This window comes from Kitasatospora sp. NPDC057015 (genome assembly GCF_042673745.1).
Taxonomy (GTDB): Bacteria; Actinomycetota; Actinomycetes; order Streptomycetales; family Streptomycetaceae; genus Kitasatospora.
In genome coordinates this window covers 1-55334 of sequence record NZ_JBHUSG010000057.1, presented here as the reverse complement: position 1 = coordinate 55334, position 55334 = coordinate 1, and the positions used below count along the sequence as shown (strand labels likewise).

54 protein-coding genes (1 of these 54 running past the window's edge) are annotated in these 55334 nt (G+C 73.2%); 19 read left to right on the top strand and 35 right to left on the bottom strand.

The window, feature by feature from the left end; translation table 11 throughout:
- From hpt to dacB, 4 genes are all read right to left on the bottom strand, one after another.
- Nucleotides 1-470, bottom strand: partial view of a hypoxanthine phosphoribosyltransferase gene (hpt, locus tag ACFTWP_RS35765; protein ID WP_073926604.1) — the 5' portion only. Its footprint begins 85 nt before the window's first position; 470 of the gene's 555 nt are visible here — the first part of the coding sequence; it begins with the start codon at nucleotides 468-470; its stop codon lies off the left edge, out of view.
- A 73-nt stretch (nucleotides 471-543) separates the two neighbouring features.
- Nucleotides 544-1683 (bottom strand): tRNA lysidine(34) synthetase TilS, encoded by a 1140-nt coding sequence (tilS, locus tag ACFTWP_RS35760; RefSeq protein ID WP_380269219.1) that lies wholly within the window; start codon nucleotides 1681-1683, stop codon nucleotides 544-546.
- A gap of 243 nt (nucleotides 1684-1926) precedes the next feature.
- Nucleotides 1927-3105: a zinc-dependent metalloprotease gene (locus ACFTWP_RS35755; RefSeq protein WP_380269218.1), complete on the bottom strand. Its 1179-nt coding sequence runs from the start codon at nucleotides 3103-3105 to the stop codon at nucleotides 1927-1929.
- A gap of 195 nt (nucleotides 3106-3300) precedes the next feature.
- Nucleotides 3301-4857: a D-alanyl-D-alanine carboxypeptidase/D-alanyl-D-alanine-endopeptidase gene (gene dacB, locus ACFTWP_RS35750; protein WP_380269217.1), complete on the bottom strand. Its 1557-nt coding sequence runs from the start codon at nucleotides 4855-4857 to the stop codon at nucleotides 3301-3303.
- A 121-nt stretch (nucleotides 4858-4978) separates the two neighbouring features.
- Between dacB and ACFTWP_RS35745 the strand changes: the two genes are divergently transcribed.
- Both ACFTWP_RS35745 and ACFTWP_RS35740 read left to right on the top strand, forming a co-directional pair.
- Entirely contained in the window at nucleotides 4979-5470 is a 492-nt protein-coding gene (locus ACFTWP_RS35745) for an inorganic diphosphatase (protein WP_380269229.1), read from the top strand.
- Between the two features lie 282 nt (nucleotides 5471-5752).
- Nucleotides 5753-6424 (top strand): heme oxygenase (biliverdin-producing), encoded by a 672-nt coding sequence (locus ACFTWP_RS35740; protein ID WP_380269216.1) that lies wholly within the window; start codon nucleotides 5753-5755, stop codon nucleotides 6422-6424.
- A gap of 165 nt (nucleotides 6425-6589) precedes the next feature.
- Here the strand turns inward: ACFTWP_RS35740 and ACFTWP_RS35735 are convergent, their stop codons facing one another.
- Both ACFTWP_RS35735 and ACFTWP_RS35730 read right to left on the bottom strand, forming a co-directional pair.
- On the bottom strand, nucleotides 6590-8218 hold the full coding sequence (locus tag ACFTWP_RS35735; RefSeq protein WP_380269215.1) for an HtaA domain-containing protein: 1629 nt from the start codon (nucleotides 8216-8218) through the stop codon (nucleotides 6590-6592).
- Between the two features lie 42 nt (nucleotides 8219-8260).
- Nucleotides 8261-9799 carry an HtaA domain-containing protein gene (locus tag ACFTWP_RS35730; RefSeq protein WP_380269228.1) on the bottom strand — a complete coding sequence of 513 codons (1539 nt, stop codon included), beginning with the start codon at nucleotides 9797-9799 and terminating at the stop codon, nucleotides 8261-8263.
- Between the two features lie 176 nt (nucleotides 9800-9975).
- Between ACFTWP_RS35730 and ACFTWP_RS35725 the strand changes: the two genes are divergently transcribed.
- The 3 genes from ACFTWP_RS35725 to ACFTWP_RS35715 are packed head-to-tail and all read left to right on the top strand — an operon-like array spanning nucleotide 9976 to nucleotide 12895.
- Entirely contained in the window at nucleotides 9976-11004 is a 1029-nt protein-coding gene (locus ACFTWP_RS35725; protein WP_380269214.1) for a hemin ABC transporter substrate-binding protein, read from the top strand.
- Nucleotides 11001-12083 carry a FecCD family ABC transporter permease gene (locus ACFTWP_RS35720; protein ID WP_380269213.1) on the top strand — a complete coding sequence of 361 codons (1083 nt, stop codon included), beginning with the start codon at nucleotides 11001-11003 and terminating at the stop codon, nucleotides 12081-12083. The genes ACFTWP_RS35725 and ACFTWP_RS35720 overlap by 4 nt, the downstream gene beginning before the upstream one ends.
- On the top strand, nucleotides 12080-12895 hold the full coding sequence (locus ACFTWP_RS35715; protein WP_380269212.1) for a heme ABC transporter ATP-binding protein: 816 nt from the start codon (nucleotides 12080-12082) through the stop codon (nucleotides 12893-12895). The genes ACFTWP_RS35720 and ACFTWP_RS35715 overlap by 4 nt, the downstream gene beginning before the upstream one ends.
- A 41-nt stretch (nucleotides 12896-12936) precedes the next feature.
- On the opposite strand, the gene ACFTWP_RS35710 is transcribed toward ACFTWP_RS35715, so the two are convergent.
- The 3 genes from ACFTWP_RS35710 to ACFTWP_RS35700 all read right to left on the bottom strand — a co-directional run bounded on the left by ACFTWP_RS35710 (nucleotide 12937) and on the right by ACFTWP_RS35700 (nucleotide 15061).
- Nucleotides 12937-13152: a dodecin gene (locus tag ACFTWP_RS35710; protein WP_190213839.1), complete on the bottom strand. Its 216-nt coding sequence runs from the start codon at nucleotides 13150-13152 to the stop codon at nucleotides 12937-12939.
- Between the two features lie 182 nt (nucleotides 13153-13334).
- A complete protein-coding gene (locus tag ACFTWP_RS35705; RefSeq protein WP_380269211.1) occupies nucleotides 13335-14294 on the bottom strand; it encodes an asparaginase in 960 nt (319 codons plus the stop codon).
- A 71-nt stretch (nucleotides 14295-14365) separates the two neighbouring features.
- Nucleotides 14366-15061, bottom strand: a complete 696-nt coding sequence (locus ACFTWP_RS35700) for an ABC transporter substrate-binding protein (RefSeq protein WP_380269210.1) — start codon at nucleotides 15059-15061, stop codon at nucleotides 14366-14368.
- 432 nt (nucleotides 15062-15493) lie between these two features.
- On the opposite strand from ACFTWP_RS35700, the gene ACFTWP_RS35695 reads away from it, so the two are divergent.
- The gene (locus tag ACFTWP_RS35695; protein ID WP_380269209.1) at nucleotides 15494-15988 is read left to right on the top strand and encodes a D-aminoacyl-tRNA deacylase; all 495 of its coding nucleotides are present in this window, start codon (nucleotides 15494-15496) and stop codon (nucleotides 15986-15988) included.
- A 40-nt stretch (nucleotides 15989-16028) separates the two neighbouring features.
- On the opposite strand, the gene ACFTWP_RS35690 is transcribed toward ACFTWP_RS35695, so the two are convergent.
- The 3 genes from ACFTWP_RS35690 to ACFTWP_RS35680 all read right to left on the bottom strand — a co-directional run bounded on the left by ACFTWP_RS35690 (nucleotide 16029) and on the right by ACFTWP_RS35680 (nucleotide 18165).
- Nucleotides 16029-16991, bottom strand: coding sequence for a YgfZ/GcvT domain-containing protein (locus tag ACFTWP_RS35690; RefSeq protein ID WP_380269208.1), 963 nt, complete (start codon nucleotides 16989-16991; stop codon nucleotides 16029-16031).
- Between the two features lie 10 nt (nucleotides 16992-17001).
- Nucleotides 17002-17466, bottom strand: a complete 465-nt coding sequence (locus ACFTWP_RS35685; RefSeq protein WP_380269206.1) for a Fur family transcriptional regulator — start codon at nucleotides 17464-17466, stop codon at nucleotides 17002-17004.
- 114 nt (nucleotides 17467-17580) lie between these two features.
- Nucleotides 17581-18165 carry an FABP family protein gene (locus tag ACFTWP_RS35680; protein ID WP_380269205.1) on the bottom strand — a complete coding sequence of 195 codons (585 nt, stop codon included), beginning with the start codon at nucleotides 18163-18165 and terminating at the stop codon, nucleotides 17581-17583.
- A gap of 277 nt (nucleotides 18166-18442) precedes the next feature.
- On the opposite strand from ACFTWP_RS35680, the gene ACFTWP_RS35675 reads away from it, so the two are divergent.
- Nucleotides 18443-18805 (top strand): DsrE family protein, encoded by a 363-nt coding sequence (locus ACFTWP_RS35675; protein WP_073926621.1) that lies wholly within the window; start codon nucleotides 18443-18445, stop codon nucleotides 18803-18805.
- Nucleotides 18806-18854: 49 nt separating this feature from the next.
- On the opposite strand, the gene ACFTWP_RS35670 is transcribed toward ACFTWP_RS35675, so the two are convergent.
- The 7 genes from ACFTWP_RS35670 to ACFTWP_RS35640 form a co-directional block, all read right to left on the bottom strand.
- Complete coding sequence (locus tag ACFTWP_RS35670; RefSeq protein ID WP_380269204.1) at nucleotides 18855-19127, bottom strand: DUF3099 domain-containing protein; 273 nt, start codon at nucleotides 19125-19127, stop codon at nucleotides 18855-18857.
- A 143-nt stretch (nucleotides 19128-19270) separates the two neighbouring features.
- On the bottom strand, nucleotides 19271-19561 hold the full coding sequence (locus ACFTWP_RS35665; protein ID WP_073926623.1) for a DUF1416 domain-containing protein: 291 nt from the start codon (nucleotides 19559-19561) through the stop codon (nucleotides 19271-19273).
- A 39-nt stretch (nucleotides 19562-19600) separates the two neighbouring features.
- Nucleotides 19601-20434, bottom strand: coding sequence for a sulfurtransferase (locus tag ACFTWP_RS35660; RefSeq protein ID WP_380269202.1), 834 nt, complete (start codon nucleotides 20432-20434; stop codon nucleotides 19601-19603).
- 220 nt (nucleotides 20435-20654) lie between these two features.
- A complete protein-coding gene (locus tag ACFTWP_RS35655; RefSeq protein WP_353652343.1) occupies nucleotides 20655-20735 on the bottom strand; it encodes an Ms5788A family Cys-rich leader peptide in 81 nt (26 codons plus the stop codon).
- Between the two features lie 272 nt (nucleotides 20736-21007).
- Complete coding sequence (locus tag ACFTWP_RS35650; protein WP_380269201.1) at nucleotides 21008-21721, bottom strand: DUF2993 domain-containing protein; 714 nt, start codon at nucleotides 21719-21721, stop codon at nucleotides 21008-21010.
- A 117-nt stretch (nucleotides 21722-21838) separates the two neighbouring features.
- Nucleotides 21839-23167 carry a hypothetical protein gene (locus ACFTWP_RS35645; protein ID WP_380269200.1) on the bottom strand — a complete coding sequence of 443 codons (1329 nt, stop codon included), beginning with the start codon at nucleotides 23165-23167 and terminating at the stop codon, nucleotides 21839-21841.
- A 5-nt stretch (nucleotides 23168-23172) separates the two neighbouring features.
- On the bottom strand, nucleotides 23173-23481 hold the full coding sequence (locus tag ACFTWP_RS35640; RefSeq protein ID WP_380269199.1) for a MoaD/ThiS family protein: 309 nt from the start codon (nucleotides 23479-23481) through the stop codon (nucleotides 23173-23175).
- A gap of 730 nt (nucleotides 23482-24211) precedes the next feature.
- On the opposite strand from ACFTWP_RS35640, the gene ACFTWP_RS35635 reads away from it, so the two are divergent.
- The 5 genes from ACFTWP_RS35635 (at nucleotide 24212) to ACFTWP_RS35615 (ending at nucleotide 29911) form a co-directional block, all read left to right on the top strand.
- Nucleotides 24212-24943: a response regulator transcription factor gene (locus ACFTWP_RS35635; RefSeq protein WP_380269198.1), complete on the top strand. Its 732-nt coding sequence runs from the start codon at nucleotides 24212-24214 to the stop codon at nucleotides 24941-24943.
- Nucleotides 24944-25065: 122 nt separating this feature from the next.
- A complete protein-coding gene (locus tag ACFTWP_RS35630; RefSeq protein ID WP_380269197.1) occupies nucleotides 25066-26109 on the top strand; it encodes a LacI family DNA-binding transcriptional regulator in 1044 nt (347 codons plus the stop codon).
- A gap of 101 nt (nucleotides 26110-26210) precedes the next feature.
- Entirely contained in the window at nucleotides 26211-27434 is a 1224-nt protein-coding gene (locus tag ACFTWP_RS35625; protein WP_380269196.1) for a S1C family serine protease, read from the top strand.
- Nucleotides 27435-27566: 132 nt separating this feature from the next.
- Nucleotides 27567-28340 carry a response regulator transcription factor gene (locus ACFTWP_RS35620; protein ID WP_380269195.1) on the top strand — a complete coding sequence of 258 codons (774 nt, stop codon included), beginning with the start codon at nucleotides 27567-27569 and terminating at the stop codon, nucleotides 28338-28340.
- Between the two features lie 8 nt (nucleotides 28341-28348).
- Nucleotides 28349-29911, top strand: coding sequence for an ATP-binding protein (locus ACFTWP_RS35615; RefSeq protein ID WP_380269194.1), 1563 nt, complete (start codon nucleotides 28349-28351; stop codon nucleotides 29909-29911).
- An 87-nt stretch (nucleotides 29912-29998) separates the two neighbouring features.
- Here the strand turns inward: ACFTWP_RS35615 and ACFTWP_RS35610 are convergent, their stop codons facing one another.
- A complete protein-coding gene (locus tag ACFTWP_RS35610; RefSeq protein WP_380269193.1) occupies nucleotides 29999-31831 on the bottom strand; it encodes a bifunctional metallophosphatase/5'-nucleotidase in 1833 nt (610 codons plus the stop codon).
- A 268-nt stretch (nucleotides 31832-32099) separates the two neighbouring features.
- Here ACFTWP_RS35610 and ACFTWP_RS35605 point away from each other — a divergent pair, with 268 nt between their 5' ends.
- Complete coding sequence (locus ACFTWP_RS35605) at nucleotides 32100-32603, top strand: hypothetical protein (protein WP_380269192.1); 504 nt, start codon at nucleotides 32100-32102, stop codon at nucleotides 32601-32603.
- Between the two features lie 23 nt (nucleotides 32604-32626).
- Here ACFTWP_RS35605 and ACFTWP_RS35600 read toward each other — a convergent pair whose 3' ends face one another.
- From ACFTWP_RS35600 to ACFTWP_RS35580, 5 genes are all read right to left on the bottom strand, one after another.
- A complete protein-coding gene (locus tag ACFTWP_RS35600) occupies nucleotides 32627-33976 on the bottom strand; it encodes an ATP-binding protein (protein WP_380269191.1) in 1350 nt (449 codons plus the stop codon).
- A gap of 33 nt (nucleotides 33977-34009) precedes the next feature.
- Complete coding sequence (locus ACFTWP_RS35595; RefSeq protein ID WP_380269190.1) at nucleotides 34010-35584, bottom strand: SCO6880 family protein; 1575 nt, start codon at nucleotides 35582-35584, stop codon at nucleotides 34010-34012.
- Nucleotides 35585-35591: 7 nt separating this feature from the next.
- Nucleotides 35592-36785 carry a hypothetical protein gene (locus tag ACFTWP_RS35590; RefSeq protein WP_380269188.1) on the bottom strand — a complete coding sequence of 398 codons (1194 nt, stop codon included), beginning with the start codon at nucleotides 36783-36785 and terminating at the stop codon, nucleotides 35592-35594.
- A gap of 73 nt (nucleotides 36786-36858) precedes the next feature.
- Complete coding sequence (locus tag ACFTWP_RS35585; protein WP_380269187.1) at nucleotides 36859-37680, bottom strand: hypothetical protein; 822 nt, start codon at nucleotides 37678-37680, stop codon at nucleotides 36859-36861.
- 223 nt (nucleotides 37681-37903) lie between these two features.
- Nucleotides 37904-38254, bottom strand: a complete 351-nt coding sequence (locus ACFTWP_RS35580) for a hypothetical protein (protein ID WP_073926635.1) — start codon at nucleotides 38252-38254, stop codon at nucleotides 37904-37906.
- A gap of 248 nt (nucleotides 38255-38502) precedes the next feature.
- Between ACFTWP_RS35580 and ACFTWP_RS35575 the strand changes: the two genes are divergently transcribed.
- Nucleotides 38503-39651 (top strand): NlpC/P60 family protein, encoded by a 1149-nt coding sequence (locus ACFTWP_RS35575; RefSeq protein ID WP_380269186.1) that lies wholly within the window; start codon nucleotides 38503-38505, stop codon nucleotides 39649-39651.
- Between the two features lie 190 nt (nucleotides 39652-39841).
- Nucleotides 39842-40555 (top strand): phosphatase PAP2 family protein, encoded by a 714-nt coding sequence (locus ACFTWP_RS35570; RefSeq protein WP_380269227.1) that lies wholly within the window; start codon nucleotides 39842-39844, stop codon nucleotides 40553-40555.
- 183 nt (nucleotides 40556-40738) lie between these two features.
- Here ACFTWP_RS35570 and ACFTWP_RS35565 read toward each other — a convergent pair whose 3' ends face one another.
- Nucleotides 40739-40930 (bottom strand): hypothetical protein, encoded by a 192-nt coding sequence (locus ACFTWP_RS35565; RefSeq protein ID WP_380269185.1) that lies wholly within the window; start codon nucleotides 40928-40930, stop codon nucleotides 40739-40741.
- Between the two features lie 165 nt (nucleotides 40931-41095).
- Here ACFTWP_RS35565 and ACFTWP_RS35560 point away from each other — a divergent pair, with 165 nt between their 5' ends.
- Nucleotides 41096-41968 (top strand): hypothetical protein, encoded by an 873-nt coding sequence (locus tag ACFTWP_RS35560; protein WP_380269184.1) that lies wholly within the window; start codon nucleotides 41096-41098, stop codon nucleotides 41966-41968.
- A gap of 264 nt (nucleotides 41969-42232) precedes the next feature.
- Nucleotides 42233-42655 (top strand): hypothetical protein, encoded by a 423-nt coding sequence (locus ACFTWP_RS35555; protein ID WP_380269183.1) that lies wholly within the window; start codon nucleotides 42233-42235, stop codon nucleotides 42653-42655.
- A 133-nt stretch (nucleotides 42656-42788) separates the two neighbouring features.
- On the opposite strand, the gene ACFTWP_RS35550 is transcribed toward ACFTWP_RS35555, so the two are convergent.
- Nucleotides 42789-43136, bottom strand: a complete 348-nt coding sequence (locus tag ACFTWP_RS35550) for a metal-sensitive transcriptional regulator (RefSeq protein WP_380269182.1) — start codon at nucleotides 43134-43136, stop codon at nucleotides 42789-42791.
- A gap of 419 nt (nucleotides 43137-43555) precedes the next feature.
- Here ACFTWP_RS35550 and ACFTWP_RS35545 point away from each other — a divergent pair, with 419 nt between their 5' ends.
- Nucleotides 43556-44176, top strand: a complete 621-nt coding sequence (locus tag ACFTWP_RS35545; protein WP_073926641.1) for a DUF47 domain-containing protein — start codon at nucleotides 43556-43558, stop codon at nucleotides 44174-44176.
- A gap of 5 nt (nucleotides 44177-44181) precedes the next feature.
- On the top strand, nucleotides 44182-45177 hold the full coding sequence (locus tag ACFTWP_RS35540; protein ID WP_380269181.1) for an anion permease: 996 nt from the start codon (nucleotides 44182-44184) through the stop codon (nucleotides 45175-45177).
- Nucleotides 45178-45340: 163 nt separating this feature from the next.
- On the opposite strand, the gene pstB is transcribed toward ACFTWP_RS35540, so the two are convergent.
- The 8 genes from pstB to mshD form a co-directional block, all read right to left on the bottom strand.
- Nucleotides 45341-46117, bottom strand: a complete 777-nt coding sequence (pstB, locus tag ACFTWP_RS35535; protein ID WP_190213860.1) for a phosphate ABC transporter ATP-binding protein PstB — start codon at nucleotides 46115-46117, stop codon at nucleotides 45341-45343.
- 44 nt (nucleotides 46118-46161) lie between these two features.
- Entirely contained in the window at nucleotides 46162-47241 is a 1080-nt protein-coding gene (gene pstA / locus ACFTWP_RS35530) for a phosphate ABC transporter permease PstA (protein WP_380269180.1), read from the bottom strand.
- A complete protein-coding gene (gene pstC / locus ACFTWP_RS35525; protein WP_380269179.1) occupies nucleotides 47238-48218 on the bottom strand; it encodes a phosphate ABC transporter permease subunit PstC in 981 nt (326 codons plus the stop codon). The genes pstA and pstC overlap by 4 nt, the downstream gene beginning before the upstream one ends.
- A 146-nt stretch (nucleotides 48219-48364) precedes the next feature.
- Complete coding sequence (gene pstS / locus ACFTWP_RS35520) at nucleotides 48365-49495, bottom strand: phosphate ABC transporter substrate-binding protein PstS (protein ID WP_380269178.1); 1131 nt, start codon at nucleotides 49493-49495, stop codon at nucleotides 48365-48367.
- Between the two features lie 407 nt (nucleotides 49496-49902).
- The gene (locus ACFTWP_RS35515) at nucleotides 49903-50361 is read right to left on the bottom strand and encodes an NUDIX hydrolase (protein ID WP_380269226.1); all 459 of its coding nucleotides are present in this window, start codon (nucleotides 50359-50361) and stop codon (nucleotides 49903-49905) included.
- A gap of 294 nt (nucleotides 50362-50655) precedes the next feature.
- Complete coding sequence (locus ACFTWP_RS35510) at nucleotides 50656-51744, bottom strand: CHAD domain-containing protein (protein WP_380269177.1); 1089 nt, start codon at nucleotides 51742-51744, stop codon at nucleotides 50656-50658.
- Nucleotides 51745-51811: 67 nt separating this feature from the next.
- On the bottom strand, nucleotides 51812-53992 hold the full coding sequence (locus ACFTWP_RS35505; protein ID WP_380269225.1) for an RNA degradosome polyphosphate kinase: 2181 nt from the start codon (nucleotides 53990-53992) through the stop codon (nucleotides 51812-51814).
- Nucleotides 53993-54261: 269 nt separating this feature from the next.
- Nucleotides 54262-55212 carry a mycothiol synthase gene (mshD, locus tag ACFTWP_RS35500; protein WP_380269175.1) on the bottom strand — a complete coding sequence of 317 codons (951 nt, stop codon included), beginning with the start codon at nucleotides 55210-55212 and terminating at the stop codon, nucleotides 54262-54264.
- Nucleotides 55213-55334: the final 122 nt, after the last annotated feature.

Here is a 55334-nt window from a genome sequence, read left to right as displayed (position 1 = left end):
ACGAACTCGTTGGGGATGTCGAAGCCGACGTACTTGACGTCGATCTCGACCTTGGCCGCGTCGGGCTTGCGCAGCAGGGTGCAGACCTCCAGGGAGGCCGGGCGGCGCGAGCCCAGGTTGCCGAGCAGCCAGGACAGCGTCAGGCCGGAGTCGATGATGTCCTCGACGATCAGGACGTCCCGGCCGGCGATGTCGGTGTCGAGGTCCTTGAGGATACGCACCACGCCGGAGGACTTGGTGCCCATCCCGTACGAGGAGACGGCCATCCAGTCCATCGTCACCTGCGAGTGCAGCGCGCGGGCGAGGTCGGCCATGACCATCACCGCACCCTTGAGGACGCCGACGATCAGCAGATCGCGTCCGGCGTAGTCCCGGTCGATCCGCTCGGCCAGCTCCAGGAGCTTGGCGTCGATCTCGTCCTTGCTGATGAGCACCTTCGCCAGGTCGGCGCCCATGTCCTTGTCGTCCACCGGGGATACGTCCTCAAGCGTTCGGGGGTCTGTGTCGGCGGCGGCCAGGCTGCCCCGGGGCCATGCCTGCCCGTCAGTCGCCCTGTCGCCGGAAGACCAGCGTGCCACACCTGCGGGTGGCCTCGACGCCCCCGGGTAGGTGCAGGGGCCCCTGGCCGCGCCAGCCGGTGACCAGCAGGTCGACCGTTTCGAGGTGTCGGGCGAACAGGTCGCCGGCCGGGCAGCCCGCGCGCAGTGCGGCGCGGCGCAGTACCCGGCGGCGCACCGCGGGGGGCAGTTCGGCGAGCTTCGCGACGTCCAGGGCGCCTTCGCCCGTACGGAGGTCGCGCTCGGCGAGGGCCGCCCACTGGTCGAGCGCGTCGGCGTCGTCGCGGAACAGCCGGGCCGTCCGGGCGAGCGCCTCGACCACTCCGCCGCCGAGGTGCTTCTCCAGCACCGGGAGCACCTCGTGGCGCACCCGGGACCGGGTGTAGGCAGGGTCACAGTTGTGCGGGTCGTCCCAGACCGGGATCGCCTGGGCGGTGCAGGCCTGGCGGGTCGCGGCGCGGTCGAGTTCGAGCAGCGGGCGGCGGTAGCGGCCCTTGTGGGCGGGCATGCCGGCCAGCGAGCGGGCGCCGGAGCCCCGGGCCAGGCCGAGCAGGACGGTCTCCGCCTGGTCGTCGCGGGTGTGGCCGAGCAGGACGGCGAGCGCCCGGTGCCGTTCGGCGGCCTCGTCCAGCGCGGCGTAGCGGGCGTCCCGGGCCGCGGCCTCGGGGCCGCCCTGGCGTCCCACCCGCACCGGCACGGCCTCGACCGGGTCCAGACCGAGCGAGCGCAGCCGCTCGGCGACCTGCGCGGCCCGCTCGGCCGAGCCGGCCTGCAGGCCGTGGTCGACCGTGACGGCGCCGACCCGCAGGCCCAGCTTGGGCGCCTCGAAGGCGGTGGCGGTGGCCAGCGCCATGGAGTCCGCGCCGCCGCTGACGGCGACCAGGACGAGCGGGGCGCCGGGCGCCGCCGGGGTGCGGGGCAGCCCGGAGGGGTGCCGGTGGGCGTTGCCGATCAGGGTGGTGGCGGCGCCGCTGTTCGCGCCGGCGTTGACCAGGGCCGTGCCGCCCGGACGCCCGTGCGGGGCGCGGACGGGCGCGGTGAAGGAGGTTCCGGCCTCGGCGGCGAGGTCGGCGAGCGTGCGGCGTACGGCCAGGCGTATCGCGGCGACTGCGGGATGTGGGCCCACGGCTGAGCACTCCTTGGCGGAGGGGGACGGCGACGGGACGCGGTGGGGGAACCGCGCGAGTGTGAGCGCCTTGTTACCGGGCGCTCACAGATGGTGGCAGAAATGAGCCGCCTACTACGCCACCCGCGCCACCGGTACGACCACCGTCCCACGTACGGGTGAATGGAGAAACGTATCTCCACCCGCCGTCTGCACGATTGGACCACCCGTGCGAGCGGCCCGACGCCCTCGTCCCGCGGCGGGTCAGCGCCCCACCCGGGCCACCCAGGCCGCCGGATTGTGGATCTCCTCCTTGGTGGGGAGGGTGTTCGGCGAGGTCCAGACCCGGTTGAAGCCGTCCATCCCGATCCGGTCGACCACGCCGCGGACGAAGACCGCGCCGTCCTGGTACTGCCGCAGCTTGGCGTCCATCCCCAGCAGCCGGCGCAGCACCAGGTCCAGCCGGTTGGCCCCGCGGTCGCGGCGCTGCTGGAACTTCTCCCTGATCTCCGCCACGCTCGGCACCACCGCGGGGCCGACCCCGTCCATCACCACGTCCGCGTGACCCTCCAGCAGCGACATCACGGCCGTCAGCCGGCCCAGGATCTCGCGCTGGGCCGGCGACTGGACGACCTCCAGCAGCCCGCCCGGCGCCGAGCCGTCACCCCGGGCGCCGAGCCCGGTCAGCCCGCCGCCGATCGACCCGGCGGCCTCCCGCACCCGGTCCAGCAGCGCCCCCGGGTCGACGTCGGTCTCGGCCAGGAAGGACTGCACCTCGGACTGGATGTGGTCGCGCAGCCACGGCACGGCGGTGAACTGGGTGCGGTGGGTCTCCTCGTGCAGACAGACCCAGAGCCGGAAGTCCGCCGGGTTCACGTCCAGCTCGCGCTCCACCTGGACGATGTTCGGAGCCACCAGCAGCAGCCGGCCGGGGCCGGGGCCCGCCGGGCCGAGCCGGGGCTTGTCGAAGAGCGCCGCCGGGCTGTCCGGCGTCTCCACCGACACCTCCGCCGGAGCGAAGGTCTCGTACTGCCCGAGCACCTTGGCCGACAGGAACGCCAGCAGCGCGCCCACCTCGATCCCGGTGGCCTTCTCCCCCACCGAGCCGAGGACGCCCGCGGCGGCGGAGGACGAGCGGCGGGCCGCCAGCTTCTCCACCAGCGGCTGGACGATCGTGCGGAAGCCCGCCACGTTCGCCCGCACCCAACCGGGCCGGTCCACGATCAGCACCGGGGTGGCGCTCGCGGCGGTCAGACTGCTGGAGCGCATCCCGGTGAACTCCCGGACGTGCTCCTCCGCCTCCAGGGCGTGCCGGCGCAACTCGGCGACCACCTCGGCGGCCTGCGCCCGGGTCACCTCCGGGCCGGGCCGGACCAGCCTGGTCGCCGTCGCGACCGCGAGATTCCAGTCGACCATGTCAGCACCGCCGCTCGCGCTCGTCATGCCCTCACCGTACGTGCTGGACCGCGCCGGGGGCAGCCGCATGCGCCGAAGTGCTGCCCGGACCTGCCGGCGCCGGCCGACCGACCGTGCCCGGCCCGGCTCCGCCTCCGGTGGCGGGCCGGGCGGGAAGGAGCGGGCTGAACGGACCCGGCGGGGCGGGGCGGAGCGGGCCCGGGCGCCGCCCCGCCGACCGGCTCAGTGGCAGCCGCAGGCCGCGAGCCGGGCGACGATCCGGTCCATCGCGGCGCGGGCGACGTCCGCACCGGCGGCCGTCCTGGTCATCACGGCGAACGAGAGCAGCCGCCCGTCGGCGTCCACCACCGTGCCGGCCAGCGTGTTGACGCCGCTGAGGGTGCCGGTCTTGGCCCGGACCAGACCCGCCGCGTCCGCCGCCCCGGAAGCCGCCCCGAAGCGCTTGCCGAGCGTGCCGGTGAACCCGGCGATCGGCAGGCCGGTCAGCACCGGGCGCAGCTCCGGATGGTCCGGGGAGGAGGCCAGGGCCAGGAACTGGACCAGCGCGGCGGGCGGGATCGCGTTGCCCGGGTGCAGTCCGCTGCCGTCGTTGAGCACGACCCCGTTCAGCCGCACCCCCAGTCCGGTCAGGGTCTCGGTGACGGCGGCCGCGGCGCCGTCGAAGCCGACGGGCTTGTGCGCCGCCAGCGCCACCTGCCGGGCCACCGCCTCGGCCAGGGTGTTGTCGGAGGTGGTGAGCAGCCGCTCCACCAGCCGGGCGAGGGTCGGCGAGCTCACCCCGGCGAGCACCGCGGCCCCGGCGGCCACCGGCCGCGCAACCGGCTGGGCCTTGCCCTCCACGGTGATCCCCTGGGCCTTCAGCAGGGCCGCGAACTGATCGACCGCCTGGCCGGTGGGATCGGGCACCCGGGCCGGCGCCTCCTCGTGGCTGCGCGGGTCCACCCGGCCCTCGTCCACCATCAGCGGGGTCATCAGCGGGATGTTCTGCGCGTCGTAGTTCGCGTGCTGCGGACTGCCGGTGTACAGCGAGACGTCGTAGCCGAGCCGGACGACGGCGGTGCCGGCCGCCTTGAGGGCGGCGGCGGTCTGCCTGGCGAGCGCCTCCAGCGAGGCGGGCGCGGTCTCGGCGTCGACCGGGGCGCCGCCGATCTGCACCTGGTCGGCGGGCAGCGCGGTGAGCGTCGGGTCGCCGCCGCCCACCAGGACGATCTCGCCCGGGTTCGCGCCGGCGACCACCCGGGTGGTGATCCGGGTGTCGGCCGGGAGCAGCGCCAGCGCCGCCAGCGAGGTCGCCAGCTTGGTGGTCGAGGCGGGCGTCGCCGGCGTGTTCTCCCCCGCGCCGTAGAGGAGTTGCCCGCTGGTGGCGTCGGCGACCGCGAAGGTGACGGTGCCCAGCGACTTGTCCAGCAGGACGTTCGCGAGGGCCTGCCGCAGGCCCGCCGCGGTCGGGATGCCGACCGCGGCGCCGTCGGCGGGCTGCAGCACCAGGCCGGCGGGCGGCGGGCCGGGCTTGCGGGCCGGCGCGGGGGCGGCGGAGCCCGCCGCACCGGCCGGGGCGGCGCCGGGGCCGGCCGCGGGCCGGCCGGTCGAGGCGGACGGGCCGGGCGAGGCCGTCCGGGTCTCCCCGTGCCGTCCGTCGCCGCCGCGCCCCTCGCCGCGCCCGCGGCCGTCCTCGTGCGTGGGGCCGTGCCCGCCCGGCGTCGGCGAGGGCGCCGCCTGCGCCCCGCCCCCGCCGAGCACGACACCGCCGGTCAGCACCGCCGCCCCCAGCAACCGCACTGCCGCGGCGCTCCTGCGACGCCGCGCCCCCGTACCTGCTCCCACCGACCGGCCCCTTTCCTGAGCACTCACTCCCGTAGGAGACACTTGGATTCTGTCAGTCCCTACCTTGGAGGAACCGTTGGAGTTCGACGTCCTGATCGAGATCCCGAAGGGCTCCCGCAACAAGTACGAGGTCGACCACGAGACCGGTCGCCTTCGTCTGGACCGGATGCTCTTCACCTCGACCCGTTACCCGGCCGACTACGGCTACGTCGAGGGCACCCTCGCGGACGACGGCGACCCGCTGGACGCGCTGGTCATCCTGGAGGAGCCGACCTTCCCCGGTTGCCTGATCAAGTGCCGCGCCATCGGCATGTTCAAGATGACCGACGAGGCCGGCGGCGACGACAAGCTGCTCTGCGTCCCGGCGACGGACCCGCGCTGGGAGCACCTGCAGGACATCCACCACGTGTCGGAGTTCGACCGCCTGGAGATCCAGCACTTCTTCGAGGTCTACAAGGACCTGGAGCCCGGCAAGTCCGTCGAGGGCGCCGACTGGGTGGGCCGCGCCGAGGCCGAGGCCGAGATCACCGCCTCGATCAAGCGCCTGGCGGACACCGGCGGCCACTGAGCCGCGGTAGCCGGGTCCGGTACCCGCGACTCCCGGGGCCGGGGTGAACGGAGCGATCCGTACGCCCCGGCCTCTGCCGTGTCCGGGGGCGGGCCGCCAGGGGGCCCGGGACCGGGTGGGCCGGGTGGGCCGGGTGGGCCGGGCCGCGGGTCCGCCGGTGCGGATCGGGCTTCGAACCGGGATCCCGTGGGCAGAGACTTACCGACAGAGTGTCGGCATGACATTGACTTAGGTAAGGCTAACCATAAGAATCAGGACTGTTCCCGATCACTGGAGGCCCACGTGCCCAGCCCCGAGCAGCCCACCCCGTTCTCCACCGTGCTCCGCACCGCCAGCAGCGAGGAGCACGAGGCGGCCGAGCAGTCCTCGTTCATGAGCCACCTGCTCGGCGGGCGGCTCGGCCTGGAGGCGTACGCCGACCTGACCGGCCAGCTGTGGTTCGTCTACCGCGCGCTGGAGAGCCGCAACGCCGAACTCGCGGACCACCCGGTGGCCGGCCCGTTCATCGACCCGGCCCTGCTGCGCACCGCCGCCATCGAGCGCGACCTGCACCACCTGCGCGGCCCCGACTGGCGCACCGGCCTCGACCCGCTGCCCGCCACCGCCGCGTACGTCGCCCGGGTGGAGCAGCTCGCGGCCGAGTGGCCCGCCGGCTACATCGCCCACCACTACACCCGCTACCTCGGCGACCTCTCCGGCGGCCAGATCATCCGGGGCATAGCCGAGAAGACCTGGGGCTTCGAACGCAAGGGCGACGGCGTGCACTTCTACGTCTTCGAGCAGGTCGGCAACCCCGCCGCGTTCAAGCGCGACTACCGGGCCAAGCTGGACGCCGCCGGGCTCGCGCTCGACGACATCGAGCGCCGCAGGGTGGTGGAGGAGTGCAAGCGCGCCTTCACCCTGAACGGCGCCCTCTTCCGCGACCTGGACGCCCGCTACCCGCTGAGCGCCTGACCGCGGGGGCGCCGCGCCCAACACCGGACCGGCCCCGGCGAGCAGGTGCTCGCCGGGGCCGAACCCGTCCGGGGCGCGGCGCCCCTATACCGCTGTGCCCGGACACCGCTGTGCCCGGACGCAACCGTGCCCGTACGCGGCCGTGCGCGTACGGGCACGGGGGCCTCAGGCCCGCGCGGAGCCGGTGCGGCGACGCACCAGCACGGTGGTCGCGCCACCGGCCAGCAGCAGCCCGGCCGCCGTTGCGAGCAGCGGCGCCACCGGCGTGTCCGACCCGGTCGAGGCCAGCGCGGCGCCGCCGCCGAGGCCGGTGCTGGTCAGGGTGGCGCCGCCACCGGTGCCGGTGCCGGTCTGCGAGGTGCCTGTCTGCGCGGTGCCCGCGCCGGTGGAGCCGGCACCCGAACCGGTCGGGAGCTGGGCGTTCCTGTCGAACGCCAGCGAGACGGTGACCGCGTCCAGCGCCTCGCCCGCCGGGTAGTTGCCGAAGGCCGGCACGCCCTCCGCGGTGAGCGTGGCGGGCACGGCGGTCAGCGTGACCACGCCGCCGACGGGCGCGAAGGCCGCCCCGGAGAGGTCCAGCTTCGCGATCCGGGCGCCGGTCAGCACGGTCGTCTTCCCGTCCGGGGACTTGGCGTTGACGTCGGCGGTGAGGAAGGCGCCGTCCTTGTCGATCCGCAGCCCGAAGTGGTCGAAGGTGGTGTCCAGCGCGTACCCGCCGCCCGAGGGGTGCCCGAGGAAGCGCACGGACCCGGCGAAGCCGGCCGAGACGGCATGGGTGCCGGTGTCGTACGTCCCGGTGGCGCCGCCGAAGCGGTAGCCGGCCGCGCCGCCGCCGAACTCCACCTTGCCGTTGGCCACCGGGCCGGCCAGGTAGGTGCGGAAGCTCTCCTTCACCGTCCAGTCCAGGCGGCCGTCGAGGATGGCGAGTTGACCGGCCGCGGGGGCGGTGGCGCTCGGCGATCCGGAGGCCGAGGGGGAGCCGGTGGCGGTCGGCGAGCCCGTCGCGCTCGGCGAGCCGGTGGCGGTCGGCGAACCCGTGGCCGACGGGGAGCCGGTCGCGGTCGGCGAGCCCGTCGCGCTCGGCGAACCCGTGGCGGTGGGCGAGGCGGAGACGGTCGGGGAGGCGGACGGGGAGCCCGGCGCCGAGGGCGAGGGCGACGGGGCCGGGGTCTGGGCCAGCAGCAGCGACAGCGGGTCCAGGTCGGAGCCGGCCGGGTAGAAGCCGGCGAAGACCTTGGCGCCCTCCTCGGTCAGCTTGGCCGGGGTGGCGGCGCCGGTCGTGGTGTCACGGCCGACCGTGAAGGTGGCCAGCGGGACGTCCTGGCGCTCGGTGGCCTGCGGGGCGCCGACCTGCTCCTTGGAGGCGGTGTCGGCCGTCAGGGTGCCGACGGTGCCCGAAGTGGTGAGCCTCAGGTCGCTCAGCCCGACGTCCAACTGGCCCCCGTGGGCGAGGAAGCGCACGCCGCCGGTGAACGCGGCGGACAGGGTGTGCGAGGTGAGGTCGTAGCGGGCGCTGCCGAAGCCGAAGTGGAAGGTCCCGTCGGCGTTGCGGGTCGCCCCTCCGGTCAGCTCGATCGTGCCGCTGCCGGCGGGCCCGGTCACGTAGCTGCGGAAGCTCTGCTTCACGCCCCAGTCGAGCGAACCGGTGTCGTACGTGACCTCGGTGGGGCCCGCACCGAAGGCCAGCGCGGGGGCGCCGAGGGCGGCCAGCGCGAGGCCGGCCGTCGCGGCGCCGAGGGCCGCCAGGGAGGTGCGGTTGCGCCGACCGGGGCGCTGGACAGTGGTACGCGGCATGGCTTCGAACGCTCCTTGTGATGACAGTGATGTGACGGTGCGTCAGGCGCTGGGCCGGGCGTCCTCGTCGGTGGTTGCGGGGCCGTCGGCGGCCGGGGTGGCGGCCGTGCGGCGGCGCCGGGCGAGTACGACGCCGGCCGTCGCGAGGGCGAGGACCAGCAGGCCGCCGACGGCCGCGACGGCCGGCCACCGGACCTCCTTCGCGGCCTCGGCGGCGACCGGCGCGGTGGCCGGGGCGGGGCTCGCGACGGCCGGGGCGGGCGCCGCGGCGGGGGCGCTGCCGATGTCCGGCAGCGGGGGCAGGACGGCCGCCGGGTCGAGCGCGACGGCGAAGCTCAGCGGGTCCATGTCGGCGCCGGCGGGGTAGAGCCCGCCGAACGCCTTCGCGCCCGACTCGCTGAGCTTGAGCGGGAGTTCGACGGCCTTGAGCAGGCCGCCCTCGGGCTTGAGGACGCCCGCTTCGAAGGTGGCCAGTTCCACGCCGGGTGCCTGCTGGACGGCGCCGTCCGGCGTCCGGCCCGAGACGTCGGCGGTGAGCCTGCCGTGGCCGTCGGCGACGGTGACGGCGGCGTTGGCGAGGACGAGGTCCAGGCCGTAGCCGTCGGCGGTCTTCATTCCGGTGAAGTGCACGCCGCCGGCGAAGGCGGCGGTGAGGGCGCCGGTCACCGGGTCGTAGCCGCCCTTGGCCGGGGTCCAGCGGAAGAACGCCCCGCCGTCCGCCGCGCCGCCGGACACCTCCCAGCCGCCCTTGGCGATCGAGCCGGTGACGTAGTCGCGGAAGGTCCGGCGGACGCCCCAGTCGAGCGAGCCGCCGGTGAACTCGGTGCGCGCCGGGGCGGGCGCGGGGCTCTCCCCGGCCGGGGTGCCGGCGGGAGCGACGGGGGTTGCGGCGGCGGGGGTGCCGGCCGGCTCCGCGCCGGCCGGCTGCCCGGTGGCGGACGGCGAGGCCTTCGCCGCCGGGAGGTTGACCGAGAGGGTGAGCGGGTCGAGCGCGGTACCGGCGGTGTAGAAGCCGCCGAAGGCGTTCGCCCCCGCACCGGTCAGGGTGGCGGGCACGTTGCTGAGCGTCAGGGTGCCGGCGGCGCCGCGCAGGTCGAGCCCGGCGAGCGAGAGGTCCGCGAGCCGGGCCTGACTGACGGCCGTGACCTTGCCGGTGTCCTTGGACCTGCTGCTGACATCGGCGTAGAGCCCCGCCCCGCCGCCGGCGCCGGCCCGCAGCGTCAGCCGGCCGATGCTGAGGTCGAGGACGTTGACACCGTTCTCCTGGTGCCCGGTGAACCGGACGCCGCCGGAGAACGAGGCGCTCAGCGCGCCGGTCTCCGGATCGTACGCACCGGTCGCGGAGTGGAACCGGAAGGTGCTCCCGCCGACCGTGGCGGCGCCGCCGGTGAGCCCCCAACTGCCCTTGGCGATGGGGCCGGTGACATAGCTGAGGAAGGACTGCTTGATCCCCCAGTCCAGTCGCCCGCCGGCCACCCGCCCCTCGGCCGCGACCGCCTGGACCGGCAGGAGCGACACCGCCAGCAGGGCGGCGAGGGCGGCCACCAGGGTGGCGGCGAGGCGGCGGAGCCGTCGCGGCATGGGCATGGGCTGGTCGCTCCTCGGCATGGCGGGGAAAGGGACGGCGAATACCGCCCCCCCTTGCGAAAACTAGGTAAGGCTAACCTAATATACGAGTCAAGGGTGCCGTCACCCGACCTGCCGGCAGGCCGGCCCTGGTCCGAACGCGACGCCAACAGCCATCGAGAGGGCCGCAGTTGAGCAGCAACATCCGACACCGGGCAGCCCGGCGGCCCGCCGGGCTGCTGCTGGCCGCAGGCCTGCTGATCGCCGCCGCCACCGGCTGCGGCCCGACCACCGGCCCGGCGAACGCCGCCCCCTCCCCCACCGCGCCGGACGTCGTCGAACCGCTGAGTCCCGCACCCGCCCCCCAACTGCCCGCCACCACCGCCTCGGCCGACGGCCGGCAGGTCACCGTGACCAGCGCCGACCGGATCATCCCGCTCAGCGGCAGCCTGTCCGAGATCGTCTTCAGCCTCGGCCTGGGCTCCCGGGTGGTGGCCCGCGACGTCTCCACCACCTTCGAACAGGCCGCCGCCCTGCCCGTGATCACCCAGGCGCACGACGTCTCGGCCGAGGGCGTGCTCTCGCTGCACCCCAGCGTCGTCCTCGCCGACCGCTCCACCGGCCCGGCCGAGGCGGTCGAGCAGATCCGAGCCGCGGGCGTCCCGCTCCTCGTCCTGGACGACGCCAAGCAGCTCGACGACGTCGACGCACGGATCGACGCCGTCGCCGGCGCACTCGGAGTCCCCTCCGCCGGAGCGCAGTTGAAGGCCCGCACCGACGAGCGGATCCAGCAGGCCAGGGCCGAGCTGCAGCCCGCCGCCCGCAAGCCCAAGGTCGCCTTCCTCTACCTGCGCGGCAGCGCCTCGGTCTTCCTGCTCGGCGGCGCCGCCTCCGGCGCGGGCTCGCTGATCGAGGCCGTCGGCGGCGAGGACGCGGGCAAGGCCGCCGGCCTGACCGGCGACTTCACCCCGCTGACCAGCGAAGCGCTGGTCAAGGCCGCACCGGACGCGATCCTGGTGATGACCAAGGGCCTCGCCTCGGTCGGCGGGGTGGACGGACTGCTCAAGCTCCCCGGCGTCGCGCAGACCCCGGCAGGCCTGGACCGCCGGATCGTCTCCGTCGAGGACGGCAAGCTGCTCAGCTACGGCCCCCGCACCCCGGAGGTGCTGCGCAGCATCGCCGCGCAGCTGTACGGCGGCGACGGCGGTGCGCCGCGATGACCGCCACCGCCCTCCGCCCGGCGCCCCCCGCGCCGCCCGCACCCCGCCGGCTGCCCGGCCGGACCACCCTGCTCACCACCGGGCTCGCCCTGGCGCTGCTGCTCCTCGCCCTGCTGGCGGCCGGCATCGGCGCGTACCGCATCCCGACCGGCGACATCCTCGCCTCCGTCGCCCACCGCCTCGGCCTCGGCGGTCACCCGCTCGGCCGGGTGCCGGAGTCCGTGCTGTGGAACGTCCGGCTGCCGCGGGTGGTGCTGGCCCTGCTGGTCGGCGCCTCGCTGGGCTGCGCGGGCGCCCTGATGCAGGGCATGTTCGGCAACCCGCTGGCCGAGCCCGGGGTGATCGGGGTCTCCTCCGGCGGCGCCGTCGGCGCGGTCGGCTGCATCGTGCTCGGCCTGGACGCCCTCGGCAGCTGGACGGTGACCGTGTTCGCCTTCGCCACCGGCCTGCTGACGGTCTTCGCCGTCTACGCGATGTCCCGCTCCGGCGGGCGCACCGAGGTGGTGACCCTCGTCCTGACCGGTGTCGCGGTGAACGCCTTCTGCGGCGCGCTGATCGGCATCTTCCTGTTCACCGCCGACAGCGCCGCGATCAACCAGGTCACCTTCTGGCAGCTCGGCTCGCTCTCCCAGGCCACCTGGGGCAAGGTGCTGGGCGTCCTGCCCTTCGCCGTGATCGGGCTGGCCGTGGCGCCGCTGTACGCCCGCCGGCTGGACCTGCTGGCCCTCGGCGAGCGGCCGGCCCGCCACCTCGGGGTGGACGTGGAGCGGATGCGCCTGGTGCTGATCACCGTGGTGGCCCTGCTGACCGCGGCCGCCGTCGCGGTCAGCGGCATCATCGGCTTCGTCGGCCTGGTCGTCCCGCACCTGCTGCGGATGGCGGCCGGCCCCGGCCACCGGTTCCTGCTGCCCGGCAGCGCCCTCGGCGGCGCCCTCGTCCTGGTGGCGGGCGACCTCGCCGCGCGCACCCTCGCCCAACCGGCCGAACTGCCGCTCGGCGTGCTGACCGCGCTGATCGGCAGCCCCTTCTTCTTCTGGCTGCTGCGCCGGACCCGGACCAGGCAGGGCGGCTGGGCATGAGACTTCGCACTCGACAGGTTCCCGAACGCCCCGCCGTCGGGGAGGAGTTGCTGAATGCCCAGGGGGTGCGGCTGACCCTCGGGGGCCGGGAGCTGCTGGCCGGCGTCGACGTGTCCGTGCACGCCGGCGAGGTGCTGGCCCTGCTCGGGCCGAACGGCGCGGGCAAGTCCACCCTGCTGTCCGTGCTCTCCGGCGACCTGCCGCCGTCCGCCGGTGCGGTACTGCTGCGCGGCCGTCCGCTGGCCTCCTACGGCCCCGCCGAACTCGCCCTGCACCGGGCGCTGCTGCCGCAGTCCTCGGCGCTGTCGTTCCCGTTCGCGGCCGGCGAGGTGGTGCGGATGGGCCGGGCCCCGTGGGCCGGGACGGCGGCGAGCGCACAGGACGAGGCGGCCGTCGCCGAGGCGATGGCCGCCACCGAGTCGGCGCGGTTCGCCGACCGGCCGTTCACCGCGCTCTCCGGCGGCGAGCGGGCCCGGGTGTCGCTGGCCCGGGTGCTCGCCCAGCGCGCCCCGCTGCTGCTGCTCGACGAACCGACCGCCGCGCTGGACCTGCGCCACCAGGAGCTCGTCCTGCGGGTGGCCCGGGAGCGGGCCGCCGCCGGGGACGCCGTGGTGGTGGTCCTGCACGACCTGTCGCTGGCCGCGGCCTACGCCGACCGGGTGGTCCTGCTCGCGGACGGCGCCACGGCGGCGGACGGCCCGGTGGCGGAGGTGCTGCGCGGACCGCTGCTGAGCGAGGTGTACGGCCACCCGGTGGAGGTGCTGGCGCACCCGCGGACGGGCAGCCCGCTGGTGCTGCCCGTCCGCGGGTGACCGCCGGCCCGCCGTCGGGCGGTACCGGCGGCCGGGGCGGCTCAGCCCTCGTCGTCGAGCCGGAAGCCGACCTTGAGGCCGACCTGGTAGTGCGCGACGTGGCCGTCCTCGATGTGGCCGCGGATCTGCACCACCTCGAACCAGTCGAGGTTGCGCAGCGTCCGACCGGCCCGGTCGACGCCGTTGCGGATCGCCTGGTCGATTCCCTCGGTCGACGATCCGACGATCTCGGTGACCCGGTAGATGTGGTCGCTCATGACGGCCTCCGTGAGGTGCGCGATGGGTGGGCCACGGTGTCCGGGGACAGCGGGCCGAGGCGGTGGGCGACAACCCCCGTCCACCGTGCACCCTGACGCGGCCTCCCGCACGCCCGGACCGGCCGCCCGGGCGGACCCACGCCGCCGCCGTGGCCGCACCGCGCACCCCGCGGCCGCCCCGGTCAGACGAGCGCGCGGATCTCGCCCACCGGCACGCCGCCGCCCAGCAGCGGGGCCTCGCCGATCCGCTCCAGGGTGCCGTCCCCGGTGGTCACGCCCAGCCGGCGCAGCGCGGCGGCCAGCACCGGCCCGCGGGCCCGCTCCGCGCCGTCGTCGATCTTGAAGGCGAGCGCCCGACCGTCGGCCAGCGCCACCACCTGGACGGCTTCGGCCCCCATCTTCGACAGCGCGCCCGGCACCGCCCGCATCAGCCAGGTGTCGGCCCGCCGGGTACCGCCGACGAACTCGGGGTGGGCGCGCATCGCGTCCGCCACCCGGCGCTGCGGCGTCCCCGGGTCGGCCAGCACCAGCGAGCGGTAGCCGCGGGCCAGGCCGGTCAGCGACACGGCCAGCAGCGGCGCGCCGCAGCCGTCCACCCCCGCGTGCGCCGCCGGCTCGCCGGTGCCCTCGGCCAGGGCCTCACCGGCCAGCTGCTGGATCGGGTGGGCCGGGGCGAGGTAGCTGCCGGTGTCCCAGCCGTTGGCCACGCAGGCGGCCAGCCAGCCGGCGTGCTTGCCGGAGCAGTCCATCATGATCGGTGCGCGCTCGCCGCCGGACCGCAGGTACAGCTCGGCCTCGGTCTCGTCCAGCGGCAGGTCGGCCGGAGTGCGCAGGGCGCTCTCGTCCAGCCCGGCGCCGGCCAGGATCCGGCGCACCCCCTCGCGGTGGAAGGCCTCGGCGGAGTGGCTGGAGGCGGCCAGCGCCAACAGCTCCCCGTCGATCTCCAGCCCGGCCCGCAGGGTGGCGACGGCCTGGAACGGCTTGGCGCAGGACCGCGGGAAGACCGGGGCGTCGGGCGCGCCCAGCGCGTACTCCACCGAGCCGTCGGCGGCGAGCAGCACCAGCGAGCCGTGGTGACGGCCCTCGGTGAAGCCGGAGCGTATGACCTCGGCGAGAACGGCGAGGGCGGCGGGCTGGGACATGAGGGTGGTGCCTTCCGGGACGAGGGTGGCCGGGCGGCGGATCCGCCCCCGGGCCCCTCCGCCCGACCCGGTCAGTCGGCCAGCGAACCACCCGTGAGCAGGTCGTCGACCCGCGCTTCCCCTTCACGGTACCTGCGGGCGATCTCGGCGCTGCAGTCGTCCGCCGTCCGCTGCAGGAGCTGCCGGCGCCCCGACACCTCGCGCTCGTGCGACCGCAGCCGCTCCAGCGCGGCGAGCAGGTCCTCGGCGGGGTGCGCGGCGAGATCGGCCAGCCGGACGTCGCCCATCAGCGCGTCCGCCTGCACCTGGTACTGCTCGCCGCGCGGCGGGCCGAGCGTCACGTGCCGGGCCGAGCTGCGCACCGAGGACGGCGCGTCGGAGAGGATCGCCGGCAGCCGGTCGAGCAGCGCCCGCGGGTCCCCTCCGGGGGCGCCGGCCGGGCGGTCGGCCGCCGGACGGCGGTCGAGCTCGGCCCGCAGGATGTCCATCCGGCCGTGCAGCAGGCGGCGGAGGTAGGAGAGGTCCGCCTCCTGCTCCTGGGCGTCGCGGCGCAGGACGCGCAGCTCCTCCAGGCCCAGCCCGCCGAGCCCGGCCCGGGCGTCCGGAGCCGGCGGGCCGGCCGGTGCCTGTGGCCGGGGCGTCCTGGGGCCGGGGGGCCTGCGGTCGGGGGTCTGCGGTTCGAGGGCCGGCTGCCCCGACGGGCCCCCGCCGGGCACGCCACCCCGCGCCACCCCGGACCGACCGTGCACCGCGCTGCTCGCGTCCATCAACCAACCACCTGCCGTTGTCCTGATCCCGCCCGCTCGCGCCACTTCTCGTGTGCCACGTGTTCGGTCCCGTCCCTGGCGTGCCGACTGCTTGCACGCACGGGCACCCCCGAGAGTTCCCGTCGGGCGCCGGTGCCACTCTCCGGGGTGACATCGCCGGTACTGCTGCCCGAGCGGCTCGACCGAACCGGCCCGTCGCGGCGAGCCGTGGCGCCCCGGGCCGTCCTACCGAACACCAGCGTGCCACCCCGCCCGGCGCGCGCGCACCGCCCGGCCACCCGAACGGCCCCCTGGCGAACCGGGGTGGCTGATACGACCAGCGCATTCGGCCGAGAGATCGACAACGCTGGGGGCGTGCAGGCAGACCACCCGGCGCGCGCCAGACCTGCACGCGCCTGCTGGGCGCCCGCACGCCTCCGGCAGAATGGGCCCATGCGAGCAGTGGTTCAGCGAGTGACCGAGGCCCGGGTGACCGTGGCCGGCGAGACCGTGGGATCGATCGACGGCCCGGGCCTGTGCGTCCTGGTCGGCGTCACCCACGAGGACACCCCGGCGAAGGCCGCCCAGCTGGCCCGCAAGCTCTGGAGCCTGCGGATCTTCGACGGCGCCGGCGACGCCCCGCAGGACCTCGCCGGAGCACCGGACGCCGCCGCACCCGCCGGCGGCCCCGGCACCGAGCGGTCCTGCTCGGACATCGCCGCGCCGCTGCTGGTGATCAGCCAGTTCACGCTCTACGGCGACGCGCGCAAGGGCCGCCGCCCCACCTGGAACGCCGCCGCGCCCGGCCCGGTCGCCGAACCGCTGGTGGACGAGGTGGTCACCCAGCTGCGGGCACTCGGCGCCAAGGTGGAGACCGGGCGGTTCGGCGCGGACATGCAGGTGGCCCTGGTGAACGACGGCCCGTTCACCGTCCTGCTGGAGCTCTGACCGCCCGCAGCCTCCCCGGCCCGCCCGGCGCGGCCCGCGACTACTGCGGGACCACGACCTCCTGGCCGGCCGCCACCGTGCCGGCCAGCAGCAGCGCGTCCACCGGCACGTTGCGCTTCACCACGGCCAGCGCGATCGGGCCCAGCTCGTGGTGGCGCGCCGAGGAGGTCACGATGCCCAGCGCCCGGCCCTGCGGGTCCGAGGCCAGCCGGACCTCCGTCCCGTGCGGCGGCAGCACCTCCTCGGTGCCGTCCAGGTGCAGGAACACCAGGCGGCGCGGCGGGCGGCCCAGGTTGTGCACCCGGGCGACCGTCTCCTGCCCGCGGTAGCAGCCCTTGTTGAGGTGCACGGCGGTGGACAGCCAGTCGACCTCGTGCGGGATGGTCCGGTGGTCGGTCTCGAAGCCGAGCCGCGGCCGGTGCGCCTCGATCCGCAGCGCCTCGTACGCCCACACGCCGGCCGGCGGGCCGTAGGCCCCGGTCAGCGCGGCCAGCTCGGCGCGCGGCAGGAACAGGTCGCGCCCGTAGGGGAGTTCACGCACGGCGGCGGCGCCCTCGGCGGAGGCGGTGGAGCCCGCGGGGAGGTGCACCACGGCGTAGTCCGCGGTCGCGTCGGCGACCTCCGCCCGGTAGAAGAACTTCATCTTCTCCAGGTAGCCCACCAACTCGGCCTGGGTGCCCGGCTCGACGTGCACCCAGGTGGTGGCACCGTCGTCCACCAGGTAGAGGGCGTGCTCGACGTGGCCGTTCGGCGAGAGCACGAGCGCCTCGGTGGCCTGCTGCGGCGCCAGCTCGCTGACGTGCTGGGTGAGCAGCAGGTGCAGCCAGGTCAGCCGGTCCTCGCCGGAGACGGTGATCACGCCGCGGTGCGAGAGGTCCACGAAGCCCCTGCCCTGCGCGAGGTGCCGTTGCTCGCGGAAGATGTCGCCGTAGTGGGCGGCGACGCCCTCGTCGGTTCCCTCGGCGGGGACGGCACCGGGCAGCGCAAGCAGCGGGCTCTTCATACCGGTCAGCTTACGACTGCGCGCCGGGAAGCCTGTCGGTGCAGTCGGCGCAGCGGCCGAAGATGGCGAAGTGCTTCAGGTCGGTGTCGAAGCCGTGCTTGGCGCGCAGGCTCTCGATCAGCGGCGCGGCGATCGCGGTGTCGGTCTCGGTGACCTTGTCGCAGTCCCGGCAGACCAGGTGCAGGTGGTGGTGGCGACCGGCCAGGTGGTAGGTCGGCGCGCCGTGGCCCAGGTGCGCGTGGGAGACCAGGCCGAGCTCCTCCAGCAGCTCCAGCGTCCGGTAGACGGTGGAGATGTTGACGCCGCTGGCGGTCCGGCGGACGTGCGCGAGGATCGCGTCCGGGGTGGCGTGGTCGAGCACGTCGACGGCCTCCAGTACCAGCTGCCGCTGTGGGGTCAGCCGGTACCCGCGCTCACGCAGGTCGGCCTTCCAGTCGCCGGAGAGCTGCCAGTCGGTTGTGCCGGTGTCCGCCACGGTGCTGTCCCTGCCAGTTAGAGGTCCTCAGACAAGTGTAGGGACCGATCACCGATCGGTCCCTACCCCGCGGCTGCGGCCCGACCCGGTGGCACGACCCGGCGGCACGGACGGTCAGCGGAAGAACGCGATGCCGTCGTCCGGCAGGTCGTTGATGTCCTTGATCAGCTGCGCCGGGCTCAGCACCTTCTTCAGCTGCGCCGACATGTACGGGCGCAGCGGCACCTCGGGGGCGGCCTTCTCGCCGACCCAGAGCAGCTCGTCGTTGACGAAGCCGTAGAGGCGCTTGCCGCCGGAGTACGGCGCCGAGCCCTCGATCCGGGCGACCGCGTCGGTGCTCACGTCGATCTGCGGCTTGCCGTCGGCCAGCTCGCCGTACCAGACCTCGACGGTGCCGTCGTCACGGACGGAGGAGATCTCCACCCCGCGGGCGCCGCCGGCGCCGTGCGGGTTGCTGGTGATCCGCCAGAAGGCGTGCTCGTTCTCCAGCGGACGGACCTTCTCGCCCTCGCCGTTCAGCACCCAGGTCCGGGAGCGGAACTCCAGGAAGGGGCGGCCGTCGTGCCGGAAGACGATCTCCTGGCCGAAGTTGCACTTCTCGGCGCCCGGGAAGTCGAAGACGCCCGCGCCCTCCCAGGTGCCGAGGAGGAAGGCGAGCGGGATGACGTCCTTGTGGAGGTCAGAGGGGATCTCGATCATGTTCCTGGTCACTGTCGGCGGTGTGGGGACTCGTCAACCGTACGGCAGAGGGGTCAGCGCTGGCCCTGGTACAGCTTCATCACCGAGAAGATGGCGAACCAGGTGATCAGCACGGCCATCAGGGCCAGCAGGGAGTCGAAGAAGATTTCCAGACCGGACACGGGGCGCTCCCATTGCGGTGACATGTGGCGACAGCACGGATACGACCCCGCGAGTCTATCCGCCGCCCCCCGGGCGGTCGCGGTGAGGCCCGCCACGTCGCCGCTAGGGTGTCGGCATGGCGAAGAAGCTGGTCATCAAGGTCACGGCGGGGGCGGACGCGCCCGAGCGCTGCTCGCAGGCGTTCACGGTGGCGGCGGTCGCCGTCGCGAGCGGGGTGGAGGTGTCGCTCTGGCTCACCGGGGAGTCCTCCTGGTTCGCGCTGCCGGGGCGCGCCGCCGAGTTCGAGCTGCCGCACGCGGCGCCGCTGCCCGACCTGCTGGAGTCGATCCTGGCGGCCGGCTCGGTCACCCTCTGCACCCAGTGCGCGGCGCGGCGCGGCATCGAGCAGAAGGACACCGTGGAGGGTGTCCGGATCGCGGGCGCACAGGTCTTCGTCAGCGAGATCATGGCGGACGGCGTGCAGGCGCTCGTGTACTGACCCGGGCCGCGCACCCGTACCGACCGGGCCGCGCCCGGCCACCGGCCCGCTACGGACGCTGTTCGTGGTCGGGCGTGTCACGGCCGTGCCCGGGCTCGTCCCACTTGGGGTCCTCCCAGCGCGGGTCGTTCCACCAGTCGTCCTCGGGGTCGCGCTTGTTCGCGAAGACGGCGGCGGCCGGCGGGATCACCATCGCGACCACGCACATGCCGATCGCCGCCGGGACGGACACGAAGCGCACCACTCCCCAGGCCAGGACGAACAGCGCCAGGCAGACGCCCATCATCACGAAGTAGCGGACATGCCGCTGATGTGCCTGCACCCCTCCACGGTACGGCGGGCGGCCCGCGCAGTCAGCGGCCCGGCGCGGACTCGACCGCGTCCGCCGACCGCGCGGGCAACGACGAGGGCCCTCTGCGCCCGGCGATTGCCGGGCGCAGAGGGCCCTCGGGGCGTTCAGCGGTCTCAGACCGCGATCGCGACCTCGGTGAAGGCGCCCTGGGAGGCGACCACCACGCGGTCGACGGTCGCGCCGGGGACGAGCGCACGCAGCGTCCACTTGCCCGGGCGGGCGAAGAAGCGGAACTGCCCGGTGGCCGAGGTCGGAACCTCGGCGGTGAACTCGCCACCCTCGTCGAGCAGACGGACGTAACCGTTGACCGGCTCGCCGTCGCGGGTGACGGAACCCTGGATGATCGTCTCGTTTGCCACGTCAACTCCTGCCAGGTCCGGGCCGCCGGCCTTCGCACCACACATGTCTGATTCTCCTAACGACTTACTGGGTGAAGCAGGTGCTCAGTTGCCGAGCTCGATCGGCACGCCGACGAGGCTGCCGTACTCGGTCCAGGAGCCGTCGTAGTTCTTGACGTTGGTCTGGCCGAGCAGCTGGTGCAGCACGAACCAGGTGAGCGCGGAGCGCTCGCCGATGCGGCAGTAGGCGATGGTGTCCTTGTCCAGGTCCACGCCCTCGGCCTGGTAGAGCGCGCGCAGCTCGTCGTCGCTCTTGAAGGTGCCGTCGTCGTTGGCGTTCTTCGCCCACGGGATGTTCGCGGCGGTCGGGACGTGGCCCGGACGCTGCGACTGCTCCTGCGGGAGGTGGGCCGGGGCGAGCAGGCGGCCGGAGAACTCGTCGGGCGAGCGGACGTCGACCAGGTTCAGGGTGCCGATCGCGGCGAGGACGTCGTCGCGGAAGGCGCGGATCGAGGTGTCCTGGGCCTTGGCCTTGTACTCGGTGGCGGCGCGGACCGGCACCTCGACGACCAGGTCGCGGGAGTCGAGCTCCCACTTCTTGCGGCCGCCGTCGAGCAGACGGGCGTCACCGTGGCCGTAGAGCTTGAAGTACCAGAAGGCGTACGAGGCGAACCAGTTGTTGTTGCCGCCGTAGAAGACGACGGTGTCGTCGTTGGCGATGCCCTTGGCCGAGAGGAGCTTCTCGAAGGCTTCCTGGTCGACGAAGTCACGACGGACCGGGTCCTGCAGGTCCTTCGTCCAGTCGATCCGGACGGCGTTGCGGATGTGGTTCTTCTCGTACGCGCTGGTGTCCTCGTCGACCTCGACGATGACGACCTTCGGGTCGTCCAGGTGGGCCTGGACCCAGTCTGCGTCTACCAGGACGTCAGTGCGGCTCATGGTGATGCTCTCCATCCGAGGGCGGTTTGCGGAAGGGTGGTTCAGGGAGCGGTCCGACCCGACTGGTCCGAATTCTTGTCCGAATAGTGGGACAGAACGGCGGGCAGGCAGTACCGGACCGTGGATTGCAAAGTGCGAAGGGGGACGGCCGGCGTCATTGTGCCGGGCCAGGTCACCGGAGAGGGGCGACGGGCGGGAACTGCCCGACAAGACCGCCCAGTTAGCGCATTCGACACAGACAGGCGGACACGCGGCACAGGTCTACCGCCCGCCGCTTCGTGAGGTCCGTCTGTCGCTTCATGCAGACGATGCTAGGGACAGGGAGCCCCTGATGTCATTAGCGTGTCGAATACTGAGACGATTTAGTTCGGATCCTGAGATTTGAGGGTTTCATGGCTTGCGGGAGCGGCGCACGGGCCGCCCCGAGCTCTCCACAGGCGCAAACGACACCGCTCCGCGCGGCTGCCCTGGACAGCGCGTCTCGCGGAGCGGTACGGGAGATCGGGGGAGGGGTGCCGAGAGGGGTGGCGAGCGGAGCGGCCCCCGGGCGACGGCGGGATCGGTCGATCGGCTTCAGCCGATCAGCTTGATTCCCGTCCCGCTGAAGGTCAGCCGCAGGCCGTCCGGCTGCGGCACCGCACTCGCCAGCTTCAGCCCGGCCGGCAGGTCGTTCAGCGTGAAGCTCACCGGGCCGATCGCCTGGTTGGTGACCCCGTTCAGCATCGACGCGATCCCGCTGAGCTGGAAGCCGTCCGCCGTCACGGTGTTCCCCTCGTTGTGCACCGCGCCCTCGCCGACCGCCACCGGGCCCAGCGAGGCCTTGACCTTGCCCGGCCCGCCGTAGGAGAGCGAGAGCCGGGTGCCGCCCGGGACGAGCCTGCCCGCGCCGGGCACCAGCTTGGAGGCCTCGGGCAGCAGCTTGGCGAGGTCCGCGTAGGTGATCAGGCCGTCTCCGCTGCCCCGGGCCACGGTGGCACTGGTGAAGCTGCCGCTCACCTCGACGCCCGACAGCTTCGCCTTGAACGAGTGCAGCTCGACCTGCTGCCGGCCGTCGCCGACGACCAGGTCGTCCGCCGAGAGCCGGACGTCGTCCAGCTTCATCGACAGCACCTGGGTGAGGAACGGGAAGCCCTCGATCGACACCTGCGGGCGCTGGCTCAGCCGGCCGCTGCTCACCAGCTGGTCGGCGGCCTCGTCCTCGGCCAGACCGACGGCGATCCGGTCGGCGCCCACCAGCAGGCCCGAGACCACCACCAGCCCGACCGTCAGCTTCAGCCAGCCACGCATCGTCGCTCCCCTCAACCCGCCACGGACCCACGGACGTACGGCCATACGGACGTACGGCCCGGTGCCATGGTTCCGCACCCGGGCCCGCGCGGACTCCCCGCCCGGGCCCGGGTCCGGTCAGCCGGCGAGCAGGCGGCTGCCGATCCAGATCAGCGGCGAGGCCACCGCCAGCGGCAGCGCCACCCCCGCCGTCATGTGCACGAACCGGGACGGCCAGTCGTACGCGGCCACCCGGCGCCCGACCAGCGCGCCGACGGCGGCGAGCGCCCCCAGCGCGGCGGGCGCGCCGACCAGCAGACCGAAACCGGCCGCGACCAGCAGGCCCAGCACCGGCGCGACCACCTTCGGCGCCGGCAGCGGCAGCGCCGCCAGCACCGTCGCCAGCGCCACGGCGGCCATCGCGGCCGGCACCCACGCCGCGACCAGCAGCGCCGCGCACAGCACCGTCACCACGGTCGCCGACCCGAGCACGGTCAGCGCGTAGAACCGCTCCGCCGGGTCGGACGGCCGGAACGTCTGCAGCACCAGCACCAGCAGGAAGAACCCGCCGAGCGTGCCCACCACGGCCGCCGCCTTCGCGTCCCCGTGCGCGAGCAGCACCGCCGCGTCGGCGGTGAACCCGGCCAGCGCCGCGAGCGCGATGCCCTGCCGGGCGGGCCACATGCCGTTCAGCCGGAACCAGCCGGCCGCCGTCAGCACCTGGAGCAGCACCACCGTCAGCGCCAGCGGCACGCTGCCCAGCGCGGCGCCGCCGGCCAGCAGCGCCGCCACCCCGGCCGTGATCAGCGCGGGCTGCAGACCCGGCTCGATGATCGGCGAGCCCGTCCGGTGAGCCGCCGAGGGCGCGGGCGGGACGGACCGCGGCGGGCTCGGCGGACCGGGCGGTACCGGCGGCCGGCCGGGCTCCTGGTGCGGGAACTCGTGCGGGAGCGGCTGCGAGAACGGCGGCTGGACGGGCGGCTGCTGGGCGTACGGCTGCTGGAAGGCCTGCTGCGCCGGCCCGGACGGGTGACCGCCCTGCGGCGCGTACGGCGCGGGCTCCGCCGGTGGGTAGGCCTGCCCGGCCGACGGCTGGCCGGTGAAGGCCTGCTGCAGGAAGGACTGCTCGTACGGCTGCTCGGCGGGCTGGCCGGCGTAGGGCTGCGGCTGCTCGTACGGCTGCTGCGCCTCGTACGACTGCGGGTACTGCTGCGGCTGCGGCTGCTGGTGCGACGCGGGGGCCTCGCCGGGGGCCTGCCAGTACGGCTCGCCCTGGTACGGCTGCTGCGGCTGCCCGTAGGGCTGCCCGGGGTGGGCCTGCCCCGCCTGGGGCTCGACCGGTGTGTACGGCTGCGCCGGGTACGGCGACCGCGGGTCGTAGGGCTGCTGCGGGTCGTGCGGCTGCTGCCCGTACGCCTGCCCGGCGACGGGCGGGTACGGGGTGCCGTTCGGGTGGGCCTCGCTCACGCCGCTCACCCGCCCGCGAACGGGGGGAGGACCTCGACGGTGCCGCCCTCGGTGAGGGCGACCGAGGCGTGGTCGCGGCCGCCCACCGGCGTGCCGTCCACCAGGAAGGAGCTGTGCCCGAGCACCTGGAGCAGCCGCGGCAGGTCGGCGTGCCGCTGCCGGACGCCGTCCAGCGCCTCGGCCAGGGTCGCGGCCCGGTAGGGCTCCTCGGCCACTCCGGCCGCCGCCTTCGCGGCCGCCCAGTAGCGGATCGTCCCGCCGACCGGTGTCCCGGTCGGGACCGGGCCGCTGGCGGGCTCGGTGGTCGCAGCCATGGCAACCCCTCCTCGTGGTGCTCGAAACGTTTCGGTCGTCCGGCCCCGGTCCCCGTCGGGGACGGCCTGTCACCCACTCGAAAGGTGTACGCGTACGGGTGCGGCCGATGTCCCTTCCATGATGGCCTGTCCGCCGGTCCGAGCGGCAATCGCCCTGGCCGGTGGCACCCCCGGTCGGGCGCCGCGTTGTGGCGGGAGTCACCCGCCGGTTGCCCGAAGTGGCGGAACAGGCCCTTCCGGGGCCTCCCTATGCGGGACGTGGTCGGCTATTCTCATGGCGTAAGGGATCCGGGCAGAGTCGCCCCCGGGTCCTTTTGTGCTTTCAGGACGCCAGTACGGACGTTCCTGCGAGTGCCGACGGCCCACCCCCGCCGGCCAGTCGCAGGACCGCCCCGCCACCGCCGCACAACGAGGTGCGAGCAGCCGGCCGGGGCGTCGGAACCGGCTCCGGGCCGCCGCCCGGTACCGGAACAGACCGGAAGGTTCGCGGGATGAGCAGGGCAGTAACGGAGCATCAGGGGTTGCGGGACTCCTGGCGCGCGCCCCGTACTGCCGTGCGCGCCGGCGAATCCTCCGGATCGATCCTGGCGAACGCTCCCTCTCCCACCCGTCGCCCGGCTCCCCCCAACCCGGGGCGCGCGGCGCACGGCACCTTCCCTGCACATGCGCCATCCGGCTGTGGCGGCAGCCGCAACGCGACCGCGACGACCCGGAAAGGGGACTACCGGGTATGAGTTCTCTTCTTCTTCTCACCAACGCACTGCAGCCCTCCGCTGAGGTGCTGCCCGCGCTGGGCCTTCTGCTGCACACCGTTCGGGTGGCACCGGCCGAGGGTTCGGCCCTGGTCGACACCCCCAGCGCCGACGTCATACTCGTCGACGGCCGGCGGGACCTCCCGCAGATCCGCAGCCTCTGCCAGCTGCTGCGCTCCACCGGCATCGGCAGCCCGCTGATCCTGGTCGTCACCGAGGGCGGCCTGGCCGCCGTCACCGCCGAGTGGGGCGTCGACGACGTGCTGCTCGACACGGCGGGGCCCGCCGAGGTCGAGGCGCGGCTGCGGCTCGCCATGGGCCGGCTCCAGGTGGTGTCCGACGACAGCCCGATGGAGATCCGCAACGGCGACCTCTCGGTCGACGAGGCGACCTACTCCGCCAAGCTCAAGGGCCGGGTCCTGGACCTCACCTTCAAGGAGTTCGAGCTGCTCAAGTACCTCGCGCAGCACCCCGGCCGGGTCTTCACCCGGGCGCAGCTGCTGCAGGAGGTCTGGGGCTACGACTACTTCGGCGGCACCCGCACCGTGGACGTCCACGTCCGTCGGCTGCGCGCCAAGCTGGGCGTCGAGCACGAGCAGCTGATCGGCACCGTCCGCAACGTCGGCTACCGCTTCGTGGTGCCCGAGAAACCGGACAAGGGCGAGCGCCCCGGCCTGGAGCAGCGCTCCACCGCCGCACTGGAGGCCTGAGCCCGAGCCGGGCGGGCTCCCCCGCCCGGCTTGTCCGGATAGCACCCGGAGCGTGAAACCGGTACCCGCCGGTAGGCCCCACCCCTCGTGCCCGGCCGACGCCACCCGCGTAGACTCCGCACGTGGCCAAAGTGACGCGCGACGATGTAGCCCGACTGGCTGGAACCTCGACCGCGGTCGTCAGCTATGTGATCAACAACGGGCCGCGCCCTGTCGCGCCCGCGACCAAGGAGAAGGTGCTCGCGGCGATCGAGCAGCTCGGCTACCGGCCGAACAGCGTCGCCCAGGCGATGGCCTCCCGCCGCACCAACCTGATCGGCATGGTCGTCCCCGACGCCCGGCAGCCGTTCTTCGCCGAGATGGCGCACGCCGTGGAACGGGCCGCCTCCGACCGCGGCAAGCTCGTCCTGATCGGCAACTCCGACTACGTGGACGACCGCGAGGTGCACTACGTCCGCGCCTTCCTCGGGATGCGCGTCTCCGGCCTGATCCTGGTCAGCCAGGGCCCCTCCCAGCGCGCCGCCGAGGAGTTCGCGGCCATGGAGGGGGCGAAGGTCGTGCTGCTGCACCGCCGCCCCGAGGCGATCGACGACGTCGCGGTGGTGACCGACGACGTGGGCGGCGCCGAACTCGCGGTGCGCCACCTGCTGGAGGTTCACGAAGTCCCGTACGTGGCCTGCTTCGGCGGCCCGGTGGAGTCCCCCGCCCCCGGCGACCCGGTCATCGACCACGTCGAGGGCTGGCAGCGGGCGATGGACGCGCACGGCCTGCCCACCGAGCAGTACCTGATCGACGCGCCCTTCCACCGCTACGGCGCGTACGAGGTCGCCGTGGAGCTGCTCCGCTCCCCGAACCGGCCGCCCGCCATCTTCTGCTCCACCGACGACCAGGCGATCGGCGTCCTGCGGGCCGCCCGCGAGGTCGGCCTGCGCGTCCCCGAGGACCTCGCGGTGGCCGGCTTCGACGACGTCCCCGAGGCGGCCCTCGCCGACCCGCCGCTGACCACCGTCGCCTCCGACCGCGACGCGATGGCGCGGGCCGCCGTGGAGCTCGTCCTGGACGACTCGCTGATGGTGCCCGGCTCCGACACCGAGCGGGTCCGCAAGTTCCCGTCCCGCCTGGTCGTTCGCCGCTCGTGCGGCTGCGGGACGCCCACGCAGGCGTAACGTCGTGGCCTGACCAGCCTTTATGAGAAGTCAACGGGCTTCTCTGGCCGTTCTGAGCCGCCTCTCATCAAACCTTCATCCGGCGGGCGGACGTTGGTCACATGAGCGACCAGCAGCGCAGCACCGAGACCGGCGGCACCCCCTCGCACGGCTACGCGGGCTGGAACCCGCCGATGCCCGGCCACCCGCCGACCACGCCCGCCCCGGACGGCGGCACGCACCCCGCCGGCGGGCCGGCCGGCGGCGGACGGCCCGAGAGCCGGCCGCAGGTCGTCGAGGGCACCGTCGTCCCCCACCGGTACGTCGAGGACCACTCCGGCGGCGCCTTCGACGGGCCGCCGGCGCCGCCGCCCGGCACCCCCCACGACGGCACCCCCTCCCCCGGGACGCCGCCGCCCTCCGGCGGGCACGCCCGGCGCGGCCTGCTGCGCGGACGGCTCGCGCTCGTCACCGCCGTGGCGGCCGTCGCCGCCGTCCTCGGCGGGGTCACCGGCGGTGCGATAGCCGTCGGTGAGCGCGGCGGCTCCAGCTCCGCGGCGGCGACCATCGCCAGCCCCGTCTCCGCCCGCTCCGACGGCAGCGCCGACGTCGCCGCGATCGCCTCCGCCGTCTCGCCGAGCGTCGTCCAGATCAGCGTGAAGACCTCCGGCGGCACCGCCACCGGCACCGGCGTCGTGCTCGACACCAGCGGCCGGATCCTCACCAACTACCACGTGATCTCCGGCGCCGCCGGCGGCGGCACCGCCACCGTCACCTTCAAGGACGGCAGCACCGCGACCGCGACCGTCACCGGCACCGACAAGTCCCTCGACGTCGCCGTGATCACCGCCTCCGGCGCGAAGAACCTCACCCCCGCCACCCTCGGCGACTCCGGCCAGGTCGCGGTCGGCGACTCCGTCGTCGCCATCGGCAACCCCGAGGGCCTCACCGGCACCGTCACCTCCGGCATCATCAGCGCCGAGAACCGCGAGGTCACCGTCCAGCTCGACGAGGGCTCCACCAGCGGCAACGGCGGCTTCGGGTTCCCCGACCTGCCCGGCAGCCGGAGCGGCCAGGGCTCGAACGGCTCCGGCGGCTCGGCCGGGGACAGCACCACCTACAAGGCCTTCCAGACCGACGCCGCCCTCAACCCCGGCAACTCCGGCGGCCCGCTGATCAACGCGAGCGGCCAGGTGATCGGCATCAACTCCGCGATGTACTCGGCCGGCGGCGCCGACTCCACCGCCGACTCCGGCACCGCCGGCAGCGTCGGCCTCGGCTTCGCCATCCCGATCAACGACATCAAGCAGGTGCTGCCCAAGCTGGAGGCGGGGCAGAACGTGTAGCAGGACAATTGCCCCACGGGGCACCGCACGGCCCACCCGGCCGCCCGCCGCGTCCCGGCCGGCGGCCTCTCCAGCAGCAGCACCACCGACGCCGACAGCCAAGAGCACCACGACGAGAGAGGGCAAGCGCCCATGACTCCCCCCGCCGACGACCGCACCGCCGCCGAGGCCGGGTCCTCCACCGCCCGCCTCCTCGTGGTCGACGACGAGCCGGCCCTGCGGGACGCGCTGGAGAGCAGCCTCGCCTTCGAGGGCTACGAGGTCACCACCGCCACCGACGGCTACGAGGCCCTCGACGCCGTGGAACGCGACAAGCCCGACCTCGTCCTGCTGGACATCATGATGCCGCGGATGGACGGCCTCACCGCCGTCCGCCGGATGCGCTCGCGCGGCGACACCGCACCCGTCCTGATGCTCACCGCCCGCGACGCCGTCGGCGACCGCGTCACCGGCCTCGACGTCGGCGCCGACGACTACCTCGCCAAGCCCTTCGAACTCGACGAACTGCTCGCCCGCGTCCGCGCCCTGCTCCGGCGCAACGCCCTCGCCACCGAAGCCGCCGCGCGCGCCGTCGTCGCCGAGGACGACAGCGAGGTGATGGCCTTCGCCGACCTGCGGATGAACACCGCGACCCGCGAGGTCACCCGCGACGGCCGGCCCGTCGAACTCACCCGCACCGAGTTCATGCTGCTGGAGATGTTCCTCTCCCACCCCCGACAGGTCCTCACCCGCGAGCAGATCCTCAAGGCCGTCTGGGGCTTCGACTTCGAACCGTCCTCCAACTCCCTCGACGTGTACGTGATGTACCTGCGCCGCAAGACCGAGCAGGGCGGAATGCCCCGGCTCATCCAGACCGTCCGCGGCGTCGGCTACGCCCTGCGGCCGGCCGCTGGCGTCGCTGCGTGAACGAGCCCATGAGCCCACCGACACCGGCGCTGCCGCCGCCACTGGTCCACCCGCCCCGGCGCACGCTGCGGCGGCGCCTGGCGCAGTGGTACCGGGGCCGCTCGCTGCGCAGCCGGCTGGCGGCGCTCACCGCGCTCGCGGTGGCCGTGGCGATCGCGCTGTCGGCGCTGGCGTGCTGGTTCATCGTCGAGCAGAAGCTGTACCAGCAGGTGAGGCAGAACCTCACCCAGGCCCGGGTCACGCCCGCGCCCGACCCGATCGAGGCCGCGCGCGGAAACGGCGGGCTCGGCTACTGCGCCTCCTCCCCCGCGGCGGCGCAGGCGAAGGCGGAGGCCGGCGCCAAGGCCGCGGAGACCAACCGTCCCTTCCCCGGCGGGGGCGCCCCCCGCGGGGCGAATCCGGCCAGCACCCAGCTGTACAGCCCGACCGGCCAGGTCTGCCTCACGCCGCAGTCCCAGCCCAAGGCCATCACCATGCAGGCGTCCGACCTCGACGCGCTCGACCTGGCCCCCGGCAAGTTCGTCTACCGCAGCGGCACCTACGTCGACGGCACGCCCGCGATGGTGCGCCTGAACGGGCTCGTCGACCAGAACACCGGCAACAGGTACGTCTACCTGACCGCCCTGCCGGTCGACGCCGTCCAGGACTCCATGCGCCAACTCGCCCTGTTCCTCGGCATCGTGGCAGCCCTCGGCGTCGTCGGGGCGGGCTTCACCGGCCGCCTGATCGCCCGCTCCGCGCTCAAGCCCGTCGACGACCTCACCGACGTGGTCGAGCACATCGCCCGGACCGAGGAGGTGGGCACCACCATCCCGGTCAGCGGCAACGACGAGATCGCCCGGCTGTCCACCTCGTTCAACTCGATGAGCACCGCGCTGGCCAACTCCCGCGACCGGCAGACCCGGTTGATCGCCGACGCCGGGCACGAGCTGCGCACCCCGCTGACCTCGCTGCGGACCAACGTCGACCTGCTGATCCGCAGCAACGACACCGGCCGCCCGCTACCGGAGGCCACCCGTACCAAGCTGCTCGGGAACATGAAGGCGCAGATGCAGGAACTCACCCTGCTGATCGGCGACCTGCTCCAGCTCTCCCGCCCGGACTCCCCCAAGCCGGGCCAGAACGTGGCCGTGGTCGCCCTGCACGAGATCGCCGGACGCGCCGTCGACCGGGCCCGGCTGCGCGGTCCCGGTCTGGTCTTCGAGCTGGACATCGCCCCCTGGTACGTCCACGGGGACGGCGCGGCCCTGGAGCGCGCGGTGATCAACCTGCTGGACAACGCGGTGAAGTACAGCCCGCCCGGCGGCGTGGTCGAGGTACGGCTGCACGAGGGCCTGCTGACCGTCCGGGACCACGGGCCGGGCATCCCGCAGGACGAACTTCAGTACGTGTTCGACCGCTTCTGGCGCTCGCCGTCCTCCCGTCAGCTGCCGGGCTCGGGCCTGGGGCTGTCGATCGTCGCGCAGTCCGTCCGGGACGCGGGCGGCGAGGTCTCGCTCGGCCCGGCCAGGGACGGCGGCCCGGGGGCCCAGGCCACCGTCCGGTTGCCGGGTGAACCGGTCGCCCCCTAGGGCCTGTCCGGGACTGGCGCACGGGCGGGGAACGACGAACGGGCGGGGTGCCCGGAGGCACCCCGCCCGTCCCGTACGGCAGGTGGGTCAGTCGATGTCGGTGCCCGGGCCGATGATCGTGATCCGGTCCTGGGCCGGGACCGCCAGCGGGGCGGCCGCGGAGCTGTTCGCCCCGAGGTACGCCGCGAAGAGGTCCAGGTCCGAGGCGCCGACCAGCTTGTCCGTGCCGGCCGCGAAGGCCGGGAAGCCGTCGCCGCCGCCGGCCAGGAACTCGTTGGCCGCGACGCGGTAGGCCGCGGCCTGGTCGATCGGGGCGCCGTTCAGCTTGACGCTGTCCACCACGAGGCGGGCCGCGCCGGTCTTGCGCATGTCCAGGGTGTAGGTCAGGCCCTTGGAGCTCTGCAGGATCTTCGGCGCGGCCTCGTTGAGCCCGCTCACCTGCTGCTGGAGCAGCTGGACGACCTGCGCCCCGGTCAGCGTCTTGACCTGCATCATGTTGGTGAACGGCTGGACGGTGAACGCCTCGCCGTAGGTCACCACGCCGTCGCCCTCGGCCCCCGAGGCCTTGTAGACGAGGTCCGAGCGGATACCGCCGGGGTTCATGAAGGCGATCTGCGCGCCGCCCTTGTCGGCGGGCGAGAGGCCGGCCAGCTGGGCGTCGGCGATCACGTCACCGAGCGGCTTCTCCAGCGCGCTGCTGCCACGGCCGTTGACGTCCGCCGCGATGTAGCCGAGCGGGCGGTTCGCGATCGGGGCGGCCAGCGCCGAGTAGTGCGCGATCAGGGCCGTCATGTCCGGCGCCTTCTCCAGCGTGCGCCGCACCACGTGGTTCTCGGCCTTGACGGTCGGGCGCACGATGGTGCCGGTGGTCTTGTCGAGCTGCAGGTCGATCTCGGTGTAGAGGCGGCCGAAGGAGGCCGCGCTGGTCACCGAACGCGGCACGCCCTGCGGGTCCGGGATGGTGCAGGCGTACGCGTTGTGGGTGTGACCGGTGACGATCGCGCCGATCGCCGGGTCGAGCTGCTTGGCGATGTCGACGATCGGCCCGGAGATGCCCTGGCCGGCCGCGCCGCAGTCGTAGTTGTAGACCGAGCTGGCCGGGAAGCCGCCCTCGTGGATCAGCGCGACGATCGAGTTGACGCCCTGCTTCTTCAGCTCGGCGGCGTACTTGTTGATCGTCTCGACCTCGTCGCCGAACTTGAGGCCCTTGACGCCCTCGGCGGTGACGATGTTCGGCGTTCCCTCCAGGGTGGCGCCGATGAAACCGATCTTGACGCCCTGGGACTTGGTCACCCAGTACGGGGCCAGGATCGGCTTGCCGGTCTTCTCGTTGGTGACGTTGGCCGCGAGGTAGTTGAAGTTGGCGCCCTTGAACTTGCGCCCCGCCTCGTAGCAGCCGTCGACCGGGTGGCAGCCGCCGTTCTGCAGGCGCAGCAGCTCCGTGGCGCCCTCGTCGAACTCGTGGTTGCCGACCGCGGTGACGTCCAGGCCGAGCTTGTCCATCGCCTCGACGGTCGGCTCGTCGTGGAAGAGGGCCGAGGTCAGCGGGCTGGCGCCGACGATGTCACCGGCCGCGACCGTGATCGAGTCGTCGGCGGGGATGCGGGCCTGGCGCAGCGCGGTGGCGAGGTACTCGATGCCGCCCGCGGGGGTGGCGACCTCCTTGCCGGTGGCCGGGTCGATCTCCTTGACGGTCCCGGAGGAGCCCGCCGGGGCCTCCAGGTTGCCGTGGAAGTCGTTGATCGCCAGAAGCTGGAGGTTGGCCAGCTTGTGACGGTCCGCCGCCTGGGCGGCGGTCGGCACCAGCACGGTGCCGAACAGGCCGGCGGCCGCGACGACGGCGAGCGCCGTCCGGCGGTATCTGACAGTCCTGGACCCGCTGTTCAGCAGGTCACTACCGGTCCGACCGGCAATGGGCATGAGGGTTCCCCTGCACCTGGAGGGCCCCGCGGTGGGCGGGGCCGGGCTGGCGGCGATGTTGCTCGTGACCTGTGCAGCCTAGAGTCAACGCGCGTAGCTGTCAGGACCCTGGACGTAACGAGAGGGTTTCCTGTTGCCGACCTGGGGGTGCCAACTCGGGTTCCCGGACGGTGAGACCCGGGTACGCGCACTCAGGTGCGGGCCTGGACACGGGCGTTACCGTGGTGCCCCGAACACGGACCCGGACCACGAGAGACGAGCGGACCCCATGAACCCGACCGGACCGACCCCGGCACCGATCCCGGCACCCGGCACGGCACCCGGCCCGGCCGGCCCGCGCGTCAGCCCGTGGCTGCCCGGCACGCTGGCGGCCCTCTGGGGCCTGCCCGGCCTCGGCCTGCTGGCCTACGCCGTGCAGACCCTCTCCCAACTCCTCACCGGGACGGACGAACGCGGGGAGATCACCGGCGAGGGCCAGGTCTCGCTGGCCCTCGTCCTCGTCGTCACCGCGGCCGTGGCCCTTCCCGCCCTGGTCCTCGGCGCCCTGTGCACCGTGGCCACCCTCCGGGTGCGGCGCGGACGCCCGGGCGCCGAAGGCTGGGTCTTCGGGCTCGGACTCACCAGCGTGTTCGGCGCCGTCGCGGTCGCCGCCTGGACCTCCTGGTGGCCCTACCACGGCTACGTCCAGGCCCTCGTCGCCGCCACCGGACTGCTCGGCGCCCTCGCCGCCGCCACCGCCCGGCCCTCCCGCCGGACGCCCGCCGTCCGCTGAACCCGCCCCCGGGAGCGGGGGCCTCAGACCCCCGGCTCGGCGGCCAGCTGGCGCTCCGCCCGGACCCGCTCCGCCACCGCGTCCTCGGTCATGGCCCGGTCGGTGTACACCAGCGGGCGCTCCGCCTCCGTGATGATGTGCTTCACCACCTGCACGTTGCCGTTGACGTCCCACACCGCGATACCGGGCGACAGCGTCGGAATGATCTCCACGGCCCAGCGCGGCAGGCCCAGCACCCGGCCGGTGGCTCTCGCCTCGTCGGCCTTCTGCATGTAGATCGTCCGGGTGGAGGCCATCTTCAGGATCGCCGAGGCCTCCTTCGCCGCCGCGCCGTCCACCACGTCCGACAGGTGGTGCACCACCGCCACGAACGACAGCCCGAGGCGCCGGCCGAACTTCAGCAACCGCTGGAACAGCTGGGCCACGAAGGGGCTGTTGATGATGTGCCAGGCCTCCTCGACCAGGAAGATCCGCTTCTTCCGGTCCGGACGGATCCAGGTGTGCTCCAGCCAGACCCCGACGATCGCCATCAGGATCGGCATCGCGATCGAGTTCCGGTCGATGTGCGACAGGTCGAAGACGATCAGCGGGGCGTCCAGGTCGATGCCGTCCGTGGTCGACCCGTCGAACATCCCGCGCAGGTCACCGTCGACCAGCCGGTCCAGCACCAGCGCCACGTCCAGGCCCCAGGCCTGCACCTCGTCCACGGCGACGCCCAGCGACTCCACCGAGGAGAGGTCGGGGCTGCGCAGGGTGTTGATGATGTCGTCCAGCACGGGCTGGCGGCCGGTCACGTTCGCCAGCACGTGGGCGTGCGCGGCCTTGAGCGCGAACCCGGCCCGCTCGTCCAGCCCGCGGCCCATCGCCACCTCGATGATCGTGCGCAGCAGCGACAGCTGGCCGGTGGTGGTGATCGCCGGATCCAGCGGGTTGAGCTTCACCCCGCCGTCGCGGGCCGCCATCGGGTCCAGCCGGATCGACTTTATGCCCAGCGCGTTGGCGATCAGGTTCCACTCGCCCACGCCGTCCTCGCCCTGCGCGTCGAGCACCACGACCTGGCGGTCGCGGAACCGCAACTGGCGCAGCACGTACGTCTTCTCCAGCGCCGACTTGCCGTTGCCGGACTCCCCCAGCACCAGCCAGTGCGGCGCCGGCAGCTGCTGCCCGTACAGCTGGAACGGGTCGTAGACGTACCCCTTCCCGCTGTACACCTCCCGGCCGATGATCACGCCCGAGTCGCCCAACCCCGGGGCTGCGGTGGGCAGGTAGACGGCCTGCGCCTGCCCGGTGGAGGTCCGCACGGGCAGCCGGGTGGTCTCCACCTTGCCGAACATCAGGCTGGTGAACGAGTCGGTGAGATTGCCGATTGCCATGGCGGGCCTGCCTCCGGGGGGTCGGTACGTGGATCAGCGGCGGATGCCCGTGGCGAACGGGAGGGTGTTGACGAACGCCCGGTGGTGCTCGCGGTCGCACCACTCCAGCTTCAGGTAGCTCTTGCCCGCCGACGCCCGGATGGTCCGCTTGTCACGGGCCAGCGCCTCCGGATTGCGCGAGGACACCGTGATGTACCCGACCAGGTTCACCCCGGCCGCGCCCGACGCCAGGTCGTCGCCGCGCTGGTCCACCCGGCCGGTGTGCGCCAGGTCCCGCGGGTCGACCGTACGGTTCATCTTCGCCGCGCGGCTCGCCTCCGCCTCGTCGTTGGTCTTCTCGGTGAGCATCCGCTCGATCGCGACGTCGGTCGGCTCCAGGTCCATCGTGACCGCCACCGTCCGGATCACGTCCGGCGTGTGCACCAGCAGCGGCGCCAGGAAGTTGACGCCCACCGGCGTCAGCGGCCACTCCTTGATCCACGCCGTGGCGTGGCACCACGGCTCACGGGTCGCCGACTCCCGGGTCTTCGCGGTCAGGAACTGCGGATGGGTGGCGTCCAGCTCCGCCGGCCACGCGTTGCGGCGCGACATCGCCTGGATGTGGTCGATCGGGTGGTCCGGGTCGTACATCGAGTGCAGCAGCGAGGACAGCCGGGCCTGGCCCAGCGGCTGCCGGACCCTGATGTCGGCCTCCGCCAGCCGGGCGCAGATGTCGGTCAGCTCGCGCGCCATCACGGCCGCCAGCCCCTCGTCGTCCCGGGCCCGCTTGCCGGTGGCCGTCCGCCCCATCGCGTGCGCCTCGGCCGCCAGGTCACGGGTGTAGTGCATGCAGGCCACCAGGTACGCCCGGTGCTGCTCCGAGGAGGTCGACACCATCGACTGCAGCTGGTCGTAGGAGTCCTGCAGCCAGCGCGGCGCGTCGTGGTCACCCCGGCGCTCGACGTCCTTCGCGTGCGCGTCGGGGTCGGCCGGCAGCGTACGGGCCAGGATCTGCAGCCGGGTCACGAAGCCGTCCCCGTTGGCGACGTGCTTCAGCAGCGTGCCGAACCGGTCGACCAGCGCCTCCTGGTCCTCGGAGTCGCGCAGGCCGACGCCCGGGCCCTCGATCTCGATCGCGGCCGTCACCGTCCGCCGCTCCAGGTGCATCAGCACCCCGACCTCGTCCGGACCGAACGGCGCCGACAGCCAGCGCAGCCGGCCCACCCCCGGCGGTGGACCGACCTCGACCTCCCGGCCGTCCAGCCGGGTCCCCGCGTCGATCACGTCCGACTTCCAAAGCCCGCGCCCGCTGCGCGCCGTCCGCCGGTAGGTGCGGTTGATCTCGACCCACTTGTAGAACGTCCGCCGGCGGTACGGCACGTACACCGCCATGATGGCCAGCAACGGCAGCCCGACCAGGCCCGCGATCCGCAACGAGAGGATGGGCATCAGCAGGCCCCAGAGCATCCCGAGGAACGCCCCGAAGATGATCAGGACGATCTCCCCGGACTCCCGGTTGCGACCGATCGGCGCGTTCGGGCGGGCCTTGCCGATCAGATAGGTGCGGCGCTGGTGCACGTACGACTGGCCGTACTGGCCACCGTACTGGCCGAGCTGGTCACTGCTCACTTACCCGTCACCCTCCCTTCGCTGGATTGATGTCGCGGCTCGGAGCCGGCGGCCCCGCCTGCTGCGGCGGAGCCGCGGTACGAGAACCGTGCGCGGCGATGCCCGGGGCGACCGAACCGCCACCGGCGCCCCCGGAGGCGTTGGCCGCCTGCGGACCACCGCGCGACCCGTGGGTGCTGATGCCCTGCTTCACCAGGTTCGCCGGACCGTTGATCATCGCCGAGCCGGCCGACACCGCACCGGCCCGCGCGTTGCGCATGTTCACCATCTCGTCGCCGAAGCCCGGCACGAAGCGGTACACCGCCGCGCTCGCGAAGATCGACAGGAACAGGATCGCCAGCCCCGACAGCACCCGCGCGAAGTCGTCGGTGGCGCCGGCGCCGCTCGCCACCGCCCCCGCCAGACCGAGGATGATCACGATGATCGGCTTCGCCAGGTCGACCGCCACCATCAGCCCGGCCCACCGGCGGACGTGCTTCCACAGCTCCTTGTCCACCAGGCCCGCGTACACCGCGGTACCGAGCAGCGCCCCGACGTACAGCATCGCGGCGCGGATCAGCAGCTCGATCCAGAGCACCGCGGCGGCCAGCACCGCCACCAGCGACACGATGATCAGGATCAGCGGCCCGCCGCCCATGTCACCCTTCTCCAGGGTGTCCGCGAACCCGCCCAGATACGTGCCGGTGTCCGACTTGGTGCCGACCGCGATCGCCTTGGTGAGCCCGTCGGTGGCACTGACCACGGTGAACAGGATCAGCGGCGTGAAGGCCGAGGCCACCACCGTCAGCCACAGGAACCCGATCGCCTCGCCGATCGCCGTCGTCAGCGGGGCCCCGCGGACGGCCCGCTTGGTGACCGCCAGCAGCCAGAGGACCAGCGTGATGATCGTCGAACCGGCGAAGACCACCGCGTACTGCTGCAGGAACGACGCGTTGGTGAAGTCCACCTGCGTCGTCCCGTCGATCGCGCCCGACAGCTTGCGCACCACCCACGCGGCGGCCTGCGCGCAGCCCTTGGCGAGCGAGCCGAGCGGGTCGGTGACGGTGCCGACGGTGCCGCTGCCGGGGAGGGAGGTGCCACCGCCCTGCGAGGCGCAGTAGACGTCGCTCCCGGGGAGGGGAAGGACATCACAGTTGTTCGCACTGGACGTCGCAGAGGGAGTGGGAGAAGGCTCGGCAGAGACCCGCTGAGCGAAGGTCATCGCCCAGCACTGCATCGCCGCGACAAGGCCGAGGAGTGCCCCGGCTGTCGCCCGGCTCGACCGACGCCATCCGTCAGCGGGCATAGCGGAAGCCTCCGAACTGCTGGACGGCACCGGTGATCTCCTCGGCGGTGGCGGCCTGCTGGTCCGCGGGTAGGGGAGCAGGGCCTTGCTTACGGGCGAAGTCGCTGAGCTTCCAGTCCTCACCCGTCCAGCGCAGGCTGAGGGTGAGGGTGAACCAGTTCTGCACGACCGGCTGCGTGGACCGTTCGCCGGCCAGGCCGGTGAGGCCGGTGGACCAGACCTCGACCTTGGCGTCGCCGTCGGTCCGGCTGAGCTGCTTGGTGCCGACCGGGACGGTGCGGCTGACGAAGGTCAGTCCCTTGGGGGCCTTGCCCTGGGCGTCGAGGCCGTAGTGGGCGGCGGTGTCGCCGCCGAACCCCTGGTCCAGTCGGCTCTGCAGCCCCGCGAGGGCCGCCGGGTCCGCGATGGTGGCCACGATGGTGTGGCGGGCGTCGGCGCGGAACATGTCCGCGGAGCCGATCGCCACGGCGTAGTTGGCCGCCGCCGACTGGGCGCCCTGGTCGGTGTGCGGGAAGCCGTTGGCGATCCCGTTGGCGGTGGTGCCGACCGGCTGTTCGCCGCTGGGCGGGGGGCCGGCCCCGTCCGGGGCGGCGGAGGCGTTCGCGCGGTCGGCGGAGGTCGGCGCGGCGGCGCCGGGGTCGGACTTGCCGCGGTTGGCGATCGAGATGGCCAGGACCAGCAGGGTGACCACCAGGAGGACGGTCAGCAGGGTGCGCACCGGCCGGGCCTGACGGCCGCCCGACTGGTAGGAGGACTGTTCGGCGACCGGTAGCCGTGTACGGGTGTGCGGCTGGTCGTCGGACGACGGCACGGCGGCCCTCCTGGTGCGGGGAGCCGGGTGGCGGCTCCGTTGGGCCCCTCCGGCCCGGCGGGCCTCCGGCCCGTGGGCGGGGCGGGGAGCGCGCGGGTGAGGGAGAGCGGGGTGGATCCCCGGCGGGGGTCCTGGCGGCCCCTGCCGGTTGCTGCCGGCCGCCTGCGGCCGGACGCGCTCCCCGCGGCCGGTGGGGCCGGCCGGCGGGCTGCTTGTCCGATCGTCAGATGGCCATGCCGTACACAATGGTGAACAGGGTGCCCAGTGATCCGATGATGAACACGCCGGTCAACCCGGCGATGATCAGTCCCTTGCCCTGTTCGGCGCCGAAGGAGTCGCGCATCGCGGTGGCACCGATCCGCTGCTTGGCCGCACCCCAGACCGCGAGCGCGAGGCAGGCCAGGATGGCCACGGCCATGACGACCTCCACCATCACGCGGGCCTCCGACCCGAGTGTGGCGAACGGCCCCCAGTCCGGGGCGATCCCTCCGATGATGGTGTCGATATTGGCCTTTTTGGGTGGGTCCTCGGCCAGGTGGCCGATCGCGATACTGTCCACGCTGCTCAGGTTCATTTCCATCTCACCGCCCGATCAGGCAAATTCAAGGCCCTCGACCCCACCTGCGCGAAGGGCCGGTACCTATTCTTGGCCAGATCTGCTGTCGACTTGGCTACTTCTCGTGGATTGGTCGTGAGGCATGGGACACGTACGCCAGGATGTCCACCGTACGAAGGATAGCGCTCACTCTTTGTATCTCTGATGATTGCGCTGAGCAACGCCTTCCGGGACACTTCGACTGACGACTCGTCGGGATGGTGCTGATGGTACTCCGGAAGGCCGGTACGGCCGCCGCTGCTACGGGAGTTGTACTCGTCGGGTTCGTCGGGCTGGTGACCTTCGGAACGTATGCGGCGAGCGGTACGCCGCAGCGTCAGGGTTCGCGGGCCGCGCTCTCCGCCGGCACCGTGCCGGCGGCCTACCAGGGGTTGATCCAGGAGTGGGGCTCGCTCTGCCCGGAGATCTCCCCGCCGATGCTCGCGGCGCAGCTGTATCAGGAGAGCGGTTTCGATCCGTCAGCCCGCAGTCCGGCGAAGGCCTATGGGATGGCGCAATTCCTGGAGAGCACCTGGGCGACGTACGGGGTGGATGCGAACAAGGACGGCAAGAAGGACATCTGGGACCCGGCCGATGCAATCGCCTCCGCCGCCACCTACGACTGCGCGCTGGCCCGGGAGGTCGCGAACGTGCCGGGGGACGGCCAGGCGAACCTGCTCGCCGCCTACAACGCCGGCCCGTACGCGGTGATCAAGTACGGCGGGGTGCCGCCGTACCGGGAGACCCAGGGGTACGTCCGCAACATCTCGACGCTGGCCCGCAGCTTCACCGCGCCGACCGCCGCGGTGGAGGTCTCCCCGCAGGCCGCCGGGGCGATCTACTTCGCGCAGAACGTGCTCGGCACGCCCTACCTGTGGGGCGGTGAGGGGCTGCCCTCGCAGGGCGGGCGCTTCGACTGCTCGGGGCTCACCCAGGCCGCGTACGCGTCGGTGGGCATCACGCTGCCCCGGGTCGCCAACGACCAGTGGTACGCCGGGCCGCACCCCTCGCGCGACCAGCTGCGCCCGGGCGACCTGGTGTTCTGGGCCACCGACCTGAACGACCCGCGCAGCATCCACCACGTCGGGATCTACGTGGGCGGCGGCTACATGATCGACGCTCCGCACACCGGCGCGGTGATCCGCTACGACAAGATCGACACCAGGGAGTACATCGGCGCGACCCGGGTGACCTCCGACGGCGCCGGCGCCCTGCCGGTCCGCGGCGCGGACGGGAACATCACCGGTGGGCCGGCGACGGAGCCGGACCAGGGCGGCGGCGGCACCCCGGCCCCGACCGGCGGGCCGACGTCGGCGAGCCCGGCCGCGCGGGCCGCGGCGGCCGGCCGCCCGGGTCAATCGCCAGCGAAGACCTGACGCGGGCCGCCGCGCACGGTGTGAGCGCACGGTGGACGGCGAGTCAAGTTTCCATAACCCTGCGTTCCCGTGGAACCCTGTGTGCCGGTGGTGACGTTGTGTCCGGTGGTTCCGTGTCAGCTTCCTGAGCTGGGCCGACCCCGGCCGGGACCGCAGGTTTCAGCGGAGCAGGAGGAGGTGCGGCGTGCCGATGCCACGTGCCGACACGAGCGACCCCGATCTCGGTCTGCTCTACGCCGTCAACGGGCTGGCCAAGTCCTCTCCCGGCTGGCTCGACTCGCTGGTCTCCTGGGTCGGCGAGTACGGCATCCTGCTCGGCCTGGCCGCGCTCTGCCTCACCGGCTGGCTGCAGGCCCGCCGGCGCCCGGACGCCCCGGTGGCCGTGGCCGGGCTGCTCTGGGCCCCGCTGGCGGTCACCGTCGCCGAGCTGGCCAACCTCCCGATCGCCGCGATCGTGAACCGGCCGCGGCCCTTCGTGGACCACACCGGACTGGACGTCCTGGTGGCCGGGAAGGAGGGCACCCACTCCTTCGTCAGCGACCACTCGACGATGTCGATGGGGATCGCGGTCGCGCTGTTCCTGGTGAACCGGCGGCTCGGCTGGATCGCCGGGGGGCTGGCGCTGCTGCAGGGCTTCTGCCGGATGTTCATGGGCGTGCACTACCCGACGGACGTGATCGGCGGCTTCGCGCTGGCGACCGCGGTGGTGCTGCTGCTGGCGCCGATCGCGATGGCCGTGCTGGTGCCGCTGTGCCACGCGGTGGCGCGGACCCGGGCGGCGCCGCTCGTCGTGGCTGCCCGGCGGGGCGGGGGCGCCCCGCGCGGCGGCGGCCGGCGCCGTGGGGCCGTCGCCGGGCGGGTACCGGCCGAGGAGCCGACCCGGGAGCCGGATCTCGCCGCCTGAGGCCGCCTGGGCGGCTCGGCGGCCCGCCGCTCCGCGACGGCGGCCGGCGACGCCTGCGCGGGCCCCGCGGCCCCGCCAGCACCCTTCGTGGGGCCTGCGGCGCCCGGCGCTCGGCTCGGCACGCGGTGGCAATCGGGTCGCGGTGGCACTCAGGTCGCGGCGACGGTCAGGACTCGGGGGTGGTCAGGACTCGGGGGCGGTGTTCTCCTCCAGGTGTTCCGCGGCCTCTCGCCTGGCGAGTTCCCGGGAGCGTCGCGCGGGCCGGAACCACCCGCAGCTGCAGCCCGCGAAGCAGAAGGAACCGCGCTCGGTGATCTCCACGCGGTGATCGGGCATCTGGGCCGTGCCGGGGGAGGCCGGCAGCTCACTGTGCACGTGGCTCACCGTAACGCGCCTCGCACCCGGCGCGCGACGTTCCGAGTGCGCCGGCTCCCGCGTAACCCGCCGGACCTCAACTCGTTTGTCCGGAAAGAGCTCTGCCCACCGGGGGTGGGGGCTTGCCGGGCAGTCGGGCCCGAGGGGGTTGTCGCGAGAATGAAGATGCCGAACCAGAGCCAGCTGCTGCCGCACGTGCGGTCGGCGGCCACGGCGGTGGCGCTCGCCGCCGCCCTCACCGGCCTCGCGGCCTGCTCGGGCGGGTCCGGCGCCGCGGACCGTCGGCAGGACAGCTCGGCCGACCAGCTCGCCGCCGACCCGCTGACCGCCGTGCGGGCCGCGGCGGACATCACCGGCCGGACGGGCTCCGCCCACGCGGCCACCGAGCTGGTCACCGAGTCCGGCGAGAAGAAGGCCGCGTTCACCGGCGTCGGCGGGTACGACTACGTCCGGCGGATCGGCCGGCTGGAGGTGGCCGTCCCGCCCGGGGCCGCCACCACCGGGAAGATCGTCGAGGTGGTCCTGCCCGGCATCGTCTACCTGCAGAACAGCGGGGCGAAGGTGCCCGCCGGCAAGTGGGTCAAGCTGGACGTCCGCCAGCTGCCCGACGGGAACCTGGTGAGCAGCGGCGCGACCGATCCGGCCGGCGCCGCCGGGGCCCTGCGCGGAGCGCAGAAGGCCGAACTGGTCGGGGCCGAGACGGTCGGCGGGGTGGCCCTGAAGCACTACCGGGGCACGCTGGACCTGGCCAAGGCCGCGGAGGCCACCGGCGGGCGCGGGGCGGACGGGCTGCGGATGGCGGCGCAGACCTTCACGGTCAAGGAGGTCCCCTACGACGCCTGGCTGGACCAGCAGGGCCGGCTGCACAAGGTCGTCGAGGTGTTCACCTTCGCCGGTGTCGCGGGCTCGAAGGAGGCGAAGGACCAGGTCAGGGTCACCTCCACCACCTCGCTCAGCGACTTCGGCAAGCCGGTGGACGCCGCGGAGCCGGCCGCCGGCGACATCTACTCGATGAACCCGACCGAGCCCCCGAAGTGAGCACCCGGCGCCACCGTCGGCCCGGTCGCGCGGGTGACGCGGCGGTAGGGCCCGACCGGGACGGGCAGCGGTGCCGAAGCGGCGGCCCACCCGTTTCGGCCGCACCGAGATGGCCCGTCCGTGCCATGTGGCCGGGCTCCGAAATGCCTAGGCTGGACGGCGGGTGGCTGCCGCTCCCCCGGCCTCCGGTCGGGTGGGTGTCCCCCGTACCGAGGGCCGGGGGAGCATCCCGGTGGCAGGCAGGGCGCTGAAGGGGTGGTGCAGGTGGTGTCGACCTCGGGCGGCCGCGACGGCGGCCACGACCACACGGCCCTCGACGAGATCGAGCTGGCCGGCGAGCTGATGATCGCTGCGACCGACTCGGTCGGCGACCGCCTGCCGACCGAGCGGATCGACGAGGTGCTGCTGGATCGGGCGGACCGTACCGCCCCACCGGCTCCGGGCGCCCGTCGGCCGGGCAGCCCCGACCACGACCGCCGCGAGGCCCGCACCCGCCCGGGCGGCCCGGCCGCGACCGGCCCGACCGCGGGCACGGCGTCGGCGAGCGCCGCCTCGACAAGCGGCGCACCCGCCGCCGGCACACCCACCGCCGGTGCTGCCACCGCCGGCGCCGGTGGCAGCACCGGCACCGCGGGTGGCGGTATGGCCGATGGCGGTGCCGGCAGCAGCGGTCCAGGGCGCAGGTAGCAGGACGACGGGCGGCCGCGGTCCCGCGCCCGCCGATCAAGCCCGCGCCCCGTCCGCCGGGCCCACGGACTCCGGACAGCGCCGGACAGCGCCGACGGGGCCTGACGGACTCGACGGCGCCCGGCAGCGGCTGTCAGCTGCGCAGCAGCCGGCCGATCGCGGCGGTGGCCTCGGCGACCTTGGCCTCCAGCTCCGCGCCGCCCTCCTCCGCCGCGGCCGCGACGCAGTGCCGCAGGTGCTCCTCCAGCAGCGAGAGGGCGAAGGACTGCAGGGCCTTGGTGCTGGCGGAGACCTGGGTGAGCACGTCGATGCAGTAGGTGTCCTCGTCGACCATCCGCTGCAGGCCGCGGATCTGGCCCTCGATCCGGCGCAGCCGCTTGAGGTGGGCGTCCTTCTGGGCGCTGTAGCCGTGCGGGCCCGCGTGCGGGTGCGCAGCGGGCTCGGGCTGCGCGCCGGCCTCGTGCGTGTCGATCGTGGTCATCCGGCCCGCCTTCGTCATGGGTGGCTCGTCAGGGTGGCTCTGGGTGGTCGCTCGCAGTCCTCGGAGTACCTGTCCCGGGGTGCTCTCCCGGCCGCCGGCGGGGAGCTCCCCGCCCGGCCGGAGCCGGATCCGGCCCGAGGCTGGGGGCCCGTCAGCTTCTAGTGTCCAACACCGGCGGCCCGAGTGGTGTTCCTCCGTACGGGCGGCGCCCCGGATCTCCCCGTTGCACGGTGGGGGCAATACCGGCGAGGTTCCGTCAGACTGGGCTCGCTTCCGTACACGGGCGTACGGGTCGGCCTCAGGTCCGCGGACAGAGTCGGAACAGGAGCCTCCGGTTCCTCGCCGTTACCCCGTTTGCGTGGTTGTGGCTGCTTGCGCCTAGCATCGTTCAGTCCCTACCCCGCACATCGGAGATTTCCGTGCGTTTTAGCCTGACCCCGAAGGAGACGAGCTTCTACGACATGTTCTCCGCAGCCGCGGAGAACCTGGTCGTGGGATCGAAGCTCCTGCTGGAACTGCTGGGTTCAGACGTGTCGGCCCGCGCGGAGATCGTCGAGCGCATGCGCGCCGCCGAGCACGCGGGCGACGACACCACCCATGCGGTGTTCCACCAGCTGAACTCCTCCTTCATCACGCCCTTCGACCGCGAGGACATCTACAACCTCGCCTCGTCGCTGGACGACATCATGGACTTCATGGAGGAGGCCGTCGACCTGGTCGTCCTCTACGACATCCAGACCCTCCCCAAGGGCATCGAGCAGCAGATCGAGGTGCTCGCCCGCGCCGCCGAGCTGACGGCAGAGGCGATGCCGAACCTGCGGAGCATGTCCAACCTGACCGAGTACTGGATCGAGGTCAACCGGCTGGAGAACCAGGCGGACCAGATCCACCGCAAGCTGCTGGCGCACCTGTTCAGCGGCCAGTACGAGGCCATCGAGGTGCTCAAGCTGAAGCAGGTGGTGGACGTCCTCGAAGAGGCGGCCGACGCCTTCGAGCACGTCGCCAACACGGTGGAGACCATCGCGGTCAAGGAGTCCTGACCAGCGTGGACACGGCAGCACTCATCGCCGTCATCGGCGTGGCCTTCTTCTTCACGTACACCAACGGCTTCCACGACTCGGCGAACGCCATCGCCACCTCGGTCTCCACCCGGGCGCTCACGCCGCGGGCCGCGCTGGCGATGGCCGCGGTGATGAACCTGGCCGGTGCCTTCCTCGGCAGCGGGGTCGCCCACACGGTGTCCAGCGGGATCATCGAGACCCCGACCGGCAGCCAGGGCATGATGATCCTGTTCGGCGCCCTGGTCGGTGCGATCACCTGGAACCTGATCACCTGGTACTTCGGTCTGCCGTCCTCCTCCTCGCACGCGCTCTTCGGCGGCATGGTGGGAGCGGCGCTGGCCGGCGGCACCGGGGTGATCTGGAGCGGCGTCGTCGACAAGATCATCATTCCGATGTTCGTCTCGCCGGTCGTCGGCCTGCTCTGCGGCTACCTGGTGATGCTGGCCATCCTGTGGATCTTCCGCAAGGCCAATCCGCACCGGGCGAAGCGCAACTTCCGGGTCGCCCAGACCGCGTCGGCCGCCGCCATGGCCCTCGCGCACGGTCTGCAGGACGCCCAGAAGACCATGGGCATCGTGGTGCTGGCCCTCACCATCTCGGGCCAGCAGACCACCCAGGACATTCCGGTCTGGGTGAAGATCTCCTGCGCGACCATGCTCTCGCTGGGCACCTACGCGGGCGGCTGGCGGATCATGCGGACGCTCGGCCGCAAGATCATCGAGCTGGACCCGCCGCAGGGCTTCGCGGCCGAGAGCACCGCCGCGACGATCATGTACATCACCTCGTACGTGTTCAAGGCGCCGATCTCCACCACCCACGTGATCACCTCGGCGATCATGGGCGTCGGTGCCACCAAGCGGATCCGCGCGGTGCGCTGGGGCGTCGCCAAGAACATCGTGCTCGGCTGGTTCATCACCATGCCGGCAGCCGCCCTGGTGGCCGCGCTGGTCTACTGGATCGTCGACCTGATCTTCGGCTGACGCCTCCGTCCGACCGCGCTCCGCGCGGCACGGAACACGACAGGGCCCGCCCCCACATCTCGGGGGCGGGCCCTGTCCCTTACTCCGCGGCGGCACCGCCATGCAGCACCGCGAAGCAGCTCGTGCTGTCGTCGCTCCCCCCGAAGGGCGCGACAGGTGGTGGTCAGCCGAAGCGGCCCGAGATGTAGTCCTCGGTCGCCTGCACCGACGGGTTGGAGAAGATCCGCTGGGTGTCGTCCAGCTCGACCAGCTTGCCGGGCTGGCCGACGCCGGCCAGGTTGAAGAACGCGGTGCGGTCGCTGACGCGGGCGGCCTGCTGCATGTTGTGCGTCACGATCACGATGGTGAACTGCGACTTCAGCTCGCCGATCAGGTCCTCGACGGCGAGGGTGGAGATCGGGTCCAGGGCCGAGCAGGGCTCGTCCATCAGCAGGACCTGCGGCTCGACGGCGATGGCCCGGGCGATGCACAGGCGCTGCTGCTGACCGCCGGAGAGGCCCGCGCCCGGCTTGTTCAGGCGGGTGTGGACCTCCTTCCAGAGGTTGGCGCCCTTGAGCGACTTCTCCACCACGTCGTCCAGCACCGACTTCTTCTTCACGCCGGCGAGCTTCAGGCCGGCCGCGACGTTGTCGTAGATCGACATGGTCGGGAAGGGGTTCGGGCGCTGGAAGACCATGCCGACGGTGCGGCGGACGGCGACCGGGTCGACGTTGGCCCCGTAGAGGTTGTCGTCGTCCAGCATCACCTTGCCCTCGACCCGGGCGCCGGGGATGACCTCGTGCATCCGGTTCAGGGTGCGCAGGAAGGTCGACTTGCCGCAGCCGGAGGGGCCGATGAAGGCCGTCACCGAGCGGGGCTCGACGGTCATCGAGATGTCCTCGATGGCCTTGGTGGTTCCGTAGTAGGCGGACAGTCCGCTGACGTCGATGCGCTTGGCCATGATCGTTCGTCTTCTCTCGTCTTCGGTCTACGTCAGTCGGTCCGTCAGTGCCCGGTCTTGGGCGAGCGCCAGCGTGCGATGCCCCGGGCGATGAGGTTGAGCCCCATCACGAAGGCGATCAGCACCAGCGCGGCACCCCAGGCACGGGCGTACCCGAAGTCGTTGTTCACCTGGGCGTACTGCTGCCAGATGTACATCGGAAGCGACTGCTGGGGATCCTGGAACGGGTTGTTGTTGATGATGTCGGCGCCGAAGACCAGCATCAGCACCGGCGCGGTCTCCCCGGTGATGCGGGCGACGGCGAGCATCACACCGGTGGTGATCCCGCCGATCGCGGTGGGGATGACGATCCGCAGGATGGTCTTCCAGCGGGGCACGCCGAGCGCGTACGAGGCCTCGCGCAGCTCGTTCGGGACGAGCTTGAGCATCTCCTCGGTCGAGCGCACGACCACCGGCATCATCAGGATGGCCAGCGCGAGGCTGCCCGCGAAGCCGGAGTACGAGAACCCGAGTCCGAGGATCCAGACGGAGAGGATGAACAGACCGGCGACGATCGACGGGACACCCGTCATGACGTCGACGAAGAAGGTGACGGTCTTGGCGAGCCGGCCGCGACCGTACTCCACCAGGTAGACCGCGGTGAGCAGGCCCACCGGGACGGCCATCAGGGTGGCCAGCGCGACCTGCTGCAGGGTGCCGATCAGCGCGTGGTAGATGCCGCCGCCGGGGCCGGCGGAGAGCACGCCCTTCATGGAGTGCGTCAGGAAGTTCCCGTCGACCACCGCGAGGCCCTGCTGGACGGTGTAGAAGGTCAGCGCGGCGAGCGGCACGACGGCCAGCACGAACGCGACCCAGACCACCGAGGTGGCCAGCCGGTCCTTGGCCTGGCGGCGGCCCTCGACGCGGGCCGAGACGCCGTAGCTGATGATCACGAACAGCGCGGCGGCGATCAGGCCCCACTGCAGGTGGCTGGCCAGACCGAAGCCGGCGCCGATCCCGCACGCGACGGCGATGGACGTCCCGGCGATGGCGGCCGGCGCCCACTTGGGCAGTCGGGCGGTGGTGAGGCTGCGGCGCAGCTGGGGCAGGGCCGAGGCGGTGGTGCTGCTGGTCACGGCGCTCATGCGTTGGCCCCCGAGTATTCCTTGCGGCGCGCGACGATCACGCGGGCGGCGCCATTCACCAGCAGGGTGATCACGAACAGCACGAGGCCGGAGGCCATCAGCGCGTCCCGGCCGAAGGGTCCGGCCTCGTTGAACTTCAGCGCGATGTTCTGCGCGAAGGTGCCGCCGCCCGGGTCGAGCAGGTGCAGCGAGAGCACGCTGTTCGAGGAGAGCACCACGGCCACCGCGATGGTCTCGCCCAGCGCGCGGCCGAGGCCGAGCATGGAGGCCGAGATGATGCCGGGCCGGCCGAACGGCAGGACGGCGGTGCGGACCATCTCCCAGCGGGTCGCGCCGAGCGCGAGCGCCGCCTCCTCGTGCATCCGCGGGACCTGCCGGAAGACCTCGCGGGTGACGGCGGTGATGATCGGAAGGATCATGATGGCGAGCAGGATGCCGACCGTGAAGAGCGTGCGCGGCGTGGTGCCCGCGCGGCTCTGGTCGAAGATGTACGTCCAGCCGAGGTACTCGTCCATCCAGCTGGTCAGGCCGTCCAGGTGCGGGACCAGGAAGAGCGCGCCCCAGAGGCCGTAGACGATGCTCGGCACGGCGGCCAGCAGGTCGACCAGGTAGGCGAACGGCTGGGCGATCTTCCGCGGCGCGTAGTGCGAGATGAAGAGCGCGATGCCGATCGCGACCGGCACGGCGATCGCCATCGCGATCACCGCGCTGACGATGGTGCCGAAGGCCAGGACCGCGATGCCGAAGACGGGCTTCGGCGCGTCGGGCGTCCACTCGAAGGTGGTGAGGAAGTTGCCCTCGTTCTTGCCGAGAGCCAGGGCCGAGCGGTACGCCAGGAATCCCGCGATGGCGGCCATGATGACCAGCAGCAGAATGCCGGCGCCCCGGGCGGCGTTGAAGAAGATCTTGTCGCCGAGCTGACTGCTCTTGCGCCTGCGGACCCTGCCTCGCGCATCTGCAGGGAGGGATGAAGTCATTTGGTCTACTCCGGTCTGGTGGCGCTGCCCCGAGGGGGCGGCACCATGGCGGCGGTGCCCCGGACGTGCTTCGGTGGATGGTTCCCGATGGGGCGGCCCCGGCCCCCCCAGCTGTTCGGGGCCGCCTCATCGGTGCTCGGAGGGTGTCAGGCCAGGGTCGGGATGACGGCCTGGACCTTGGACGCCAGCTCCTTCGGCAGCGGGACGTAGCCCGTGCTGCCGATGGCCTGCTGGCCGTTGTCGCTGGCCGCGTAGGTCAGGAACGACTTCAGGGTCTCCAGCGTGTCGGCCTTGTTGCCCTTGTCGCAGACGATCTCGTAGGTGACCAGGACGAGCGGGTACGAGCCCTCTTCCTTGGTCGCATAGTCGAGGGTCAGCGCCAGGTCGCTGCCGGTGCCGGCGATCTTCGCCTTGGCGAAGGTGGTGGCGGCGTTGGCGGCGGTGGCCTCGACCGGCTTGCTGGCGCCGGTGTTGATGGCGGCGCTCTTCAGGCTGTTGGTCTGGGCGAAGGAGAGCTCGACGTAGCTGATCGAGTTCTTGACCTGCTTCACCTGGGCCGCCAGGCCCGCGCTGCCGCTGGCCGACTGGCCGCCCTTGCCGGCCCAGGTCTTGGCGGCCGGGTAGGCCCAGGCGCCGCCCGAGGCCTTGGCGAAGTACTTGGTCAGGTTGTCGGTGGTGCCCGAGTCGTCCGAGCGGTGGAACGCCTGGATGTCGGCGGCCGGCAGGTTCACGCCCGGGTTGAGGGCGGCGATGGCCGGGTCGTTCCACTTGGTGATCTGCGAGTCGAAGATCTTGGCGGTGGTGGCGGCGTCCAGCGTCAGCTTGTCGACACCGTCGACGTTGAAGACGATCGAGATCAGGCCCGCGACGAGCGGCAGGTTGATGCCCTGGCCACCGGTGCAGACGGCCTTGGTGGCGTCGACCTCGGCCGGCTTCAGCGCGGAGTCGGAACCCGCGAACTGGACCTTGCCCTGGGTGAACTGCTGCACGCCGGCGCCGGAGCCGCCGCCGCTGTAGTTGACCGAGGAGCCGGCGCAGGCGTTGCCGAAGTTGGTCTTCCACACGTCGATCGCGTTGCCCTGCGCGGTCGAACCGGCGGCCACCAGGGCACCCGCCTTGCCGCAGGCGATGGCGGCGGCGCTCGGAGCGCTGGTGCCGGCGGCGCCGGTGCCACCGGTGTTGTCGTCCGAGCCGCAGGCGGCGAGCGACAGCGAGCTGACGAGCGCCATGGCACCGACGACGAGGGCCTTGGAGCGGCCGTTCCGCTGGAGCTTCACAGGGTGTCCCTTTCTGTGGCATTGCCGACGCCGGTCGCATCCGGACGGTACGTGTCCGGACGGCTGAGGATGGCGCGGGTTTTGCTGTGGTCCGGGGCCCGTTCGGCCCTCCGGTAATCCAGAAGTTAGGACGGGCAGGTGACGCGTCAGCCGGTCGCAAGTGAACGGAGGGTGAACCTCGAACGGATGGCAGGAAACAGCGCCAGGTAGTAACGGTTGCGTCACGGGAAGAGCGCAAGCAGATCACTCGAACGGGCGAGGTCGGCGGCCACCCGGGTGACGGCGACTCCTCGCACCGGCGGGCCGGACCCGGTGGCCCGGCCGGCGGCCGGGCCGGCGGCCGGGGAGGGAGCCTGCGCGCCGCGCACGGCCCGGCGGACGGCGAGGACGCGGCAGGCGCCGGGCGGTCAGTCCTTCGACAGCGGGCGGGCGCCCAGGAGCTCCAGCAGCGCGTCCACCAGCACCCGGTCCCGGTCGTGGGTCAGCCGGGCCCTGGCCTTGCGCGCCGGCAGCCACTCCAACCGGTCGACCTCCCGGTTCGGGGTGAAGGAACCGCCGACCGGGACGGCCGCCCAGTACCGGACCTCCTTGGGCCGCCCCTGCGCCAGGTAGTGCTGGGCGGGCAGCTCGGCCCCGAGCACGCAGCGCATCCCGGTCTCCTCCTCGACCTCCCGCAGGGCGGCCTCGACCAGGCTCTCCCCAGGGTCCAGCTTGCCCTTGGGCAGGCTCCAGTCGTCGTACTTGGGGCAGTGGATCAGGGCGATCCTGGGCCGGCCGAAGCCCTTGCCCTTCTTCTTCTCGCGCCCCGGCAGCCAGAGCACCGCGCCGGCCGCCAGGATGGTCCGCCCGCGCGCCGGGGTGTGCACGCCGACCGGCCGGCGGGTGCGCTTCGACCTCTCTGGCGCGGCGGCGGGCCGCGGGCCGCCCTGCTTCTTCGCCTCGCGCAGCAGCCGCCGCCGCTCGGCGTCACGGGTGCCGGACTCCGCCGCGCCCGCGTGATCCGCCCGCTTGCCACCGGCCCGCGTGCCGCCCGCCGGCCGGCCCCCGGCCCGCGCGGCGGCCTGGTCGGCGCCGGTGGCCGAGCGGCCCGTCGCACTCATCCGGGCCGGGCCCGTGGCGCGGTCGTCATTGCCCTGCTTACCGCTCAGGCGGTTGCCCATTCATGCCATCCGTGACGCTGGGGGCACCTCTCCCCCGGCCTGGTGGCTTGGAGGTGTCCCCGAGCCGGCGAGGCTGGGGACGAGGTCCGGCCACTGCAGGCCGAAGGCGTACCGTGCCGACTCGACCTCCAGTCGCTGATCAGCATGCACCACGCCGAGCACGTAGGCCGTCGCAGGGGTGATCCGCGGGGTCCGCGCCGCGGTGGCGGCCGTGACCGCGGCGTCGGCGGCCTCCTGGTGGCGGCCCAGCGTGCGGTCCAGCTCGTCGAGGGCCAGGATCGGCCGGGCGCACACCTCCATCGCGTACCGGGCCCGCTTGACCAGGATCCGCACCCGGTGCCAGGGCGCGTCGTCGGCGGCCAGTGCCGCGTCGGCGTCCAGGACCCCCCGGGCGGCCGGCACCGTGCCCAGCCGGCGCAGCCCGTCGCCGCCGTACGGGGTCGCGGCGCGGTGCAGCGGCAGCAGTTGGGCGCCGGCGCCGAGCGCGGTGAGGGCGGCGGTGGCCTGCGGGAGGAGGGCGTCGGCCGCCGGGCTGCCGCCGGCGGCCCGTAGCGGCACCTCGCCGACCAGCAGGGTCATCCGGTCGGCCAGGGCGTGCAGCCGGGCCGAGCGGAGCTCCTGCAGGACGGTGGAGTGCGCCCGGGTGCGGGCCAGGGTGAGCTGCCGGTCGAGCAGGGCCCGGGCCTTGGGCGCGCCGGCGTGACCGGCCAGCATGCCGGGTCCGTCGGGCTCGGCCGCACTGAGCGAGTCCAGCGCGCCGAGCAGTCGGGCGGAGCGCCGCAGGTACCCCGGCTCCTGGGCGAGCAGGTTGAGCAGCCAGCGCAGCTCCGTCCGGGACTCCTGTGCCCAGCCCGGCTCGAAGGAGGCCGCGAAGGTGTGCAGCACGCCGCCGATCCGCCGGACGGCCCGCAGCAGGTCCGAGGTGCCCGCCGAGGTCAGCAGGACGGCCCCCGGTCTGGAGCCGACCTCGCCGACCGCCTGCGGCAGGGCGCGCAGGAAGGCGCCGGCCTGCGCGGTGAGGTGGCGGGAGAGGATCTCCCCGGTGGTCGCGGTGGACGGCCCCGGGGCCGTCATCGGCGCATCGGTCATGGCTGTGGTGAATCCCCGTCCCCCCGGGGGCCTTCCCCCGGGGCTGGTGGCCGACTGCTCGACGGCCTCAGCGGGCCGAGGAGGAGGCCCGGCGGCGCTGGCGTGAGTCGATCAGCAGGTCCTGCACGTGCCGGAGCCTCCTCTCCTCGGCGTCGTGCGAGTGGCGGGTCCAGGCCCCGTCGGGGCCGAGGTGCCAGGACTCGGTCTCGTCGGAGACACCGAGGTCGATCAGTCCGGACAGCTCGGCGCGGTGCGCCGGGTCGGCGACCCGCACCAGCGCCTCGATCCTGCGGTCCAGGTTGCGGTGCATCATGTCGGCGCTGCCGAACCAGACTTCGGGATCGCCGCCGTTGCCGAAGACGAAGATCCGCGAGTGCTCCAGGAACCGCCCGAGGACGGACCGGACCCGGATGTTCTCGCTCAGTCCCTCCACCCCGGGCCGGATCGCGCAGATCCCGCGCACCCAGACGTCGACCGGCACACCGGCCCGCGAGGCCCGGTAGAGGGCGTCGATCACGGCCTCGTCGACGATCGAGTTCACCTTGAGCTTCACGTGCGCCGGACGGCCCGCCCGGTGGTGCGCGATCTCCCCGTGGATCCGGGCGATCAGCCCGTCCCGCAGCCCGCGCGGCGCGGTCAGCAGCCGGCGGTACGACTCCCGCCGGGAGTACCCGGAGAGCCGGTTGAAGAGGTCGGAGAGGTCCGCACCGACCTGCGGGTCCGAGGTCAGCAGGCCGATGTCCTCGTACAGCCGCGCGGTCTTCGGGTGGTAGTTGCCGGTGCCCACGTGCGCGTACCGGCGCAGGGTGTCGCCCTCCTGGCGGACGACCAGCGACAGCTTGCAGTGCGTCTTCAGGCCGACCAGCCCGTAGACGACGTGGCAGCCGGCCTCCTCCAGCTTGCGGGCCCACTTGATGTTGGCCTGCTCGTCGAAGCGCGCCTTGATCTCGACCAGCACCAGCACCTGCTTGCCGGACTCGGCCGCGTCGATCAGGGCGTCGACGATCGGCGAGTCACCGGAGGTGCGGTAGAGGGTCTGCTTGATCGCGAGCACGTCCGGGTCGGCGGCCGCCTGCTCCAGGAAGGCCTGCACCGAGGTGGAGAAGCTGTCGTACGGGTGGTGCAGCAGGACGTCGCGCTCGCGCATCGCGGCGAAGATGTCCGGCTGGGAGGCCGACTCGACGTCGGTCAGGCCCCGCGCGGTGCCCGCCACGAACTTGGCGTACTTCAGCTCCGGCCGGTCCAGCCCGGCGATGCCGAACAGGCCGGTGAGGTCGAGCGGCCCGGGAAGCGGGAAGACCTCCGCCTCGGTGATGTTCAGCTCGCGGACCAGCAGGTCGAGGATGTAGGGGTCGATCGACTCCTCCACCTCCAGGCGCACCGGCGGCCCGAAGCGCCGCCGCATCAGCTCCTTCTCCAGCGCCTTGAGGATGTTCTCGGTGTCGTCCTCCTCCACCTCCAGGTCCTCGTTGCGGGTGACCCGGAAGGCGTGGTGGGCGAGCACCTCCATCCCCGGGAAGAGCTCCTCCAGGTGGGCGCCCATCACGTCCTCCAGCGGGACGTAGCGCTGCGGCGACGCCTCCAGGAAGCGGGACAGCGACTGCGGCACCTTCACCCGGGCGAAGTGCTTGTGCCCGGAGACCGGGTTGCGCACCACCACGGCCAGGTTGAGGCTCAGGCCCGAGATGTACGGGAAGGGGTGGGCCGGGTCGACCGCGAGCGGGGTCAGCACCGGGAAGATCTTCTGCCGGAACAGGGTGTGCAGCCGGGCCTGCTCCTTGTCGGCCAGCTCGGACCAGCGCACCAGCTCGATGCCCTCGGACGCGAGGTCCGGCAGCACCTCCTGCTGGAACGCGGCGGCGTGCCGGGCCATGAGCTCGCGGGAGCGGTTCCAGATCAGGTCCAGCACCTCGCGCGGCTGGAGACCGGAGGCCGACCGGGTGGCCACGCCGGTGGCGATCCGGCGCTTGAGGCCGGCGACCCGCACCATGAAGAACTCGTCCAGGTTGCTGGCGAAGATCGCCAGGAACTTGGCCCGCTCCAGCAGCGGGATGTCCGGGTCCTCGGCGAGTTCCAGCACCCGCTCGTTGAACGCCAGCCAGCTGCGCTCGCGGTCGAGGAACCGGCCTTCGGGAAGCTCCTCCAGGTCCTGCTCCTCCGCGGAGAACGGCTCCGGGGGCATCCCCAGGGCAGTGGACATCCGCACGGGTGAGGGCAACGGGACAGAGACGGGGCGGGGGATGCTCATGGGCTCCAGCTCCTCCAGCAGGACGCAGTCCGAGTCGACCGGCAGACCGTCGTCCTCGTGGAACGTCAGCGCCCATCCGCCCGGCGCGGCCGGAACGTGGCCGATTCTGGGGCGTCGGCCGGCGCTGCGCGAACGAGACACTACGGACTTCATCCTGTGATCTTCGCGGCGGCAATTGAATCCACGGTAAACACCGCATGGCCAGGAGGAAAGCTGAGTCGGTCGGGGCCGGGGTTCGTCACGCCCCGCACACCCCTCCCGCCAGTCCGCTACTGGACGCGGTACATCAGGTCCACCTCGTGGATGGTGAACCCCAGTCGTTCATATACCCGCACAGCGGCCGGATTGTCGGCGTCCACATACAGAAGTACGGTGGTCAGCCCCCGTTCCCCGGGCCCCTGACCGGTCAGGTGGCGCAGGCCGGCGGCGGTCAGCGCCCGTCCGAGGCCGCTGCCCTGCTCGGCCGGGTCCACGCCGACCACGTACACCTCGCCCAGGGCCGGCTCCGACCCGGTCGCCGGATGGACCTTCGTCCAGTGGAAGCCCACCACCCGGTCGCCGCGGGTCGCGAGGAAGAACCCCGCCGGGTCGAACCACGGTTCCGCGAAGCGGTCCGCCAGGTCCTGCGCCGTCCAGGAGCCCTGCTCCGGATGGTGGGCGAAGGCCAGCGCGTTCAGCCGCAGCCACTGCGCGTCGTCCTGCCCCGGACGGAAGGTGCGGAGCGTGATGCCCTCGGGCAGCGGCACCTCGTCCACGGCGGAGCCGGTCCTGCGCATCTGGCGCAACTCCCGGACCAGCTCGCCCCCGAAGGAGTCCGCCAGGTGCCGGGCGGCCGGGTGCCCGCCGTGCGCCCAGAAGTCCACCGGCCCGCCGGCCTCGGCCAGCACCGCCTCGACCAGGTGCCGGCCGAGCCCCCGGCCCCGCCGGGCGGGGTGCACCACGAGCTCGGCCGTGCCGGCACCGCCGGACTCCGATGCGGACTCCAGCTGGGCGTACCCGGCCCGCGCCCCGGCCGCGTCCACCTCGCTCTGCACGAGATGGACGATCCCGGGCCGCGGCGCATCCGCTCGGAGGCGGAGCCGGCCCTGTTCGGACACGGCCTCCCGTCCGTCCTCGCGGGCGGCGGCGGTCAGGATCTCCCTGATCTCGTCCGTGCCCTCCGGCACCGGTCCCGCGTGGATCTCGCTCCCTGCGCGCGTGTAACTGCGATCAGCACCCATGGGTCTGACCCTACGTCAACGGGCGGCCGGGAAACGCAGAAAAGCCCCGCCGGTTACCCGGCAGGGCTTCTCCACAATGATTGTTCGGCGGCGTCCTACTCTCCCACAGGGTCCCCCCTGCA

Coding starts and splice junctions, on each gene's coding strand:
- ACFTWP_RS35755 (WP_380269218.1), bottom strand. CDS start 3,105: ATGACGAGCGCGAGCGGCGGTGCTGACATGGTCGACTGGAATCTCGCG.
- ACFTWP_RS35735 (WP_380269215.1), bottom strand. CDS start 8,218: ATGCCGCGTACCACTGTCCAGCGCCCCGGTCGGCGCAACCGCACCTCC.
- ACFTWP_RS35730 (WP_380269228.1), bottom strand. CDS start 9,799: ATGCCGCGACGGCTCCGCCGCCTCGCCGCCACCCTGGTGGCCGCCCTC.
- ACFTWP_RS35720 (WP_380269213.1), top strand. CDS start 11,001: ATGACCGCCACCGCCCTCCGCCCGGCGCCCCCCGCGCCGCCCGCACCC.
- ACFTWP_RS35715 (WP_380269212.1), top strand. CDS start 12,080: ATGAGACTTCGCACTCGACAGGTTCCCGAACGCCCCGCCGTCGGGGAG.
- ACFTWP_RS35710 (WP_190213839.1), bottom strand. CDS start 13,152: ATGAGCGACCACATCTACCGGGTCACCGAGATCGTCGGATCGTCGACC.
- ACFTWP_RS35705 (WP_380269211.1), bottom strand. CDS start 14,294: ATGTCCCAGCCCGCCGCCCTCGCCGTTCTCGCCGAGGTCATACGCTCC.
- ACFTWP_RS35700 (WP_380269210.1), bottom strand. CDS start 15,061: ATGGACGCGAGCAGCGCGGTGCACGGTCGGTCCGGGGTGGCGCGGGGT.
- ACFTWP_RS35695 (WP_380269209.1), top strand. CDS start 15,494: ATGCGAGCAGTGGTTCAGCGAGTGACCGAGGCCCGGGTGACCGTGGCC.
- ACFTWP_RS35690 (WP_380269208.1), bottom strand. CDS start 16,991: ATGAAGAGCCCGCTGCTTGCGCTGCCCGGTGCCGTCCCCGCCGAGGGA.
- ACFTWP_RS35680 (WP_380269205.1), bottom strand. CDS start 18,165: ATGATCGAGATCCCCTCTGACCTCCACAAGGACGTCATCCCGCTCGCC.
- ACFTWP_RS35675 (WP_073926621.1), top strand. CDS start 18,443: ATGGCGAAGAAGCTGGTCATCAAGGTCACGGCGGGGGCGGACGCGCCC.
- ACFTWP_RS35665 (WP_073926623.1), bottom strand. CDS start 19,561: ATGTGTGGTGCGAAGGCCGGCGGCCCGGACCTGGCAGGAGTTGACGTG.
- ACFTWP_RS35660 (WP_380269202.1), bottom strand. CDS start 20,434: ATGAGCCGCACTGACGTCCTGGTAGACGCAGACTGGGTCCAGGCCCAC.
- ACFTWP_RS35655 (WP_353652343.1), bottom strand. CDS start 20,735: ATGAAGCGACAGACGGACCTCACGAAGCGGCGGGCGGTAGACCTGTGC.
- ACFTWP_RS35650 (WP_380269201.1), bottom strand. CDS start 21,721: ATGCGTGGCTGGCTGAAGCTGACGGTCGGGCTGGTGGTGGTCTCGGGC.
- ACFTWP_RS35640 (WP_380269199.1), bottom strand. CDS start 23,481: ATGGCTGCGACCACCGAGCCCGCCAGCGGCCCGGTCCCGACCGGGACA.
- ACFTWP_RS35635 (WP_380269198.1), top strand. CDS start 24,212: ATGAGTTCTCTTCTTCTTCTCACCAACGCACTGCAGCCCTCCGCTGAG.
- ACFTWP_RS35625 (WP_380269196.1), top strand. CDS start 26,211: ATGAGCGACCAGCAGCGCAGCACCGAGACCGGCGGCACCCCCTCGCAC.
- ACFTWP_RS35620 (WP_380269195.1), top strand. CDS start 27,567: ATGACTCCCCCCGCCGACGACCGCACCGCCGCCGAGGCCGGGTCCTCC.
- ACFTWP_RS35615 (WP_380269194.1), top strand. CDS start 28,349: ATGAGCCCACCGACACCGGCGCTGCCGCCGCCACTGGTCCACCCGCCC.
- ACFTWP_RS35610 (WP_380269193.1), bottom strand. CDS start 31,831: ATGCCCATTGCCGGTCGGACCGGTAGTGACCTGCTGAACAGCGGGTCC.
- ACFTWP_RS35605 (WP_380269192.1), top strand. CDS start 32,100: ATGAACCCGACCGGACCGACCCCGGCACCGATCCCGGCACCCGGCACG.
- ACFTWP_RS35600 (WP_380269191.1), bottom strand. CDS start 33,976: ATGGCAATCGGCAATCTCACCGACTCGTTCACCAGCCTGATGTTCGGC.
- ACFTWP_RS35590 (WP_380269188.1), bottom strand. CDS start 36,785: ATGACCTTCGCTCAGCGGGTCTCTGCCGAGCCTTCTCCCACTCCCTCT.
- ACFTWP_RS35580 (WP_073926635.1), bottom strand. CDS start 38,254: ATGAACCTGAGCAGCGTGGACAGTATCGCGATCGGCCACCTGGCCGAG.
- ACFTWP_RS35575 (WP_380269186.1), top strand. CDS start 38,503: ATGGTACTCCGGAAGGCCGGTACGGCCGCCGCTGCTACGGGAGTTGTA.
- ACFTWP_RS35570 (WP_380269227.1), top strand. CDS start 39,842: ATGCCACGTGCCGACACGAGCGACCCCGATCTCGGTCTGCTCTACGCC.
- ACFTWP_RS35560 (WP_380269184.1), top strand. CDS start 41,096: ATGCCGAACCAGAGCCAGCTGCTGCCGCACGTGCGGTCGGCGGCCACG.
- ACFTWP_RS35550 (WP_380269182.1), bottom strand. CDS start 43,136: ATGACCACGATCGACACGCACGAGGCCGGCGCGCAGCCCGAGCCCGCT.
- pstB (WP_190213860.1), bottom strand. CDS start 46,117: ATGGCCAAGCGCATCGACGTCAGCGGACTGTCCGCCTACTACGGAACC.
- pstA (WP_380269180.1), bottom strand. CDS start 47,241: ATGAGCGCCGTGACCAGCAGCACCACCGCCTCGGCCCTGCCCCAGCTG.
- pstC (WP_380269179.1), bottom strand. CDS start 48,218: ATGACTTCATCCCTCCCTGCAGATGCGCGAGGCAGGGTCCGCAGGCGC.
- ACFTWP_RS35510 (WP_380269177.1), bottom strand. CDS start 51,744: ATGACCGATGCGCCGATGACGGCCCCGGGGCCGTCCACCGCGACCACC.
- ACFTWP_RS35505 (WP_380269225.1), bottom strand. CDS start 53,992: ATGAGCATCCCCCGCCCCGTCTCTGTCCCGTTGCCCTCACCCGTGCGG.
- mshD (WP_380269175.1), bottom strand. CDS start 55,212: ATGGGTGCTGATCGCAGTTACACGCGCGCAGGGAGCGAGATCCACGCG.